Origin of the sequence: Streptomyces sp. NPDC016845, from assembly GCF_044332585.1 — a bacterium.
GTDB lineage: Bacteria > Actinomycetota > Actinomycetes > Streptomycetales > Streptomycetaceae > Streptomyces.
Genome location: NZ_JBIRPI010000040.1, coordinates 1 through 40,614, shown reverse-complemented (window position 1 = coordinate 40,614; position 40,614 = coordinate 1). Strand labels below are relative to the sequence as shown.

30 protein-coding genes, 2 pseudogenes, 3 CRISPR repeat arrays and 1 other annotated feature are annotated in these 40,614 nt (G+C 70.3%); of the genes and pseudogenes, 13 read left to right on the top strand and 19 right to left on the bottom strand.

The genetic code is table 11. The features are described 5' to 3' along the window. Positions 1-113 precede the first annotated feature (113 nt). A CRISPR array of direct repeats spans positions 114-2,102; the repeat unit is 29 nt; unit sequence CTGCTCCCCGCACCCGCGGGGATGGTCCC. A gap of 1,363 nt (positions 2,103-3,465) precedes the next feature. Both ACH4RC_RS40625 and ACH4RC_RS40620 read left to right on the top strand, forming a co-directional pair. Next, entirely contained in the window at positions 3,466-5,067 is a 1,602-nt protein-coding gene (locus tag ACH4RC_RS40625; protein WP_398209772.1) for an ISL3 family transposase, read from the top strand. A gap of 54 nt (positions 5,068-5,121) precedes the next feature. Next, on the top strand, positions 5,122-5,559 hold the full coding sequence (locus ACH4RC_RS40620; RefSeq protein ID WP_398209770.1) for a DUF4259 domain-containing protein: 438 nt from the start codon (positions 5,122-5,124) through the stop codon (positions 5,557-5,559). A 136-nt stretch (positions 5,560-5,695) separates the two neighbouring features. On the opposite strand, the gene ACH4RC_RS40615 is transcribed toward ACH4RC_RS40620, so the two are convergent. Together ACH4RC_RS40615 and ACH4RC_RS40610 are read right to left on the bottom strand one after the other, a co-directional pair. After that, a complete protein-coding gene (locus tag ACH4RC_RS40615; RefSeq protein ID WP_398209768.1) occupies positions 5,696-6,592 on the bottom strand; it encodes an SDR family NAD(P)-dependent oxidoreductase in 897 nt (298 codons plus the stop codon). A 155-nt stretch (positions 6,593-6,747) separates the two neighbouring features. After that, positions 6,748-7,320: a TetR/AcrR family transcriptional regulator gene (locus ACH4RC_RS40610; protein ID WP_398209766.1), complete on the bottom strand. Its 573-nt coding sequence runs from the start codon at positions 7,318-7,320 to the stop codon at positions 6,748-6,750. Positions 7,321-7,442: 122 nt separating this feature from the next. Between ACH4RC_RS40610 and ACH4RC_RS40605 the strand changes: the two genes are divergently transcribed. Together ACH4RC_RS40605 and ACH4RC_RS40600 are read left to right on the top strand one after the other, a co-directional pair. Next, the gene (locus tag ACH4RC_RS40605; RefSeq protein ID WP_398209764.1) at positions 7,443-7,571 is read left to right on the top strand and encodes a hypothetical protein; all 129 of its coding nucleotides are present in this window, start codon (positions 7,443-7,445) and stop codon (positions 7,569-7,571) included. 9 nt (positions 7,572-7,580) lie between these two features. Then, the gene (locus tag ACH4RC_RS40600) at positions 7,581-8,399 is read left to right on the top strand and encodes a helicase associated domain-containing protein (RefSeq protein ID WP_398209763.1); all 819 of its coding nucleotides are present in this window, start codon (positions 7,581-7,583) and stop codon (positions 8,397-8,399) included. Between the two features lie 11 nt (positions 8,400-8,410). Further along, a CRISPR array of direct repeats spans positions 8,411-8,744; the repeat unit is 29 nt; unit sequence GGGACCATCCCCGCGGGCGCGGGGAGCAG. Between the two features lie 89 nt (positions 8,745-8,833). On the opposite strand, the gene cas2e is transcribed toward ACH4RC_RS40600, so the two are convergent. Further along, positions 8,834-9,196 (bottom strand): type I-E CRISPR-associated endoribonuclease Cas2e, encoded by a 363-nt coding sequence (cas2e, locus tag ACH4RC_RS40595; RefSeq protein WP_398209761.1) that lies wholly within the window; start codon positions 9,194-9,196, stop codon positions 8,834-8,836. Beyond that, positions 9,193-10,176, bottom strand: coding sequence for a type I-E CRISPR-associated endonuclease Cas1e (gene cas1e, locus ACH4RC_RS40590; RefSeq protein WP_398209759.1), 984 nt, complete (start codon positions 10,174-10,176; stop codon positions 9,193-9,195). Before cas1e ends, cas2e begins: the two co-directional genes overlap by 4 nt. 308 nt (positions 10,177-10,484) lie before the next feature. Here cas1e and ACH4RC_RS40585 point away from each other — a divergent pair, with 308 nt between their 5' ends. The 6 genes from ACH4RC_RS40585 to ACH4RC_RS40560 all read left to right on the top strand — a co-directional run bounded on the left by ACH4RC_RS40585 (position 10,485) and on the right by ACH4RC_RS40560 (position 19,949). Then, positions 10,485-12,023, top strand: coding sequence for a type I-E CRISPR-associated protein Cse1/CasA (locus tag ACH4RC_RS40585; protein WP_398209757.1), 1,539 nt, complete (start codon positions 10,485-10,487; stop codon positions 12,021-12,023). Further along, positions 12,020-12,604: a type I-E CRISPR-associated protein Cse2/CasB gene (gene casB, locus ACH4RC_RS40580; RefSeq protein WP_398209755.1), complete on the top strand. Its 585-nt coding sequence runs from the start codon at positions 12,020-12,022 to the stop codon at positions 12,602-12,604. Before ACH4RC_RS40585 ends, casB begins: the two co-directional genes overlap by 4 nt. Next, a complete protein-coding gene (locus ACH4RC_RS40575) occupies positions 12,601-13,956 on the top strand; it encodes a type I-E CRISPR-associated protein Cas7/Cse4/CasC (RefSeq protein ID WP_398209753.1) in 1,356 nt (451 codons plus the stop codon). Before casB ends, ACH4RC_RS40575 begins: the two co-directional genes overlap by 4 nt. Then, positions 13,953-14,801 carry a type I-E CRISPR-associated protein Cas5/CasD gene (cas5e, locus tag ACH4RC_RS40570; protein ID WP_398209751.1) on the top strand — a complete coding sequence of 283 codons (849 nt, stop codon included), beginning with the start codon at positions 13,953-13,955 and terminating at the stop codon, positions 14,799-14,801. The genes ACH4RC_RS40575 and cas5e overlap by 4 nt, the downstream gene beginning before the upstream one ends. Further along, positions 14,798-15,520, top strand: coding sequence for a type I-E CRISPR-associated protein Cas6/Cse3/CasE (locus tag ACH4RC_RS40565; RefSeq protein ID WP_398209749.1), 723 nt, complete (start codon positions 14,798-14,800; stop codon positions 15,518-15,520). The genes cas5e and ACH4RC_RS40565 overlap by 4 nt, the downstream gene beginning before the upstream one ends. Positions 15,521-16,139: 619 nt before the next feature. Beyond that, positions 16,140-19,949 (top strand): hypothetical protein, encoded by a 3,810-nt coding sequence (locus tag ACH4RC_RS40560; RefSeq protein ID WP_398209747.1) that lies wholly within the window; start codon positions 16,140-16,142, stop codon positions 19,947-19,949. Positions 19,950-20,927: 978 nt separating this feature from the next. Here the strand turns inward: ACH4RC_RS40560 and ACH4RC_RS40555 are convergent. From ACH4RC_RS40555 to ACH4RC_RS40540, 4 genes and pseudogenes are all read right to left on the bottom strand, one after another. Next, positions 20,928-21,254 (bottom strand): integrase core domain-containing protein, encoded by a 327-nt coding sequence (locus ACH4RC_RS40555; RefSeq protein ID WP_398209745.1) that lies wholly within the window; start codon positions 21,252-21,254, stop codon positions 20,928-20,930. Next, a pseudogene (locus ACH4RC_RS40550) lies at positions 21,238-22,437 on the bottom strand (IS30 family transposase). The gene ACH4RC_RS40555 and the pseudogene ACH4RC_RS40550 overlap by 17 nt, the downstream one beginning before the upstream one ends. 89 nt (positions 22,438-22,526) lie before the next feature. Then, entirely contained in the window at positions 22,527-23,285 is a 759-nt protein-coding gene (locus ACH4RC_RS40545; RefSeq protein WP_398209774.1) for an IS3 family transposase, read from the bottom strand. Beyond that, positions 23,244-23,372: a sequence feature (AL1L pseudoknot), on the bottom strand. (Overlaps the previous gene by 42 nt.) Further along, the gene (locus tag ACH4RC_RS40540) at positions 23,333-23,650 is read right to left on the bottom strand and encodes a transposase (RefSeq protein ID WP_398209743.1); all 318 of its coding nucleotides are present in this window, start codon (positions 23,648-23,650) and stop codon (positions 23,333-23,335) included. Its footprint overlaps the feature before it by 40 nt. Before the next feature lie 96 nt (positions 23,651-23,746). Between ACH4RC_RS40540 and ACH4RC_RS40535 the strand changes: the two genes are divergently transcribed. Then, a complete protein-coding gene (locus ACH4RC_RS40535) occupies positions 23,747-24,244 on the top strand; it encodes a hypothetical protein (RefSeq protein WP_398209741.1) in 498 nt (165 codons plus the stop codon). A gap of 2,784 nt (positions 24,245-27,028) precedes the next feature. Here ACH4RC_RS40535 and ACH4RC_RS40530 read toward each other — a convergent pair. From ACH4RC_RS40530 to ACH4RC_RS40485, 10 genes and pseudogenes are all read right to left on the bottom strand, one after another. After that, positions 27,029-27,913, bottom strand: coding sequence for an IS3 family transposase (locus ACH4RC_RS40530; RefSeq protein ID WP_398209739.1), 885 nt, complete (start codon positions 27,911-27,913; stop codon positions 27,029-27,031). Next, complete coding sequence (locus ACH4RC_RS40525; RefSeq protein ID WP_398209737.1) at positions 27,910-28,209, bottom strand: transposase; 300 nt, start codon at positions 28,207-28,209, stop codon at positions 27,910-27,912. Before ACH4RC_RS40525 ends, ACH4RC_RS40530 begins: the two co-directional genes overlap by 4 nt. Before the next feature lie 268 nt (positions 28,210-28,477). Next, entirely contained in the window at positions 28,478-28,783 is a 306-nt protein-coding gene (locus ACH4RC_RS40520) for a MazG nucleotide pyrophosphohydrolase domain-containing protein (RefSeq protein ID WP_398209735.1), read from the bottom strand. A 108-nt stretch (positions 28,784-28,891) separates the two neighbouring features. After that, entirely contained in the window at positions 28,892-29,377 is a 486-nt protein-coding gene (locus ACH4RC_RS40515; RefSeq protein ID WP_398209733.1) for a hypothetical protein, read from the bottom strand. Then, positions 29,362-30,303 carry a nucleoside 2-deoxyribosyltransferase gene (locus ACH4RC_RS40510; protein WP_398209732.1) on the bottom strand — a complete coding sequence of 314 codons (942 nt, stop codon included), beginning with the start codon at positions 30,301-30,303 and terminating at the stop codon, positions 29,362-29,364. The genes ACH4RC_RS40515 and ACH4RC_RS40510 overlap by 16 nt, the downstream gene beginning before the upstream one ends. A 20-nt stretch (positions 30,304-30,323) precedes the next feature. Beyond that, positions 30,324-31,151, bottom strand: a complete 828-nt coding sequence (locus ACH4RC_RS40505) for a PfkB family carbohydrate kinase (RefSeq protein WP_398209731.1) — start codon at positions 31,149-31,151, stop codon at positions 30,324-30,326. Between the two features lie 19 nt (positions 31,152-31,170). Then, positions 31,171-31,971, bottom strand: a complete 801-nt coding sequence (locus ACH4RC_RS40500; RefSeq protein ID WP_398209729.1) for a hypothetical protein — start codon at positions 31,969-31,971, stop codon at positions 31,171-31,173. 5 nt (positions 31,972-31,976) lie between these two features. Continuing rightward, positions 31,977-32,654, bottom strand: a complete 678-nt coding sequence (locus tag ACH4RC_RS40495) for a hypothetical protein (protein ID WP_398209727.1) — start codon at positions 32,652-32,654, stop codon at positions 31,977-31,979. Continuing rightward, positions 32,644-34,164 carry a radical SAM protein gene (locus ACH4RC_RS40490; protein ID WP_398209726.1) on the bottom strand — a complete coding sequence of 507 codons (1,521 nt, stop codon included), beginning with the start codon at positions 34,162-34,164 and terminating at the stop codon, positions 32,644-32,646. The genes ACH4RC_RS40495 and ACH4RC_RS40490 overlap by 11 nt, the downstream gene beginning before the upstream one ends. Positions 34,165-34,402: 238 nt before the next feature. Continuing rightward, positions 34,403-36,166 (bottom strand): annotated as a pseudogene (locus tag ACH4RC_RS40485) (CRISPR-associated endonuclease Cas3''); the annotation flags it as partial. Positions 36,167-36,317: 151 nt separating this feature from the next. Then, positions 36,318-37,079: a CRISPR direct-repeat array (repeat unit 29 nt; unit sequence CTGCTCCCCGCACCCGCGGGGATGGTCCC). 549 nt (positions 37,080-37,628) lie between these two features. On the opposite strand from ACH4RC_RS40485, the gene ACH4RC_RS40480 reads away from it, so the two are divergent. Continuing rightward, on the top strand, positions 37,629-38,165 hold the full coding sequence (locus ACH4RC_RS40480) for a hypothetical protein (RefSeq protein ID WP_398209725.1): 537 nt from the start codon (positions 37,629-37,631) through the stop codon (positions 38,163-38,165). Positions 38,166-38,232: 67 nt separating this feature from the next. Beyond that, positions 38,233-39,768, top strand: a complete 1,536-nt coding sequence (locus tag ACH4RC_RS40475; RefSeq protein ID WP_398209724.1) for an ISKra4 family transposase — start codon at positions 38,233-38,235, stop codon at positions 39,766-39,768. 37 nt (positions 39,769-39,805) lie between these two features. On the opposite strand, the gene ACH4RC_RS40470 is transcribed toward ACH4RC_RS40475, so the two are convergent. Continuing rightward, positions 39,806-40,279 carry a hypothetical protein gene (locus tag ACH4RC_RS40470; protein WP_398209723.1) on the bottom strand — a complete coding sequence of 158 codons (474 nt, stop codon included), beginning with the start codon at positions 40,277-40,279 and terminating at the stop codon, positions 39,806-39,808. Between the last annotated feature and the right edge of the window lie 335 nt (positions 40,280-40,614).

Below are 40,614 nucleotides of genomic sequence, written 5' to 3'. Positions count from 1 at the left end.
GTCACCCGCGCCCGCCTCGGCCGTCTTCTACGCCAAGGGCACGTCACGCAGCCCGGTCGGGGCCTCTACAAGAAGCGGACTTAACGCCCACTCAGTTCCCGCAAGGTCGTCTCCTGCTCCCCGCACCCGCGGGGAGGGTCCCGCGCGGTCGTCGCCGCGGTGCCGGACGGGGTACTGCTCCCCGCACCCGCGGGGATGGTCCCGCCGCGGTGGTCCAGGACGAGACTCTGCCCGGCTGCTCCCCGCACCCGCGGGGGTGGTCCCCACATCGCGGCGGCGCCCTCGGGCCCGTACTTCTGCTCCCCGCACCCGCGGGGATGGTCCCATGATCTGGGCGGGCGGAAAGGTCCGGGTCACCTGCTCCCCGCATCCGCGGGGATGGTCCCGTGTGCAGCCTGCGGCACTGGTCCTGGCTGTGCTGCTCCCCGCATCCGCGGGGATGGTCCCAAGTATCTGGCCGATGCACGCCGACGCATCGCCTGCTCCCCACACCCGCGGGGATGGTCCCGATATCAGGCAATCTGACCTTGGTGAGGAGCCCTGCTCCCCGCACCCGCGGGGATGGTCCCCGCACGGGTGTCTGACGGCCCCGGCGCTCTTCCTGCTCCCGCACGCGCGGGGATGGTCCCCCCCCCAGGTAGGCAGCGGAGTTACGAGCGTCGCTGCTGCCCGCACGCGCGGGGATGTCTCCAGGCTCACATGATCGTCGCTCAGGCGGTCGAGCTGCTCCCGCACCCGCCGGAATGGTCCCTGCTTCTTCGGGGTGCCGGTCGTCACCGCCGGCTGCTCCCCGCACCTGCGGGGATGGCCCCATCGCGCCGGTCGTCGTGCTGAACGTCTCAGCCCACTCCCCGCACGCGCGGGGATGGTCCCTACAGCGACGTCGCCTACAACTTCACGGCGTGCTGCTCCCCGCACCCGCGAGGATGGTCCCGGGTTCCATGTCACCGCCTGACCGGGGTAGTACTGCTCCCCGCACCTGCGGGGATGGTCCCTGCAACTGCACTCTCGACTACGCGAAGGAGGGCTGCTCCCCGCACCCGCAGGGATGGTCCCGGCGGCACTCCGAGCAAGACCCGGTACCGCCCGCCCTTCCCCCACTGCTCCCCGCACCCGCGGGGATGGTCCCGGGCTGGTCCCGTGCGCCTGTTCCACGGGATCCTGCTCCCCGCACCGGCGGGGATGGTCCCGACCCGGTGGCGCCCTTCATGGTCTTGCCGTGCTGCTCCCCGCACCCGCGGGGATGGTCCCTGCTTCTTCGCGGGCCGGTAGCCGCCCGGCGGCTGCTCCCCGCACCGCGGGGATGATCCTGAGAAGGCGCCGACGACCTACACCGTGGAGCGCTGCTCCCCGCACGGGCGGGGATGGCCCCACCCCGGTCGCGACCCGCAAGGACCTCGAGCACTGCCCCGCACGCGCGGGGATGGTCCCCACATCGCGGCGGCGCCCTCGGGCCCGTACTTCTGCTCCCCGCACCCGCGGGGGTGGTCCCTGCCCGCCACCGGCGAACCCGTCCTCGACCCCCTGCTCCCCGCATCCGCGGGGATGGTCCCGCGCTCATCCAGCCCGTCGTGTCCGGCGTCCACTGCTCCCCGCACCCGCGGGGATGGTCCCTTGCTCCGCCTCCTGGCGGGCGCCCTGCCGTCCTGCTTCCCGCACCCGCGGGGATGGTCCCGCGGCAGGGATCGACAGGCGCTCCATCCAGCGCTGCTCCCCGCACCCGCGGGGATGGTCCCCGGCGGCGGCGCTTGCGGTCGTGCCGACGGCGCTGCTCCCCGCACCCGCGGGGATGGTCCCGACTACATCGGCATCCCGTGGGACTACGCGTCCTGCTCCCCGCACCCGCGGGGATGGTCCCCACTCGACTGGTAGGCCGACACCCCGTTAAACCTGCTCGCCGCACACGCGGGGATGGTCCCTCCGGCCGGGGCCGTACTTGTTGATCACGGCGCTGCTCCCCGCACGCGCGGGGATGGTCCCCCTGGCGGGTTCGGTTCCAACGTGAGGACGAGCTGCTCCCCGTACGCACGGGGGTGGTCCCGTCGCCGAGGCGTTCCGGTTGGGCAACGCGCCCTGCTCCCCGCACGCCGGGATGGTCCCGGCATGAAGTGGCTCGGCCTCGAGGACAGTTCCTGCTCCCCACATGTGCGGGGGCGGTCCCAGGCGCCGCAGGAGGGCGAACAGGCCCGTAGGCTGCTTCCCGCACCCGCGGAGATGGTCCCGCCCACCCGTACGGCCGATGGCCCCCGCGCGTCCGCTCCCCGCACGCGCGGGGATGGTCCCGTCATGCGGCGTTTCGGGGGGATGGCCAAGAACGGCTCCCCGCACGCGCGGGGATGGTCCCACGGCTGCCACGCGGTGAACTTGCTCCGCGGACTGCTCCCCGCACGCGCGGGGATGGTCCCCACCACCGGCCGCCCGGCCTAGGCCCACCCCTCTGCTCCCGCACGCGCGGGAATGGTCCCGCAATGAGGGCGGGCGCGTGCTCGTCGCACGTCTGCTCCCCGCACGCGCGAGGATGGTCCCGGCCGCTTGACTTCCGCTGACGCGCGGTCCTGGCTGCTCCCCGCATGCGCGGGGATGGTCCCCGGCACTGCCCGCCTGGTAGTTGGGCGATTGCCTGCTCCCCGCACGCGCGGGGATGGTCCCCGGCGCCCCCATTTCCAACCGGCGGTTGGTGTCTGCTCCCCGCACCCGCGGGGATGGTCCCGTCGTCAACCCGCTGATGAACCGGATCCCTGGCTGATCCCCGCACCCGCGGGGATGGTCCCAGCTCCCGCCGATCCGCAACCTTGGCCTTCCCCTGCTCCCCGCACCTGCGGGGATGGCCCCTACAACGTCGGCGACACCGTCGCCGCCCAACTCTGCTCCCCGCACCCGCGGGGATGGTCCCGTGGCGAACGCAAGGATGATCAGGTACGTCATCTGCTCCCCGCACCCGCGGGTATGGTCCCCCTGGCCAGTCCACTCCGTGGGCGCGCGTCTTCCCTGCTCCCCGCACGCGCGGGGATGGTCCCAAGGGCGACCAGGTCGCCAAGTCCCTGCCCGCCTGCTCCTCGCACGCGCAGGGATGGTCCTGCGACGGGGCAACCGGGGGCCGTGCTGACGTCCTGCTCCCCGCACGCGCGGGTATGGTCCCCTGTCGACCGACTCCGAACTGTGGGTCCTTGACTGCTCCCCGCACCTGCGGGGATGGTCCCAGGGCGCGTTGGATGTCGGGCGAGAACCGGCTCTGCTCCCCGCACGCGCGGGAATGGTCCCCAGGAGAGCGGCGGCAACCCGCGAGCGATCAACTGCTCCCTGCACGCGCGGGGATGGTCCCACTGGCTTTATTCACGAGTAGTGGCTCTGGCTCAACTTCTAATACGCGGCTACTCTCCGTGACTGCTGGGCCTCTTCGAGCTGTGGGTGAAGTCGCCTGAAAATGATTCCTGGGCAACGCAGTTGGGCTGAATGTTCAGGGCCGTGGAAGAGGTCCTGCTCCGGCTCAAGGAGTTACTGTTCCCGTCGATCGCAGCCATCGCGGTGCTGTCGGTAGACGTGAACATCGCGATCGTGCGCGTTGACGCGCAATGCACCGCCGAAGGCGCCGTGTGCCCAATCTGTGGCACCTGGTCGAACCGGGTTCACGGTTCCTACCTGCGGTTCCCTGCTGATGTTCCCAGCGGAGGCCGACGGGTTGTCCTTCAACTGAAGGTCCGACGGTTCACCTGTGGAAACTCGGACTGCGCACGCCGTACCTTCGTCGAGCAGATACCGGGCCTGACGCGTCGGCACAGTCAGCGGACCGAACGGTTGCGCTCGACCCTGGCGTCGGTCGGCTTGGCGCTCGCGGGCCGGGCCGGGGCCCGTATCGCCGGCGTTCTCGGCGTTTCCGTCAGCCGCAGCACGGTGCTTCGTCTGGTGGACGCGCTTCCCGAGCCCGAGGTGGCCGCACCACGGGTTATCGGCGTTGACGAGTACGCGACCCGGAAGGGCCGCCACTACGGCACAGTCCTCATCGACATCGAGACCCGCCGCCCCATCGACCTGCTGCCCGACCGGGAGGCGTCCAGCCTGGCGGCCTGGCTCGCCACGCGGCCGAGCGTTGAGGTGATCTGCCGTGACCGGGCGCCGTTCTTCGCCGAAGGTGCCACCGTCGGCGCTCCACAGGCGGTCCAGGTCGCGGACCGCTGGCACCTCTGGCACAACGTGAGCGAGGCTGCCGAACGGGCCGTCGCTCAGCACCGCCGCTGCCTCCGCGCCCTTGTCACGGCCGCCCCCGATCCCGATCCGGAGCCTGCGCCGGAGAAAGATCCCTCTGGCTCGCCATGGCCGACCGGCCATCGTTTCGCCGACCGCACCAGGGCCCGGCACGCCGACGTCCACGCACTGCTGGAAGCCGGGCACAGCCGTCGCTCGGTCCAGCGGCAGCTCGGAATGACCTGGCGGACCGTCAAGCAGCTCGCCGAGGCCAAGGCTCCGGAGGAGCTGTTCACCGGCCAGTGGCAGAACCGGCCCTCGGTCCTCGATGATTACAAGCCCTACCTGGACGACCGGTGGAACGAGGGCTGCACCAATGCCTGGAAGCTGTGGGAAGAGATCGTGCCGCTCGGCTACAAGGGCAGCTACCAGCGCGTCCGCGCCTACCTGCACAAGAAGCGCACTTCCCCACGACCGGTAGTCGCCCGGCCGCCCTCACCCCGAACGGTCGCCGGATGGATTCTCCGGCGACCGGAAACCCTTCCCGAGCCCGAACAACTGCTGCTCAAAACCGTGCGCACCCACTGCCCCGAGATCGACGCGCTCACCCGACACGTCCGCGCTTTCGCCGTCATGCTGACCGAGCGCCAGGGCGAGCGTCTTCCGGACTGGCTCGTCGCCGTCCGGCAGGACGATCTGCCCAGTCTCCACACCCTTGCCGCCGGCATCGACCGCGACCGCGATGCCGTCATCGCCGGTCTCACCCTGCCCTGGAGCTCGGGCGCAGTTGAAGGCCATGTCAACCGCATCAAAATGATCAAGCGGCAGATGTATGGACGCGCTGGCTTCAACCTCCTGCGCAAGCGGGTGCTGCTTGCCTCCTGAGCGCACTGTCAGTGGCCAGTGCGACGATCCCCAGACGACCGCGCGAGGAGAGACATGGGCACCTGGGACATCGGCCCCTTCGATAACGACACCGCCGCCGATTTCGCCGGTGACCTGGACGAGGCAGCACTGGAAGAGCGCGAAGCCATGATCCGGGGCGTGCTCAAGCGTGCCGCCGGGCCCGCGGACTTCCTGGGTATCTACGACGGCGAGCGAGCCGTGGGCGCGGCGGCTCTGGTCGTTGCCCAGCATTCTGACTGCGATCGGCCGTGTTCGAACTATGGCCCTTCGGAGCCGCTACCGGAGTTGCCTGCAGACCTTCGAATGCTCGCCGTCGACGCCCTGGATCAAGTGGTTTCCAACCGGTCTGAACTCGCCGAGCTGTGGGCCGAAGCCGCGGACTGGTCGAAGTGGCGCCAGGACATCACCCGCCTCCGCGACGCCCTCGACCCTCCGATCCCGCCACAAGAGGAAGCCCTGTTCGAAATCTAATCGGTGACCCGCAGTCACGGATCACAGAACCTGAGCCAGAACCTGAGAAGCGACAGCGCTCTCTCCGTTCCGGTGTGCGGCGGATCCGCCGCAGAACCAGAGTTCTGGACGTCGTCCGGGGGCGAGCGGTCGGATGTCACTTGTGCTGCACGCCGTGACCGCCGTCCAGGGGCGCCAGCCGCCGACTGAGCTCAAGTACCTTCTCGATGGTCCGGGGGTCGTCGGCGCCACGGAAAACCGGGGCCGGGCGGGCCCCGGGCCCGATGAGTACGCCGGCCTGCCCCTCGAGTGAGGCATCGGTGGCCGCGAAGACCGACGGCAAAGCAGCCACTGACGCGGGGCCGGTGGTGGCGCGTGTGAAGGTCCGGCGCACCAGCGGCCACAGCAGGCGCAGTGGCGGGGAGACGATCTTCGGTGAGGTCATGGTGCCGTCGGTCATGCTGGTGGCGGCGCCGCCGGGGTCGGCCGCGAAGACGGTGACGCCGGTGCCGCGGAGGCGTTCGGCCAGGTGAAGGGTGTAGGCGAGGTTGGCGAGCTTGGCTCGGCCGTACCAGTGGAAGGCGTAGTAGCCGCCCGGCGGTTCCGCGGCGTCGAAGGTGCGCCTGGCGGCCTTGACGGCGGCGGAGGTGACGTTGACGATCCGGCTCGGTGCGGCCGCCTGGAGCCGGTCGAGCAGCAGTTCGGTCAGCAGGTACGGCGAGAGGTGGTTGACGGCGAAGGACGCCTCGATGCCGTCGACGGTCTGGCGGCGTTGGGGGAACATCGCACCGACGTTGTTGACCAGCACCTTCAGCGGACCTTCGGCTGCCAGGTGCGCGGCCAGCGCCCGCACCTGATCGAGCGATGCGAGGTCGGCGGTCAGGAATTGCGGTGCGGCTCCGGTCGCGACCGCCGCGATCTCCTTGATGGCGCTCGTGCCGCGCTCGGCGTTGCGGCCGACCACCGTCACGGCGTACCCGTGCCGCGCGAGTCCCTTCGCGGTCTCCAGACCGATGCCTCCGGTCCCCGCCGTCACCACTGCCCGCTCGCTCATGGCCCCGCCCCTCACTGCCGCACACCAAGTGGATAGTTATCCGTTTCGATGGGCGCACGCTAACACAATCGGATAGCTATCCGGTTGGTGCGGAGAGGACGAACAGCCCGACGGACCGCCGGACCGACACGGGCAGGAGAGGAGGTGCGCCGCCGTCAGCGCGGCGGGCGCAGACCCTCCAGCAGAACGTCCAGGTAGAGGTCCCGGCGTGCACCGCCCCCGGAGTGCACCGCATGGTGCACACCGCACAGTAAGCGGCGCACGTCCTCGGCATCGACACCGTCTCGGATCGCGCCACTCAGACGGGCGCGGTCCAGCAGGCCGGTGACCGCCTGGTCGAGTTCGGCCCTCATGTCCGCGGTCTGCGCACTGGCGTCGGCAGCAGATTCCAGCACGGCCGCGAAGTCCGGGTCGTCGAGCATGCGGTCCAGCGCGAAGCGCAGCAGACGACGCAGACCCGCACGCGGGTCACCGGCGGCCACCGCCGCCTGCGCCTGTGCGACCAGTTCCCGGAAGCGTTCCGCCGAGAGCGCCTCGACCAGCGCATGGCGGTTGGGAAAGTGCCGGTAGACCGTCCCCACACCCACCCCGGCAAGCCGGGCGATGGCATTCAGCTGCAATGACGTGTCACCAGCGGCCAGTCGCTCGCGGGCGATCCGCAGGATCCGGGCCCGATTGCGCACCGCATCCGCCCGCAGCTCCGTCTCCTGCCCCGCCCTCGGTGTCACGCCCCCAGCATAAGCAGCCCAGGCCCCGGCCAGAGCCGAGGCCAACCGAAACGCACAACCACTCACGCCACAAGACCGGACGACTCGATGCCGAAGGGGTCGCGGAACTGGAGGAGCTGGGCATGGTGTGGGCGCCACGCGAGGACGCCTTCAACGACGGCCTCACCGCCGCGAAGGCGCGGGCGCAGGTGCACGGGCACTTCCTGCCGCCCGCGACCGCCGTGTGGAACGACTACCCGGTCGGGAAGTGAGCGAAGAACATGCTCCATGCGGCCAAGCTCGCCGACCAGATCGCCGCACGCCGCGAAGCCGGCGAACCGGTCGCGTCCGCGGCCGGGACGCTCACCGACGAGCGGCGCCAGCAGCTGGACGACATCGACCCCGGCTGGCAACGCTGCCTGCGTCTGCTCCAGGCACACCTGGCCGACGGCGGAAGCCTGCCCACGAAGGCCGGGGAGGTCGTGGTCCGGGGCGAGGACCTCGGACGCTGGGTCACCGCACAACGGTACGGCTTCGACCAGCTGCTCCCTGCGCAACAGTGGCTGCTGGAGAACGCCCTCGGCATCAAGGCGGCCGCGGAGGAGGAGCGGCCGGTGAAGCGGACCCAGGAGGACAAGTGGCTCCTCAACCTCGCCGCCGCCCGCCAGTTCCACGCCCGCGAGGGCCACCTCAACGTCCCCCGCAAGCACGTCGAAGAGCTGCCACTGGAGGCGGCCGGACCCGCCGCCACCGGACGGGAGACCACACCGGAGGGCACCGTCCTGGTCGACCTGGGGACGTGTGGACGGCAAACGTACGCCGCCGCGCCAACAAACTCATCGAACAACGACGCACGGCACTCGACCAGCTCGGCATGCGCTGGTAAGCCGTGCAATGACATCACGGCTCGCTGCTGGCCAACCCACTGCTACGACCCCGAGTGTTCACAGAGTGGGCGGACCAGACCCGCGTTGCGGTGCCACCGGGGTGTACGCACGCCACTCCCACAGACGCGAAGAGCAGCCTGTACATCGGCCGAGTTACGGAGGCAGGCGGCATCATTCCCGCGCGCAGGAGCAGTCGGCCCGGCCATCGCGTAACGCGGATAGCGGGGATCATCCCCGCAGGCGCGGGGAGCAGTCGATCGAGCAGACCGTCGGGACGCTCTCCGCGGGACCATCCCCGCGGGCGCGGGGAGCAGAGCCGAGCAAGGCGTAGACATCATCACGGCCGGGGACCATCCCCGCGGGCGCGGGGAGCAGCCCGCCGTCAGTGACGCCCACGTGGCCGCCCTGGGACCATCCCCGCGGGCGCGGGGAGCAGGAGATGGCCGAGCCGGAGTTCAGCGAGGGGACGGGACCATCCCCGCGGGCTCGGGGAGCAGGGCCGACTGTGGTGGGCCCGCCTTCAGGGCCGGGGACCATCCCCGCGGGCGCGGGGAGCAGACTGGATGACCTGGGGGTTTTCAAGTCCAGGCCTCGCTTTTCAGTACTTCCTCCGAATCCGACATACGCATCAAAACGGATATCCCGTGTTACTGGCGTCCGAAGCGCCGGCGTTTGGAGGCTCTGCTCCAGCCTGTCGGCGGGGTGGACTGGGGTGGCCTGTCTGTCGCCGGGGCATTAGGAGCGGGGCGTCGGATAAGGGTGAGCCCTTCATGGTCGGTCGGGTGCCAAGCATGGTCATGAGTGCGGAAGGTGAAGCCCTGTTCGTTGTCGGTGGTACGGGCCAGCAGAGCGCGGCCCTGGTCGGCGTACTGCTGGACTTCGTGCCAGAGGACGTCGCGGATGCGGGCCGAGGGATTGCCGACGAAGACGCCTGCGGAAATCTCCAGCATCCAGCGGGTGAGGAAGCCGCGCAGGCCGGTGGGGCAGTTGGTGAGGACGATGACGGTCACCAGAGCTCGTCTCCGTAGTCCTCGGCTCCGTCGCCGCCGTAGTTGATGCCGGAGGCGACGTGGTGGCCGCCGTCGCTGTGCAGCGTGACCACGTCGTGGCCGGCACCCGCAGACGGCGTAGTGGAGTTGGCGGTGTCGGGTGGCAGGAGCAGGCGTTGGATGTCGTTCACGCACCGGTCGAGCAGAGACAGTTCGGTGATGCGGTCGCGCAGGGCGCGGCGGGTGCGGGGGCCGGTGTCTTCGTCGCTTTCGGCGGCTGTGTCGAAGGCGAGGGGGATGCCGATTTCGGTTTTGTACAGGTCGGCGATGTCCAGGACGAAGGACAGTTCGTGGCCGGAGTGGATGAAGCCGAGGGCGGGGCTGCATCCCAGGGAGGTGACGACGGCGTGGGCGATGCCGTACATGCACTGGGCGGCGGCGGTGATGGCCTGGTTGACGGGATCCCCGCTGGCATAGTCGCCGGGGGTGTAGCGGCGGCCGCGCCAGCGGATGCCGGTGCGGGCGGCCTGGGCGCGGTAGCAGTCCTTGACGCGTCGCCCTTCGCGGCCCAGGAGTTCCTGGCGGGTCAGGCCCGCAGGGTCCTCATCGGGAAAACGCAGCCGGTACATCGCACGGGCCACCGCCAGGCGGCTGCGGGGATTGGCCCACTGCCGCGCTTGTGCCTCCATCAGCGCCGAGGAGCGGCTGAGGGCGCGGCCGGAGGCGTAGTAGCGCACGCCGTGTTCACCGACCCAGCACACGGCCGCGCCCACCTCGCCCAGCACCGTCATCGCCTGGTGGGTGACGCGGGTGCCGGGACCGAGCAGGAGCGTGCCGATGGTGGCCGCAGGGATGTGGGTGGTGCCTTCCGCGTCCTGGGCGGTGATGGCGTTAGCGTCACGGTGCACCAGACAGCGTTCCAGGTAGAGGAAGGACAGCCGGTCGCTGGTGCGAGTGAGCTGACGCGGAGTGAGAGCCGCCCGCCTGGCGACCGACGTCATGCCGTCACCCGGCGGGCGGGAGTGAGCGGGGCCAGGGTGAGCAGGCCGCAGCCGTAGGCACTTGGGCGTGGGTGCGGCGCAGTGAGTCGAGGCTCCGGCCAACCGTCAACTCCTCGTCTGTGCGATGGATTTCGCAATCTTGACGAACCGGTCGCCTCGGATACTCCCTCCTGCTAGCGTCCTGTCATATGCCAGAAGTTAAACCGTTAAGAGCAGTGAGGCGATGACGGAACGTGGCTGAGCCAAGTGCCTTACGTGCCCGACCATTTCGGCCCCGATGGGATCCGCGCGAGGTCCCGTGCATCCCGGTGCTGACTCTGGACGACCGGCTTGTTGATGTGAGCCTGGTAGACCTGCTCCACGATGCCGACGGTCTGCGGACTGTGGAAGGCGGCACGCCGGGCGAAAAGGTTGCGGTCATCGAGTTCCTGCTGGCCATCTGCTACGCATCCGGCACGTATCCGAAGTCGGCTGCGCAGTGGCCTGCCTGGGTGGACGAGAAGGATGCTCTCCGGCCGGCCGCCCAGTGGCTCGCGCAGCGGCCCGAGAGCGAAGTCTGGGACTTGTTCCATCCTGTGGAGCCGCTGGGGCAGAACGCCTTGCTTGCCCCGTACCTTGACGAGCACGGCGCCGGGCCGGCGCAACTGGTGATCGAACGCGTCGGTGACTACAACCAGTTCTTCGACCACCACCACCTGGAGCATCCCAGCCCGCTGCCGGTCGCCGCGGCCTTCCGGGCCATGCTCACCCAGCACGTGTACGGGCCGGCCGGGCGGGCCAGGGTCTCGGGGAAGGCGACGCTGGGTGCCACCATCACCAATCTCGCCGCTGCCCGCCTCGGCACGCGCATCCGGGTCATCGCGCTCGGGGACACCCTGGGTGAGACGCTGCGCCTCAATCTCGCCCCGGTCAACGGGCCGCGTGGGGAGCTGAACCGTACGTGGACCGTCGGCACGAAGCGGCGGGGATTCACCTCCAAGCCCAAGGGGCGAGCGGTGGCGGGCCCGGCCGATCTGCACAGCTACCTCGGCCGCTCCATCCTGCTGCGCCCGACCCCGGACGGTGAGTTCGTAGACCGGGTGCTGCTCGGTGCGGGCGAGCTCCTGTCGCTGACGGACGAACACATGCAGGATGCGGTGTATGCCACGCGGGCGGACGGCACCCGCAAACCGCTGTGGGCTTCGGCGACCCGGGCGGTCTGGCGGCAGGCGCACGCCCTCTACGCGGCGGTGGCCGAGGCCCGTGCGCAGGCCGGCAGCAACGACGGCGGCACCTTGTACCGCAGACTGGCACTTTTCCCGGCCGAGGATGTGGCGCCCGAGCCCGGCCAACAGCCCGCGCGCCGCATCGAGTTGTGGGCGGTCGGACTGGTCGCCAAGCAGACGACCGCCATCGCCTGGGTGGACGGGACGTTTCCGTTCGCCCCCGGGCTGGAGGCCCGCCTGTATCTCGCCTCCTACCGGGGATCAGAGATCGCCGAACACGTGGCGGACGCCTTGTACAAGGCGGCGTTCGCGGCATGGCGCGTGGCCTATCCGAACCCCAAACCGGCCGACAAGAGCAGTCAGATCGCGCGGTTCGATGCGGGCGCTCAGCACTGGGCGGCCACGCAGGAGCCGTTCGATGTGCTGATGGAGGAGACGACGCTGGGTGAGGACGTGCGCGCGCTGCTGCTGGAGTACGCCGAGACCCTCGCCCTCACCGCGCGCAAGTTCCTGGCCGAATGCCTTGACCCGCTGCCCAGGAACGCACAGGGCACCAAGGCCCGGGCCGCCGCCCTGAGGCGGTTCGACGAGGAATTGGCGTCGCCGAAGGCTCCGGCCGAACTGAGAGGGGAGTCCGCATGACCACCAGGCCCGGCGCCGAACCGGAAGCCAGTGACAGCGCCGTCGCGCTCACGGCCTGGCTCGCCAGCCTCGTCCGCAACCACGACTACGCCAGCCTGGCCGAACTCCGGCGCCCCCGCGTCCAGCGCGAACCGCACTTCAGGGCCCTGTGGTTCAGCCCGGACGAGGCGCAGCGGGAGGTCTACGCCCAGGTCGCCTTCCTGTTCGCCATCTACCACCAGGGGCGCTCGCAGCCCGCCTACGGCTACGGCAGTCTCGGGGAGGCGGCGCGCCGGATCGGCAGCGGAGACAGGCGCGGCCCTGAGGATCCGGGCGCTGCCCGATTGATCGACCGCATCGTTTCCAGTCGCCGCATCCCCTGGCGGCATCTGCAGCACGCCGTCGCTCGCCTGCGGGCCTGCGAGCGGCAGCCACCCTCCTGGCCCCGGCTGGTCGACGACCTCAACCGGTGGCACGACCGCAAGGCCCGGGTCCCCTACGAATGGGGCGTGGCCTTCCACATCCCCGCGGCCCGGGCCGCCGCCGCGCGTTCCGCTGCCCTGCCTGCCGCCTCCTCTCTTGAGAAGGACTCCCTTACGTGACCAGAAACTCTCCTGCCACCGGCAGCCAGTTCCTCTCCCTGCACCTGCTGGAGACCCTGGTGGCCGTGCTCCCGGTGCGTGATGAGAACGGGGCACCCAAGTCCATCGTCTACGGCGGCGCCGAGCGCCACATGATCACCAGTCAGGCGCGGCGCCGGGCCGAGCGGATCCATGCCCGCGACCGCGCCAACGCCGGGCGCGGCGCCCTGGCCGGGCGGGCCACCGGCATCCGCACCCGCGAGTGGGCTCTGCTCACCGCCCGCGAGCTCACCGCCGAGCACGGCTGGCAGCAGGACGAGGCGATCCGCACCGCGCGCGCCGTGATCGAGGCCACCGGCCTGAAGTTCGGCGAGGCGGACAAGAAGACCGTCGCCAACCTGACCCGGGTGCTGCTGTTCGCGCCGGCGGACGCCGGCACCCGCATCGCCGCCCATATCGCCGAGCACGCCGAGAGCGTGCGGGCGTGGAGCGAGGAGTACCTGACGGCACAGACCGCCGCCGCGGCGGCGGCCAAGAAGAAGCGCGGCCGCAAGAACAAGGACAAGGACGCGGTGCCGGAGGAGGCGGAGGAGGAGACCGCAGCAGAGGCGAAGCTGCCCCCGGTGCCGGCCGCGACCCGCGCCGCGGTCCTCACCGCGCTCGCCCCGCGCGACGCCATCGACATCGCCCTGTACGGGCGCTTCCTCGCCGAGATCGCGGACTCCCCCAACGTCGACGGAGCGGTCCAGAGCAGCCACGCCTTCACCGTGCACGAAGCGGAGCAGGTCGACGACTTCTACGCGGCGGCCGACGACGCGAAGCTGGACCGCAAGAAGAACGCGCTGGACTTCCTCGACGCGGCCGACGACGCCGGCGCCGGGATGACCGGCTACCAGTCGCTGATCTCGGGCACCTTCTACCGCCACGCCGTGCTCGACCGCCGGCGGCTGCGCCGCAACCTGCAGGCGGCCGGAATGAGCGAGCCCGAAGCGGAGGAAGTCGCGGTGGCGGCGGAGGCGGAGTTCGTCACCGCCTTCGTCGAGGCCTTCCCCGAGGCGAAGCGGAACTCCACCGCCTCCACCGGCTCCCTGCCCGCCCTCGTCCTGGCCTTCGAAGGCGAGCGCCCCTACAACTACGCGGCCGCCTTCCAGACCCCCATCGACGAAAGCCCCCTGGACAAGAACGGCGAAGGCCCCGCCGGGCCGGCCGCGGTCAAACGGCTGCTCAAGCACCACGCCTTCGTCAGCCGGCGCCGCCCCGACATCAGCGCCGGACGCGTGCTGACCTACGACCCGCAGATCAACGACCTCCTGGACACCCTGGACGACACCGGCGTTGCGGCCGTGTCCGGCATCGAGGAGCTCACGGCGTGAGCGGGCACGTCCTGCTCGTCCGCCTGGCCGCCCCCCTGCAGTCCTGGGGGGTGGCCTCCCGCTTCTCCCACCGCGACACCCATCCCCGCCCCACCAAGTCCGCCGTCCTCGGCCTGTGCGCGGCGGCCCTCGGCCGGGACCGCACCGAGCCGGTGGACGACCTCGCCGCCCTCACCTTCGGAGTCCGCGCCGACCACCCGGGCACCCCGGTACGCGACTACCACACCGTCGGCGCCGGCCACTTCCCGCTGCGGCCCCGCGACCTCATCACCGACCACCGCCGGGCCGCCGCCCTCGCCAAAAGCATGGAAAACGCCGAGGGAACAGAGTTCGGCCACCACGAACTCGCCCGCTGGTACGGGGCCCCGAAGAAGATCACCCAGGATCCCGTCTCCGGCACCCTCGTCTCCGCCGAACTCTCCCGCTCCGCAATGATCACCGAACGCTGGTACCTGTCGGACGCCGCGTTCCTCGCCGCCCTGCACCACCCCGACAAGGCGCTGCTGGAAGACATCGCCCACGCCCTGGAACACCCGAAAAGGCTGCTGTGGCTCGGCCGCAAATCCTGCCCGCCCTCCGGCACCCTGGCCGCGGAGATTCTGCCCGGCACCATCACCGAAGCCTTCACCGCCAAACGCCTGCTGCCCGGCCCGCCGGGCAACGCAAGCGCGGGCCGGCGCCCCTGGGCATGGATCCAGGTCCCCTCCGGCACCCGCGGCGCCCTGCAGATCAACGATCAGCCCGTCAGCTTCGACCCCGGCCGCCGCACCCACGCCACCCGCTGGGAGACCCGCACCCGCATCACCATCGCACCGACCGCCACCGAATGGGACATCATCCCGTGACCAGCACCCGGGCCGCCACCGCCCGCTTCGTCGCCACCCACTCCGTCCTCTGCCTCGACGCCCGCCACCCCCTGGTCGCCAAGTCGATGATCGATGCCCAGGAGATGCACCGGACCGTCATGAGCGGCTTCCGCGGCTGGGTCGAGGACGGCGCCCCCAATCCGCGCGCCGACATGGGAGTGCTGTCCACCTGGTCCGTCGACCTCAAAGCCGCCGCCCTCGTTCTGGTCGTCCAGTCCCGTGTCCCCGGCGACTGGTCCCGGATCCCGCGTGCTGCTTTCACCACCGCCCCGCACATCATCACCGTCGACCGCACCTTCACCGCAGGCGAACCCGTCCCCTTCCGCACGGTCGTCAACCCCACCCGCAGCAAACCGTCGGGCAAACCCGTCTCCGAAGGCGTCCGGGGCACCCGCACCGCACACACCACACCCGAGCACGTGAAACGGTGGTTCACCCGGCGCCTGCAACCCGTCGGCGAACCCAAGACAGCCCCCGACGGCGGCGCCCGCATCGGCGCCACCACCGACCCCGACACCCTCGGCATCCGCATGCTGCCGACCATCTCCAGCGCCCACCGCAACAAACCCGTCCGGATCGGCCGAGCCGAGATCCGCGGCACCCTCACCGTCACCGACCCCGACACCCTCGTCGAAGCCCTGGCCAACGGCCTCGGCCACGCCCGCGCCTACAGCTGCGGCCTCATCCTCACCCGCTGAACACACCGGCAGGAGACGCGGGCGCGAACACCACGGCCTGGTTGAGGACGCGTGCGGCGGGCCGCGCTTGCGGTGGGCCGGGCCCGCACCCTGCCGGCCATCCCCGCACACGCGGGGGAAAAAGGGACGCAGTGCTCCTAACGGGAGCCATTCCCGCACATCCGCGGGAGGACCGACGGGGGCCGAGGCTACGCCTGGCCGCCCCGCCAGGGCCAGCCCGATACACCTCACCGGCCGCCACGACGGCGCATCAAAATGCTCAGCGTCGCCCGGGCATCACGCCGGCGCTCCGAAGTACGGAACAGGACAGACGAAGCCGCCACCGTCACCACCGCCCCGCAGTAGGCGAACGCAGTGACAACGGAAAGGCCCACACCCGCCCGGAAAACGGGCTCAACGACACTCGACAGCACGGACATCCAAGTCCCCCTCGGGATCAGCAGCCAGAGGTCCTCTCCCCGGCGCGGTCCCACAGATATCCACCAACCCGGGGGCGTTCAGCACACTTCACACGGCCGGAAAACCCGCAGAGAACCTGGTCAGGGGGCAGATGAAAATGCGTTCAGCGAACTCTTCCGCAGACGACGAAACGGGCGGTGACAGGCAGACACCGACGTTCATGAGCGACCTGAAGGCGCTGTACCAGGCAGCGGGTGGCGGCAGCAGGAGCCTCACCTACACGATCCTGGTCCGCGAGGCCGCGGCCTCCGGATACACCATGGGCAAGTCCAGTCTCACGGCCTGGATGAACACGGACCCTTCGAAGGCGTACCCCCCGACCGAAGAGCGCCACGTCGAGTACGTGTTGAAGAAGCTCATCCCCGACCTGCAGGCACGAGCCGTTCGCCGGTCGCCGCGCTTCACCTCGATCCCGGAGGGGCCCTGGGCTGCCCGGTTAGGAGCCGCGCAGAGAGTCAGCCAGAGCGGCCAAGGCGGTCGCGGAAGCCGGGTGGGCGCAGCCTCAAAGGGTCGTCTGCTGCGCGGTGCCTCCCAGGTCCTGCTGGATGTCCTGCCGGTCGACTTCGTGGGACGCGAGGAAGAACTGGACAGCCTGGAGCACTTCGTTACGGCGCCCGAAGGCTCGCCCAACTACCTGTGGTGGCAGGCCGGGCCCTGGGCCGGTAAGACGGCGCTGCTGTCCTGGTTTGCCGCCCGCTGCCTGCCCGCCGGAGTCGACGTCGCGCACTACTTCATCGCCGGTCGTCTGGGCACCGACCACCGGGACGGCTTCGTCCGCACCGTCAGCAACCAGCTGGCTGCTGCGGCCGACGGCAAACGGCCCCGGCCCAGCGACCTGCAGCAACCGAACCTCGGCCCGCTCTACGAAGCAGCAGCCCAGGCCTGCGCAGCGCGTCATCGCCGCCTCATCCTCATCGTCGACGGACTCGACGAAGACGCCGACGCCGGTTCCGATGCGACCGGGATCGCCGGGCTCCTGCCCAAGAACCCGCCCGCCGACATGCGCGTCATCGTCACCGGACGGCCCCACCCGCGCCCGCCCCAGAAGTTGGCGACGGACCACCCCCTGCGCGACCCTGCCATCGTCCGGCCACTGGCCGACTCCCCCGCCGCGCGCATCATCCGCGATGCCGCCCTGACCGAGTTACGGACTCTGCTGACCGACCCCGCCGGACAACACCTGCTGGGCCTGCTGGTCACGGCGCGCGGCGCCCTCACCGGCGCGGACCTCGCCGAACTCGCCGAGATCACACCCTTGGAGGTGCGCGACAAACTGTTCGGTGTCACCGGCCGTTCCTTGGCCCCCACCCGCACCGATTTGCTGCCCCTGGAGGTGCGCACCGAGGCAGAAGCGGAAGCGGGACGCCAGACCTTCGTGCTCGCCCACCAAGAACTCCATGTCGCCGCGTATGAGGCACTCGGCCGGCCGTTCCGTACCGCCTGTGTCACTGCCCTGCACAACTGGGCCCGCCAGTACGAGGACGAGGGCTGGCCCGACGACACCCCGAACTACCTGCTCACCGGCTACGCCCGCCTCCTGCAGGCGGAGGGCGACACCGAACGGCTCACCGCCCTGGCTCTCGACGCACGCCGCCAACTTCTGCTCGTAGAGCGCGCCGGGGCGGACGTCGCCCTGCGCCACCTCGACTGGGCCGCATCCGCATCCGTCCCCACGAACTCGGTGTCGGCGCTGGGCACGGCCGCGGCGCTCGCCGCCTCCCGGGACATGCTGCTGCCCCACGTACGACCGCTGCCCCCGGCGGCGGCGCAGACCATCGCCCGGCTCGGCGACGCCCCCCGGGCCCGCGCCCTGACCAGTGCTGCCGGGAGCGCCGCCGACAAGGCACTGAACCTGGCCGGCGTGGCACGCGTCCTGCACACCACGGGTGACACGCAGGCGGTTGCGACGGCCCGGGAAGCAGCCACGTGGGCGCAGCAGGCGCTGCGCGAGGCGGGCCGATTCGGCGCCGGGGTCGACGAGGCGGAAAGCGCCGCCGGGCAGACGGCCCTCGCCCTGCTGAAAACAGCCCTGGCGAACGACGGTGGTACGCGGGAGCAGAGCATGCCTCGCCGACGGCCGGCAGAGTACTGGAACAAGCCCGCCGCCCCGGGCCGTGCTGCGCGCGAAGACCGCGAGCGCCGGGGTCTTCTCGAGGAGGGCCTGGCGCTGCTGCGCTGCACCCGCGGGATGGGAACAGCGCGCCTGGAAGCCTGGGCGCAGGCCGCCCGTCTCCTGGCAGCGGACCACCCCGAGCGGGCCGACGAACTCCTGAACACCCTGGAAGAACAAGCCGAACACCTCGCTTGCGAGGAGCCAGCCGAAACAGACGCCGCAACCTGCGCGATCCAGCTCTGGCGCACGGCAGCCGGCGCGGCCCCCGACCGCGCAGGCCGCCTCATCGACCGCATCCTGGCCCACGCGCACGAGGTCTTCACCGACGCGCCCACCCTGGAAAACGTCTCCATCCTCGCACTCGCCGCCCGCTATGCCGCGCCCCTCCGGCCCGAGCCGGCTGCACGCCTCGTGACCACCGCCTGCCGCCACCTCGAACACGTCCTGGGCCCGGCCGCTGACCCCCTGACACCGGCCGATGCCTTCCACCTCGAATTCGGCTTCCCCCACACCCTCGCCCTCCTCGTCGAGGCGCTCCACGCCGTCGGCGCACCGCCCGAGCAGAGCACCCGCGTGCGGCACCTCGCCGACCGCCACCTGCCGGCGGAGCCGCACGAGCACGCGGAGCACCCCGCCCCGAGCGGGGAGGAGTGTCCTGCGGAAGCCGTCGAGCTCACCGAGGAGGCCTACCGGCTGGCCGAGGCGGCTCGCGGGGATGAGGCCGAGCAGCGACTGGAGCAGGCGCTGGCGCTCATGCCCGCCAGCATCCCCGGCGGCGGCCGCAGCCCCGGCTGGCTCCCCGACCTGGCAGCCGCCCTCGTCCGCACCGACCCCGCCACAAACACCCAGCCCCTCACCGACCTGGCCCGGCACCCCACCGACCGCGCCCGCATCCACGCCGCTCTCGCCCTGGCCTACAGCGACACCCACCAGCCCGCCCTCGCACGCCGCCACGCCCACCAAGCCGCCCACGCCGCCACCAACAGCCCCAACTGGCCGCACGCGGCACAGGCACTGGCCGGCGCCGGCGAGGCACAGGCCGCCATCCGCCTCATCGAACAACACCCACACCCCCGCGGCGCCGCCGCACGAGCCGCCTGGCGCACCACCGACCGCACAGCACGCATCGCCGTCGCCACCGAACTCGCCCCCCACGCCCCCGAACAAGCAGGAACCCTGCTCTGGCCCCTCCTCGAACGCCTCCACGCCACCAGCCGCACCATCCGCAGCACCGGCCTGCTGTCCTCACTGGCCGAACTCCTGCCCGCCGCCAACCACCTACCACCCGCCCCCAGACAGCTCCTTGAGACGCTGCTGGAACAAGCCCGCGACCAGACCTCCCGCCACAGCCCCCACTCCTGGCTCCCCGAAGACGTCCTCGTCCACGCACTCCTGCGCCTCAAGGGCGGCGACCACCCCGACCTCCAACTCGCCTGGCTGACCCGCGACCTCGCCAGCCGCGGACCCGCACACTTCCCCACCCCCGCCCTCGCCGTCCTCCACGCAGCCCTCGGCGACACCCACACCGCCCTCCACACAGCACAACAACCCACCAACCCACTCCAACGCGCCGCCGCCCTCACCGCAGTCGCAGCCCACCACGCCCACCTTCCGGTCCGCCCCGACCCCACCGGACACAGCCACTACACACGTGCCATCCAGCACCTGGCACACACCGCCACAACCCTGCCCCCCAACCACCAAGCAGCCGCCCAAGCCCTCCACCACGCCCTGACCACCCCCGCCTGGCACCACACCATCCACCCCCTGCACAAACTCGCCCCCGAAACACTCACCACCATCCGCAACATCACCATCACCCACCTCCACACACCACCCACACCACAACACCACTGAACCGAGAGGCGAGGTCGACACCGTGCGCCCGGACGCGCCTGTCCCGGCTGCTCCCACGCCCGCGAGAATGGTCTCGACACTGGCGTGTTCCACGTCCCGCTCCAGGTCTGCCTCCCGCGTGTCCGGTCGACTACTCCCCGCACGAGCGGGGATGGTTCCGATGCGGACCGCACCGTCTACGCGCCGAATCTCTGCTCCCCGCACCCGCGGGGATGGTCCCGACGGCAGCACCTGGACGCTGTTCGCCGTCGTCTGCTCCCCGCACGCGCGGGGATGGACCCTCGCCCCGGGCGTACCGCGTGAGGAACCTGAGCTGCTCCCCGCCCCCGTGGGGGTGGTCCCCGTCACCCGGGCGCATCGTGCAGTGCCAACTCTTGGTCCCCGCACGCGCGGGGATGGTCCCGATCGACACCTCCACGTCGACGTGAAGCCTCCCCTGCTCCCCGCACGCGCGGGGATGGTCCCAAGGGCGACCAGGTCGCCAAGTCCCTGCCTGCTCCCCGCACGCGCAGGGATGGTCCCAAGGGCGACCAGGTCGCCAAGTCCCTGCCTGCTCCCCGCACGCGCAGGGATGGTCCTGCGACGGGGCAATTGGGGGCCGTGCTGACGTCCTGCTCCCCGCACGCGCGGGTATGGTCCCCGGTAGGCACCGGACTCCAGCTCCGTGCTGTGCTGCTCCCCGCACCCGCGGGGATGGTCCCTCCTCGTAGAGGCGGGCTGGGACGGTGACGTTCTGCTCCCCGCACGCGCAGGGATGGTCCCTGGCAGCGCTCCCGCCTCACGACGAAGCTCGGCTGCTCCCCGCAAGCGCGGGGATGGTCCCGAGGCCGATTCCGTGCACCCCGTCGCGATGTACTGCTCCTCGCACGCGCAGGGATGGTCCCGCGGCCGTCCACGTCGAGCTCGGGACAGCCGCCTGCTCTCCACACGCGCGGGGATGGTCCCGTCTGTCAAGCACCGGGTTCTGTGGAGAGTGGGTTAGCTGGTTTGGAGTGACGCAGGGGGTTCGGTCGCGTAGTGGGCGGCCTCGTGCTCGGCGGGGGTGATGTGTCCGAGTTCGCCGTGCAGGCGTCGCTGGTTGAACCAGTCGATGTACTCGGCGACCGCGATCTCGACGTCGTGGATGGACGTCCACGGCCCCTTGTTGCGGATCAGCTCGGCCTTGAAGAGGCTGTTGAACGCCTCGGCCAGGGCATTGTCATACGAGTCGCCTTTGGATCCGACCGAGGCCACGGCTGCCTCGTCGGCGAGGCGTTCGGTGTAGCGGATGGCACGATATTGGGCGAGTTCAACCAGTCGTTGCAACACCGGGCTGTGACAACGAGCGTAACTGCTCTTCGAAGACCTCGGTCGGCGTTCGCCAACCGAGGACCTTGCGAGGCCGGTTGTTGATCGCTAGGGCGACCGCTTCGAGGCCCGTGGACGACCAACGGGAGAGATCAGTGCCCTTCGGGAAGTACTGACGCAGCAGACCGTTCGTGTTCTCGTTTGTCGGTCGTTGCCAGGGCGAGTGCGGATCGGCGAAGAACACTGTCGTCCCGATGTCGAGAGCGAACTGGGCATGGCCGGAGAGTTCCTTCCCGCGATCCCAGGTGAGAGTCTTGCGCAGCTGCCCGGGCAGCCGGGTCATCGACATCGTGAGCGCCGAATTCATCGCGATCGCACCGTAGCCGCCGAGCGAGGCGCCGTTCTTCACCGGTGGAATCTCGCCCCAGCCCTTGAGCCGGGGCAGGTGCACCAAGAGCGTGGAGCGGCTGCTGCGCTCGACCAGCGTGCCGATCGCGGAGCGGCCCGTCCCGATGATCAAATCGCCTTCCCAGTGTCCGGGGACCGCGCGGTCCCCGGCTTCGGCGGGGCGTTCGCTCAGGACGACGTCCGCGGTGACATGCCCCTGCGGCTTGTTCTGCGACCGAGCCCGGGGAGACCGCAGTGCACGGCCGGTACGCAGACACGTGACCAGTTCTCGCTTGAGCGCGCCACGGCCCTCGATGAACAGCGCCTGGTAGATCGCTTCGTGGCTGATGCGCATGGACTCATCATCGGGGAAGTCGATAGGGAGCCGGTGCGAGATCTGCTCCGGGCTCCATGCCGTCGCCCATCTTCTGTCCTGCCGGTGCGGCTTGTTCAGCCCTTTCCACGCGGGCGTTTGTGGCCCGGTGACGATGGTGCCGTCGGACCGGCGGACACTGCCGGCGAGCCGGTACTGCACGTATGCACGCAACGGGTCGTTACCTGCGAGTTTTGCAGTCTTCGGGCGCTTTGCGGCCTGCTGTGCTTTCCACTGCGCGACCACGGCCCGGTAGACCGGTTTGCCATTTCGGGTCGCGGCGTTGCGGCGCAGCTCGCGTGAGACCGTGCCCGCGTCGCGGCCGATCCTGCGGGCGATCTCGCGCACACCGAGCTCCTAAACGCGCATCAGCGCGATCTCCTCGCGCTCGGCGAACGACAAATAGCGGCCGGTGGGCTCGTCCAGGCTGATCGGCGGCATTCCGCCAGCGTGACGGAACCACCGGATCCCGACCGGTGCCGACACGCCGACCCCCTCGGCCGCCTGGACCGTTGTGATCCCGGACGCGATCAGGCGCCAGAACTTCCGCTGCACAGCGCGCGACGGCTCCGGACGTCCGGGCGAGCGCATGGGCGCCCGCATCGCTCTATCCGCGGCCCACTGCCGTCGCGCCCCGGCCGGAGCCTGCGGCATTGACTTCCTCGGTCGTTCCATCCAACACCTCCACGATCAAGGTGTTGCGACGACCGGTTGAATTCGCCTTGGACTCCGCGGTCGGAGTGATGGGTGAGGCCGGCCAGGTCGGCGCCGGTGCGCCGGCGGCGCCAGATCGCCATCTCCAGCGCGTGAAGGGCGAGGTCGGTGTAGAGGCTGGTGGCGACCTGCCAGCCGACAACCATGCGGGAGAACACGTCGATGACGAAGGCCGCGTAGACCCAGCCGGAGAATGTTCTGATGTAGGTGATGTCTGCGACCCACAGCTGGTTGGGGGCAGTGGCGGTGAACTGCCGCTCGACCAGGTCGGCCGGACGGCCGGTCTCGGGCGCGGGCCGGGTGGTGCGTGGGCTCTTGGCCCGGATCACCCCGCGAAGTCCCGCCTGCCGCATGAGGCGTTCGACCGTGCAGCGGGCCACCCGGATGCCGCCGCGGACCAGGGCGGCATGAACCTTGCGGGCCCCGTAGACGCCGTAGTTGTCGGTATGGATCTGGCGTATGAGTTCGGTGAGTTGCTCATCGCGCAGACTGCGGGCCGAGGGCGGGCGGGAGTGGGCGGCGTAGTAGGTGCTCGGCGCGATCGGCGCGTCCGTCTGGGCGAGGACGTCGCAGATCGGCTGGACGCCGAACGTCTCCTTGTACTGGTCGATGTAGGCGACCTTCAGCGCAGTGGACGGTCCAGCTCCGCAGCGAAGAAAGCCGAGGCGGACTTCAATATCGCGTTCGCCCGCCGCAGTTCCTTCACCTCCCGCTCCAGCTCCGCGATCCGGGCGGCCTCCGCACTGGTGGTCCCGGCGACGGTGCCCTCGTCGATCTCGGCCCGCTTCACCCAGCCCCGCAAAACCTCGGGATGTACGTCCAGCTGGTCGGCGATGCGCTTGATCGCACCGGCCCGGCCGGCCGGGTCCTTGCGGGCCTCGACGGCCAGACGCGTCGCGCGTTCACGCAGTTCGTCAGGGTACTTACGGGGAGCAGCCATGATCGGCATCCTTCCGGGTCTTGATGATCTCCATCAAACCCGGGTCGATTCACCCGTACTGTTTGGACTCATCGCCCATGCGCCACACTCCCCGGTATGACGAGCTTTCAGCAAAGGAAGGACATCGGCGACGCGCACGAACAGTGCGTCGCACGGGAGTTGGGTAAGCGTGGGTGGACCGTCGACGAGTGGGGCCAGGGCGTGCTGAGCCCAGCGGCGCGTGCCGCGCTGCGCCGCAGCAACAGCTTCCTGCGCTGGACCCCCGACCTCATCGCCGCCCGCGGCCCGCACCTGTTCATGATCGACTGCAAGAGCCGGATGACCAGCCGGGCCCCCGGCCGGCATGCGGTCGAGGCGGCAGCCGTCACCGCCCACCTGCAACTCGCGGCCTGGACCGGAATGCCGGTCTGCTACGTGTTCGACAATCTGGACGTCCTCACCCCGCTCGACGTCCTCATGACAGGCGGCCGCGGCCCCCGCTCGGCCCGCGGCTCCGGAAGCCCCTATCACCTCGTGCCCGTGCAGCACGCCCTGGACTTCGACACCGTCTTCGGCGAAGTATCCGGCGATGCCCAGCGACTGCCCGCAGCCTGACAGATCGGCGCATGGAGGCAACATCTGACCAGCAGAACCGAAACGATTCTGGGACGGTGCACCGCCTCAATCCGTTTCCACGGTCTTGAATGTCACGCCCTGGCGAAGGAGTCTGGGCAGCCAGCCGTACTTCCTCGTCATTCCCTTCTGCCGGGAGTAACCATCTGGCCGGGACAGGATGACCTGCCCGCACACGCGGGGGTGGTCCCGCGTTCCGTGACGCGGTCGACATGGGCACCGCCTGCTCCCCGCACGCGCGGGGATGGTCCCTGCACGGGGATGTGGAGGCAGAACCCGAAGCTCTGCTCCCCGCACGCGCGGGGATGGTCCCGACGGATCGGCGAGCGTCACGGTGCAGGTGCGCTGTTCCCCGCACGCGCGGGGATGGTCCCCGTCCGCTTCCGCTGCGTCGCTGACCAGTGCGCTGCTCCCCGCACGCGTGGGGATGGTCCCGCCCTGGACGTCGTAGTCGTCGAGAGAGGGAAGCTGCTCCTCGCACGCGCGGGGATGGTCCCGGCAGGTACTTGCGGATGCCGCCTGGGATGCCCTGCTCCCCGCACGCGCGGGGGTGGTCCCGCCAAGTGGCCGCCCGGCCCGACCAGCTGGTCCTGCCTTCCGCACGCGCGGGGATGATCCCCAGTCCAGGCCGTCCTTGGTGTAGCCCACGGTCTACTCCCCGCACGCGCGGAAATGATCCCGCGCCGAGGGATCTGAAGCTGGCCGTCGTCGACTGCTCCCCGCACGCACGGAGATGGTCCCGCCTCGCGGTGGCTGATGAGCCGGCTCGACCCCTGCTCCCCGCACCCGCGGGGATGGTCCCGCCATCGCGGCGGCGGACGGTACGGTCGGCTGCTCCCCGAACCCGCGGGAATGGCCCCTTGGCGACGTAGATTTCGCCGCCGGCGTCGCCCGGCTCCCCGCACCCGCGAGGATGGCCCCAGGCCCGGCGGATACGCGAGAGGCGGCATCGTCTGCTCCCCGCACCCGCGGGGACGGTCCCCGGTTTCACCATTCAGTGCTGCCGGTCGACCACTGCTCCCTGCACGCGCGGGGATGGTCCCGGCTGCGGCCGGGAGGGCTCGGGCGCAGTCGTCTGCTCCCCGGCACGCTCGGGGATGGTCCCCGGGACGCGGTTGCTGTGACACCGCAGACGCACTGCTCCCCGCACCCGCGGGGATGGTCCCCTGAGCTACGCCAAGCTGGCCGCACGCTGCATCTGCTCCCGCACGCGCGAAGATGGTCCGAACCTGGCGCACGCCCGAAAGATCCGGGCCGTCTGCTCCCCGCACGCGCGGGGATGGTCCCAGACCGGAGACGGCGGCGCCGAGCAGGGTGCCCTGCTCCCCGTACGCGCAGGGATGGTCCCGACGCCCAGCGGCAGGGCCTGGGCGGAATGATCTGCTCCCCGCACGCGCAGGGATGGTCCCGTCTGCATGATGGGCGGCTGAACCTCGTAGTGCTGCTCCCCGCACGCACGCGCGGGGATGGTCCCGCTGCTGAGATCATGCGCGAGATTGAAGAGTGCTGCTCCCCGCAGACGCGGGGATGGTCCCATGGCGGCCAGAGACTCCGGTGCGGCCCCGGCCTGCTCCCCGCACACGCGGGGATGGTCCCCCGACCGACGGGCTGGCCGCAATCGGCTACTCCTGCTCCCCGCACGCGCGGGGATGGTCCCGTCTGTCGCCGTCTTGAGGTACAAGGGGGTACTTGCTCCACGCACGCGCGTGGATGGTCCCATGTCCTCAACGGTGTAAGGCGTCTCGACACCCTGTTCCCCGCACGCGCGGGGATGGTCCCGAGTGAAGGTCCGCCCCAACCTTGGCCGGTGGCTGCTCCCCGCACGCGCGGGGATGGTCCCGCCTACGACTCCCGCAAGGGCACCGCCATGAACCGCTGTCCGCACGCGCGGGGATGGTCCCATCGCTGCCATCGCTAAGCCCGAGGGGCTCGGCTGCTGCCCGCACCCGCGGGGATGGTCCCATGGCGTCGTTGAGGGCCTGGCCGGGCGTGGTCTGCTCCCCCACCCGTGGGGATGGTCCCGCGGAGGGGCGGACGTGGGCGAAGTACGGGCTCTGCTCCCCGCACGCGCGGGGATGGTCCCCTGACTTGAATACGGCGCTGCGCCTCTCGGTCCTGCTCCACGCGCACGCGAGGATGGTCCCACCCGAGGCGTACGCGGCATCGACCCGAAGACCTGTTCCCCGCGCCCGCGAGGATGATCCCCTCACCGGCCCCGAGTACACCGGCCCGGTCGACTGCTCCCCGTGCATGCGCGGATGATCCCTCGGTGACGCCGGGACACAGCTTCCAGTTCGGCTGCTCCCCGCACGCGCAGACATGGTCCCTTGGAGACCTAGATTTCGCCGTCGGCGTCGTGCTGCTCCCCGCACGCGCGGGGATGGTCCCGCTGCCCTCCGTGCCCGTCTGGCCGCCCCGGACTGCTCCCCGCACCCGCGGGGATGGTCCCGCGCCACCGAGGCGCAGCTCCGCGCCACCTTCCTGCTCCCCGCACGCGCGGGGATGGTCCCTACGGTGCTCCGGTCGATAATCCGGACGGGTGCTGTTCCCCGCACGCAACGCGGGGATGGTTCCTTCGACTCCCTCACCGCGGCGTACGATTCGATCTGCTTCCGCACGCGCGGGGATGATCCCATGCTGCCCAACCGGCTGCACCCCGGCTCACCCTGCTCCCCGTACGCACGGAGACGATCCCAAGTACGGCGGGTACGCATCCGCGGGTGACCCCTGCTCTGGAGTTTCCCCGTGATCTCGGACACGTGATCGTTATGCCGCGAGGGTGTGTTGATGCCGCTGCCTTGTCTCGGCCGGAGTGAGGTAGCCGAAGGTCCGGTGCTTGCGCAGGCGGCGGTTGTAGAAGGTTTCGATGAAGGAGAAGACCTCGGCTCGGGCGGTGGCCCGGTTGGGCCAGGTACGGGTGCCGATTTCCTCCTTGAGCAGGGCCCAGAAGCTCTCCGCGGCAGCGTTGTCGAAGCACGATCCGGTGCGTCCGCAGCTCTGCCTCAGGCCCAACTCTCCTATTTTGCGCCGGAATTGAGCCGAGGTGTATTCACTGCCGCGATCACTGTGGATCACGCAGCCGGGCTCCAGTTGGCCCCGGCCGTGGGCCATGTCCAGGGCGTCGACGACGAGGCCGGCGCGGTGATGGTTGGCCATGGCATAGCCGACGACCTCGCGGGTGGCCAGGTCCAGCCAGCAGGCGAGGTAGAGCCAGCCCTCGGCGGTGGGCAGGCAGGTGATGTCGCCGACCAGCCGGGTCCCGGGCCGCTCGGCGTGGAAATCGCGGCCGATCAGGTCCGGGGCCGGCTTCGCCTTCGCGTCCGGCCGGGTCAGCGAGCGCCTTTTGCGCCGGGTGACGCCGCGGATGGCGCGTTCACGCATCACCCGGGCGACGCGCTTGCGGTTCACCCGTAGGCCCAGGCGGCGCAGTTCGGCGTGGATGCGCGGGACACCGTAGGTGTGGCGGGAGGCGGTGTGCACCACGGTGATCTCGTGGGCGAGCGCGTCGTCGGCGGCCTGCCGGGCACGGCGGGCGGCCTCGCCCTCGCGCCAGGCGTAGTAGGAGGAGCGGGCGACATTCAGCACCCGGCACAGCAAGACGATCGGGTACGTCGCCTTCTCCGCATGGATCAACCGGTAGAGCTCGCTCACCGGTCGTTCTCCTTCACGAAGAAGGCCGTCGCTTTTTTCAGGATTTCGATCGTCTGCTGCTGTTCACAGACCTCCTTGCGCAGCCGCTTGAGCTCCTCGCGCTCGGCGCTGGTCAGCTCACCGCTCTCGCCCCCGCCCCGGTCCGCCTTCGCCCGGCGGTACCAGCCGCGCAGGGATTCCGAGCTGATGCCAAGCTCCCGGGCGACGGCGGTAACCGTCTTGCCCGAGGAGTCGACGAGCGCGATCGCGTCACGCTTGAACTCCTCGGTGTACCGCTTCGTGTATTTGCTTCCCACCTGGTGCTACTTCCTCTGGAACCTCAAGATCCCAGTCTCCAGGTGTCCACGATCAAGGGGAAGCTCCACCCAGGGCCTTGCCCATCTCCTCGGCCTTGGTGCCCTGCTCCCCGCACCCGCGGGGATGGTCCCCCTCAAGCAGCGCCCGCTTCGTCGCGTCCTTCTGCTCCCCGCACGCGCGGGGATAGTCCCAAGCCCGGCGGCTACGCGACAGGCGGCATCGTCTGCTTTCCCCGCAGCCCCTGTCTCACCGCAGACGGATCGTGATCTATTCCTCCCCAGTTCGTACAAGGGCGCCGTTGGCCCCTGGAGCGTAGGTGCGACGCACGTTCTTCGCGATCTTGTTGGCAACTTCCTGGTCCAGGTTCACGCCCTGCATCTGGGCAAGCGCCACCAGGTACAGGAAGACGTCGGCGAGCTCCTCGCCGTGATCGGGGAGTTGCTTGCGCCAGGCGGTAAAGGCCTCGCCGATCTCTGCGGTCAAAAGTCCGAATTCCATGGCGACGTCCGTGGTGTTGAAGCCTTTGCTGAGCTTGTTCTCCCAGGCGAGCTTCTGGGCCTCGGCGATGTCCACGGTGGTCCCCTTGGCAGTGTGATCCGTTGTTTCGGGGAACCCTAGCGAGGCTCAGGGGGCTGATGGGTGAAAACCACGCGAGGTTCAGCCGGTGAAACGGCCGCCGCTTTATGCGGTGTCGTACGTCAGGACAGGCACGTGGCGGGCCAGGACATGGAAGACGCGCTGATAGGCGTCGGCAAGCTCCTTGATCGCCTCCAGGTCGGGGGCTCGGCCGTCGCGCGCCGAGAGTCGGCTTCGCACAGTGCCGGCGGGGGCGGTGAGGTGCAGGAAGATTCCGTCGCGGGCGGTGACGAGTTGAGCGAGGTCGAGGGCCTGGCTCCAGGTAAGGCGGGAGTAGCCGCGGTAGAGGGGGCCGTAGACAAGTTCGCTGAGGAAGCCTCGGTCCAAGACCAGTGGGCCCGGGCGGGCCAGGAGGTCGCGGTAGCGGCTGGTCAGGTTCTGGTGGTTGGGGGTCTGGGGCGAGTGGATGGCGGTGAAGCCGTACTGGGTGACGAGAAGGTGGGCCAGGGTGCTTTTGCCCACTCCATCACCGCCTTCGATCACGATGGTTCGGTGGCCGGTGATCTCCTCAAGGGTCACCTGCCGATCCACGTGGTCACCTCTTCCGTGCTGCGCAGTATGGCGTCCACACCGTATTGGATCATCAGGTTGCGGCAGTTGGGCTCACGGCCGGCGGCGTGCGTGTAGCTGCTGCGCGATAGGTAGGCGGCTGCCGGCCTGCCTATCGCACAGGCCGCGCCGATCAGGAGGGCAGCGCCGGGCGGGGTCTCGGGGCCGGAGGCGTCGACGAGGATGCGGGCGGAGGCGAGAGCGGCGGTCCAGTCGCGCCGCGCGGCGGTGAGGGGATCGGGGGCCTCGAACCGGGTCTGGCTGATAGTCGTCACATGCGGGTTGCGGGTAAGGACGGACAGGGGGTGGTGCGGCGGGACATACGGGGAGGGTTCGGTGTACACCGTGTTGCTGCTTGGGCTGGGGGCGGGCGTGTCGGCCGCGGGTGCGGGAAGTTGCAGGGTGGCGTCGACGCAGGCGTCGATGGCCTGCCGCGCCTGGGCCTGGTTGCGGCGGGCGAAGTCGGCGAAGCGGCTGGTTCCTGACGGCTCGGTGGTCGCGGAGAGCCGGGGGAGGCGGACGGTGCGGGTGGCGAGGGCGTCCAGGAGCGGGTCGGGGAAATCGGTGCGGGGGCCGTCGGGGGCGGTGGAGTAGTCCTGGAAGTCGGTGGTCAGCAGGATCACGGGTACGCCGCGGGCGGCTGCGTAGCCGATCTCCATGCAGACGCCGTCGTCCGGGCTGGGGCCGTGGACGATGGCGATGAGGGCGCGGATGCGGCGCAACCGGTCGCGGTCGAGTTCGAAGAGCCGGCGGCCTTTGACGTCGGCGACGAGGTTTTCCTCGTCGGTGTCGCAGAAGGGGAGGAAGACGTGGTCTTCGCCGAGCTTGCGGGCGAGGTGGTGGGCCAGCTGGGCGGCGAGGGCGCGGTCGTGGGCGGCGAAGAGACGGTGGGCGACGTAGTAGGACACGGGCGGCCTCCTGCTGCGGGTCAGGACGGGGCGCTGCGTGGGGCGGGGAGGGTCAGCGGCGTGTGGGCGATGTGGTGGCTGGCGGCCTGGACGGCGTGGGTCAGGGCTGCGGGCGGAGGGACGCCGCGGGTGCGGTGGGCGAGGTAGGTGCCGGCCAGGGTGTCGCCGGCGCCGGTGATTTGCCGGACGGTGGGCTGAACGGGTGGGGTGACGGGCGGCAGGGCCCGGCCGTTGAGCACGGCCCGGGCGGGGCGGGGGCCGTCGCTGATGACGATTTCCCGGCAGGAGCGGGGGGCGGCGTGCAGGGTGAGGACGGTGTGCTCTTCGGCGTTGACGAAGATGGTGGTGGCCTGGTGGAGCCAGGGTGCGGCGGCGGGGATGAGTTGCGGGGCGCTGGGGAGGTGGAAGTCCAGGCTGAAAGGACAGCCGCGTGCGGCCAGTGCCGGCAGTACGGCGGCGACGTGGAGGGGGTGGCGGCAGCTGATGTGGAAGGCGGCCTGGGGGTGGCGGTCGATCAGGTGTAGGGCGTGGCCCGTGAGGTGCTCGGCTGCGCCATAGGCGGTGTCGACGGCGGTGACGGTGTCTGCCGTGTCGTAGTGGATGGTGAACGCGGCCGAGGGCTGTGGTGCGTGGTGGAGGAGGGTCCAGTCCAGCGCGGGCAGGCGTGGGTCGTGGGGCAGGCGGGCCAGGTCGCGGCCGAGGACGGCTCCTGGGGCGACCGGGAGTCCGGTGCGGGCGGCCGCGACGGCCAGGTGGAGGGCGGCGCCGCCGAGCTGGCGCACCGGCTGATGGCCGGGGCGGTGGATGTGGTCGAGGGAGATGTTGCCGATCACGATGGTGCGCTGCATCGCTCGGTCTCCCTTTCGGTCAGGTCCGGGTGTGTGCGCAGTCGGTGAGGGCGGGGCAGGTCGGGCGGCGGGGGCACAGACGTGCGGGCGGCCGGTTGAGGTAGAGGCGCTTGAAGTAGATGAGCGTCAGGTGGGTCCACCAGGTCGGGGCCGTCTGGCTGGGGAGGGTGATGTTCTGGTCGGCGGTCAGGGTGCGCAGGGCGTCGGTGTGGGTGGCGACGGCGTGTTCGAGCAGAAGGCGCAGGTGTTCGTGGGCGACGGGGCCTGCGGGGAGGGTGAAGCCGAGGGCGGGGGCAAGTTTGGTGACCATGCCGGAGTCGACGGGGATGATGCCGCAGTGGTAGCCGCGGGCGTACAGGGCGGCGCACTGGGCGACCTTGTAGGAGGCCCCGCGCACGTCGCGGGTGAAGGCAGCGATGAACGTCTGTGTGTTCCAGGCGGCCGGGTCGGTGCCGTCCTTGTCCCAGCGGTCCAGGGTGTCGGCCAGTGAGTACAGGTAGGTCAGGCGGGTGGCGGTCAGGCCGAGCGGGGCGACCAGGTCGCGTGCCTGGTCGTCGTCGAGGTCGGTGAGGGCGTCGAAGCCGAGGGTGGTTGCGCGGGCAAGGACGGCTCGGTAGGTGTCGATCATGCGGTAGTTGATCCGGGTGGACCAGCCGGCGGCGAGCATCCGCAGGCGCGGGTCAGTGATGGTGGGCGGCCACCAGCGGTTGTGGTCGTGGTTGGCTTCTACCTCGGCCGTCACGTCGGCGAGGGCGGCGGCCCGGGTGACGAGGGTCAGGACGCGGTTGTCGGTGCGTCTGTGGGGGGTGGTGGGGGTCATGGTCGTCATAGTGCTCCTGCGGGGGCGGGCGGGAGGGTGGCGAGGGCGCGGTTGGAGGAGAGCACGGGAATGGGCAGTCTGGCCTGCAGGGCGGTGGCGGCGGTCAGGGTGCGCCAGCCGGTGCATGACAGTACGAGCGCGTCGGCCGCGGCCAGCGCGGCCGGTGGCAGGCTGGCGCACAGGTCGAGGATCTGCTTCGGGCTGATGTGCGGGTAGCCGTCGTCGAGGCCGAGGCTGGCCTGGGCCAGCACGTCGATTCCGTGTTCGCCCAGCGCCGTGGCCTCGGCGCGGGTGATGGGCTGCGGGTAGGGCGTGGCCAGCACGATGCGGGCCAGCCGGTGCCGGTGCAGGAGGGCGGTGAGGGCGTCGAAGGCGGTGATCACGCCCGGCGGCAGTGCGGGCCCTCCGGTGAACCCGGCGGAGGTGCAGGCCAGCACGGTGGTGTCCAGCGGCAGATGGTGCATCGAGTCGAGGGCGTCGGTGGTGGCGGCCCGCAGCCCGTGCCAGAACGAGTTGTCGACGGCGGTGGTGCGGGAGGCCGGCACGAGCCGAGCGTAGTGGAAGACGACGCCCGGCTCGCCGAGTCGGGGCAGTTCCTCCTCGACCGCCTGATTGGCCCACGGCAGCAAAACGCCCACGTGCCGCAGGCCCGGCTGTGCGGCGGCGACCGGGTCAGCGGGCACGGTGGGTGCCGTAGATGACGCGGGGGGCGTAGCCGGTGACGGTGATGTCGGCCGGCGTTCCCACCGGGACAGTGGCGCCCTGGTCGATGATCTGGATCGCGTAGGAGCCAAGGCGGCGGAACCAGGTGCCGCGCTCGTCGACGAAGTAGGCGTGGACACCGGGGATGTTCAGACCGGCCGGGTAGACGCGTTGTTTCATCGGCCGGTCCCAGATCTGGTCGATGTCGGCCTTCCATGTCTCGAAGTGCGCCGCGGACGGCAGCTCCTGCGGGCTGGTGGCTTCTTCGGCGAGCGGGGTGCCGGGGAAGGCGCGGGCCACACGCACGTTGGTGCGGTGGCACATCAGCCCGGCGTCATAAATCCGCCGCAGGGCGTTGAGGTTGGCCAGGTGCGTGGCGTGGGTCTCGCCGGGCAGGCCGTAGATGAGGTTGAGGCCGGGCAGCAGCTTCGGCAGCCCGCCCGTACCGCGCCCGCCCCCAGCCTCATTCACGTGTTCGACGGCGCGCAGCAGGATCTCCTCGGTGCATGTGAGGGTGTTGCGCTCGATCACGGCCGGGTCGAACGACTCGATGCCCATGGGCGCGCAATTGCCCTCGGTGCACAGGTCGGCGACCGCGGCCGCGATCCGTTTACCGACCGGTGCGGCCACCGCGAGGGGATCGGCGTTGTCGATGTGCAGCATCTGCAAGTCCGGGCACCGCTCCCGTATCCCTTCCAGCAAGGCCCGGATCGCTCCTTCACTGCGGCCCTGGTAGGAGAAGAAGCAAGTCTGCTGGCCGAGGCGGAAATGCCGCACCCCCGCGACATACAGCTGGACGGTCTCGGCCAGGACGTCGTCGACGCTGCGGTGGGCGACCACCGGTGACTTGGCGGGCTCGTTGCAGAAACGGCAGAACGCCTTGCGGGTACAGCCGCGGTACAACTCCAGCTCGGCCACCGGTGGCCACGGCATCTGTTCGATCAGCCCAGCGAACGAGGAGCGGTCCGCCTCCAACTGTTCGTACGGCGCAGGAGAGCGGCTGCCCAGGGCGAGGGCGGACGAGGTGACGGTGTGAGTGTGGACCGCATCGAACAACCCGGCCCAGGAGGCCGGCTCCGACAGTGCCCAGGTGGCCATGGGGCCGAGCAGGTACCGGCGCCCGCGCACGCAGGCCAGGGCGCGGGCAATGTCGTCCTGCGAGCCGTTGACCGCGTGCAGGTGCACCGAGGGCACCTTGTCCCCCGCCACCACGATCACCGCCTCGGCGTCCCGCAGCAGCTCCACCGCTTTGTCCCGGTTGACGGTGGCCGAGTACGTCCAGCGATCGCTCAGCGGCGCCTTCACAGTGGGACGGCCGCCCGCCAGGCACCAGCGGACATCGTCGATCGTCACGTATCTGACGTCCGCGGCGGGCCGGGCCCGGCGCAGCGTCGCGTACGCCTGCCGCACATAGGCGGACAGGTACGGTGGGACACCCAGGCCACTGGGCTCGACGGTGTAACAGTCCAAGATCACCAAAGGAGCGGTCACCGGAACTCCTCTCGTCCACCGACACGTCGGGGCGGGCTGTGCGCTCCAGCGCGGACGGCCCACTGCGTCTCACGGATCAAAAGCTCACGACCGCAGGCCAGCGCTCGCCGCCAATAACGAACAGCAAAGGTGCCCAACACCTCTTCTCTGCGGTCACGTTCGCCTTCGCTGGAAGGTTCATTCAAGCGCGGCCCGGGCGGTCCAGGAAGGGGGGACGGATGCAGTCCCGCGTGGTTGCGGATTGCGCCACCGTCACCGCCGTCTCGCCGAACCGCGCGCGCAGCACCCGGGCGGTCTTCAGCACCCGCCTGACCGTGTTGCGGACCACCAGCCCGCAGCCGCCGCCCCCTCCTGCTCCAGCCGGTCGGCGAGTACGTCCAGGTCGTCGGCGAGGTGCTCCACGTGCACGTCCGTGCCCCGGCCCGACGGCTCCGGGCACCGCACCAGCGGGGCGCCGTCCGGCGGGCAGCGTCGCCGACAGCACGACCACCGGCACCCGGTAGGCACCCAGCCAGCCCAGCACCCGGTCCAGATACACACTCATGTAGGTGTCGTAGGCGTGCGCCTCGTCGATCACGATCACCTTGCCCGCCACCGCCAGGTGACGCAGCGCCAGATGCCGGCTCTTCAGCCCCGCGAACAGCAGCTGGTCGATGGTGCCCGCGACGAACGAGGCCAGCATCGCCCGCTTGCGGCCCCGCAATCACGCATGCGCCACCACCTCCCCCGCGCCGTCCCCGGCACCGCCCGGCCGCCGCAGCGGCCCGGCGTCGGCGTCCACCTCGACAGCGGCGATGTGCCCACTGCGGGCCAGCAGCGGCGCGAACTCCTCGTTCAACGCCGCCTTGGAATGCGCCAGATGCACCGAGAAGCGTGCCTGGTCCGCGCCGGGAAGCTGTTTGATCCACTCCAGCAGGCGTGGCCACATCGCGTTGCCGGTGGCCATCGTCGGCAGTGCGAAGAACACCCCGCCCGCGCCCGAACGCGCCGCGAACACCTCCGCCACCGCCAGCGCCGCCTCCGTCTTCCCCTCCCCCATCGGCGCCTCCACGATCATCAGCCCCGGCTCCGTCATCTCCCGGGCCAGCTCCCCCGCGGCCGCCTGCACCGGCCGCACCACCGCACCCTGGGGCAGACGGAACCGGGAGGTAAACAGCTCCTGCACCGGCCCGGCCGGCTCCGACGCCGCCCACGGGGCCGGCAGGTCCAGCCCCCGCCAGGCCGCCGCCAGCCGCTGCTCCCCGCTCTGCGCCGCGGCCCCGGGAAAGTAGGGGAACAGTTCCGGGTTGCTCGCGATCCAGTCCGCGACGATCACCACCGACATCAGCAGCACCTGCGCCGGCTGCGGCAGCCTGACCCCCCGCCACCCGGCCAGCCGCTTCCCCACCCCGAAGTACTCCGCGCATCCATCCAGCAGCTCCGTCTGCACCCGCCGCCACAACCCACAACTTGCACCCGGCGTCCGCAGCAACTCCTCCCGGTCGAACAACGCCGTGACCTGCCCCGGCTCCGGCGGCACCCCGTGATGCCCGCCCACCACCATCGCGAACTGCCCCGCCTGCCGCACCGGCCAGCCACACCGCTCCTGCAGCCACTCCCCCAGCAACACCTGACCCGCCAGCCCATGCGGAGCCAGCCGCCGATCGGCTTCCATCGCCTGCTGCGAGCGCATCTGCAAGCCCTCAGCCCGCATCGCATTCGCCAACAACTCCACCTGACAGGCAAACGCCGGCGTGGCCTTACCGATGTCATGCACCGCCGCCAGCCACACCACCAACGCCCGCCCGTCCGCCTCGCCCTCCGGCAAAGCAGCAGCGATCACCCGACGCACACTCGCCGGCAACCACTCATCCCACAACAGCCCCGCAACCGCGGCAGCGTCCTCCATATGCCGCCACAACGGCAACCAGCCAGCACTATCCCGGTCATGCTTCGCCCACACCGACCGCGCCGCCCCACCCAGCCGCGACAGCAGCGTCTGTCCGGCACCCCCACCGATCATGCACAGTGACTATCACGACAACCCCACCCAGCACACCAGAACGAACAAACACACCCCACCCTGACCCGCCACACCCCGACCTGGCCTGCCCACAGCACCACTAAGCTGCGAAACCCCAGCCCCCGCCGCTTGAACCCGCAGCTCACACAGTCTGCTCCCCGCACCCGCAGGGATGGTCCCCTGTCGGCCGTCGATTCTGGGAGGCCGACCATCTGCTCCCCGCACCCGCGAGGATGGTCCCGTCGAGGAGTTCGAGCGCGAGGCCAAGGACCGCTGCTCACCGCACCCGCGGGGATGGTCCCGACGACGGACCGCCCCGCAGCAACCGGGGCGGCTGCTCCCCGCACCGGCGGGGATGGTCCCCTGAACGATGCGCCGAGGCTGGCGGCGGTGGTCTGCTCCCCGCACCCGCGGGGATGGTCCCATGCGCGGCACCGCCGCCGGGCTCACGGCGGGCTGCTCCCCGCACGCGCGAGGATGGTCCCGAATGCGGGCGGTAGCGTTTGTCGCTGTTGGGCTGCTCCCCGCACCCGCGAGGATGGTCCCACGGGCGGTGAAGCGCTCATCCCGCTCGGAGCCTGCTCCCCGCACCCGCGGGGATGGTCCCGCCAAGGTCCCCATGCACCTGTACCTGCACGGCTGCTCCCCGCACCCGCGGGGAATGGTCCCTGGCTGTGCGGGATGCCCCACTGGTGGCACAGCTGCTCTCCGCACCCGTGGGGATGGTCCCCCGGGCGTCTGGATCCAGGCACAGCCCGGCGTCTGCTCCCCGCGCCCGCGGAAATGATCCCGCGGGCGCGGCGCAGGCGACGCCACCGCCGTCCTGCTCCCCGCACACGCTGGGATGGCCCCGGGGCCTCGCCCGCGGGGTCCTCGTTCTCGTCCTGCTCCCCGCGCATGCGGGGATGGTCCCTCCTGCGCCTGTCCCAGGCGGCGGCCCGCTGCTGCTCCTTTACCTGCACGTCGGACTCGCGCCCTGCTCCCCGCACATGCAGGGATGCTCCCTACCGCAAGGCGGTCTGCAAGTGCGAGCCGACCTGCTCCCCGCACGCACGGGGATGGTCCCATCGCCGACGCCTACGCCGCCCGCGATGGCGGCTGCTTCCCGCACGCGTGGGGATGATCCCTACCTCGTTCAAATCAGCGACTGACGTCTCGACCGCTGTCCGCACACGCGGGATGGCCCCGGTGCGACGTGTTGAGCGACACTGACGTGCAGATGCTCCCCGCACCCGCAGAGATGGTCCCTTAATCGCGATGATGGCGGCGGCGATCGAGAGCCGCTCCCTGCACGCGCGGGGATGGTCCCAACGTGGCGGGCCGCACGGCTGCGGCTAAGGCCCCTACATGGCCAATGCCTTGGGGTGCGGCTCTTTTGAAGTGACGCGTTGATCTGGGGAAGCACCGTTTGGCGTGTGCTCGCCGCTGACCGTCTCTACCGTGGTGGTGGAGGGGGTGTCGGATGGGATCGCTGTTTGAGGAGTTGGAGGCCCGGGAGGACGCTGCCCGGGTGCGGGTGGAAGAGCTTGAGGGTGAACTCGCTCTTGTATCAGAGCAGTTGGGGCAGGCCCGGGAGGGACTGGAGCGGTTGCGGGTCACGAGGGAGACGGTGGCCGAGGTGATGGCTGAGATGGCAGTGGGTGCGGACGCGGAGCCGGAGGCCGAGACACCGGAAGGTGGTCAGGTGTCGTCGCCGTACGCGGGTGCGGAACGGCGGGTGGTGGGGGTCCTGGCTGTGCCGAAGTGGCAGCCGGGCATGGATGCGAAGGTGCTGCCGCGGGTTTACCAGGACATTCTGGAGGTGGTCGCGGACGCTCCGGGGCCGGTGCGGGCCAAGCAGATCGTTCCGCGGATCGGGTTGCCCGCGCAGGTCGGGAAGATCGAGGGCACCCGCTCGAAGCTGAAGCGGCTGGTCGAGCGGGGCTGGCTGGACGAAGACGAGCCGGGGCTGTTCACGCCGGCCCGTGGCCGGGCGGAAACCTCGTCCAACTCCGGGTAGAGGCGGGGCCCTTCTCTCTACAGTCGAAGGTGCCACCCAATCGACCCAGCACGAGAAGAGCCCCGGGATGGAACCGTATGCCTCTCACACGGGCGCTGACCTGTTTGGCCGCTCGGTCAGTGCCTTCGAATCGCTAATACGCACCCTGTCAGGCGGACCTGCCACCTCATGGACCCACGCCGCACTCGAAGAACACCTGGAACAGGCGGGCCGGGAGTTACTGCGGCAGCTATTCCAGGACCATCTGGACCTGCGGGCCCGCACGGAGAAAGAAGCAGTACGTTCGGGTCTGTATCTGGCGGTGTCCGGCCCGGACGGGCGACCGCGTCCGTGGCGGGAGACGGGTCACGGACGCTGGCTGGCCTGCCTGTTCGGGCTCGTGCGCGTGGAACGGGTGGCCCACCGGGGCCCCGGAATGGCCAACGTCCATCCGGCGGATGCCGCTCTGTCGCTGCCCGCGGGACGGCACTCGATGGGACTTCGACGGCTCGCGGCGGTGGAGGCGGTGCGGGGCTCGTTCGACCAGGCCCAGCAATCGATCGAGCGCCGCTGCGGGAAAGTGGTGGGCAAACGACGACTCGCACAGCTCGTCGTGGACGCGGCCGTCGACCTCGCCGCCTACTACTCGGTGAAGATTCCCACCCCGTGCACCTGCGAGATGCCGCTGGTCATCCAGGTCGACGGAAAGGGTGTGGTGATGCGGCCCGAGGCCTTGCGCGAGGCCACCCGCCGGGCTGCCGCCAAGACGGCGGCTGCCGGGCGGCGCGGACGCCTGGCCCCGGGCGAGAAACCCAATCGCAAGCGGATGGCGACCGTGGCCTGCGTCTTCGACACCGTTCCCGCCCCGCGACGGCCGCACGACATCATCCATCCGCCCGGCGGACGCACCGATACCCGGCCGGCGAGGCCGGGCCCGAAGGCACTGCGGAAATGGTGCACCGCCTCCGTGATCCGCACTCCGGAGCAGGTCGTCGCCGATGCCTTCGACCAGGCGCAGGCCCGCGACCCGCAGCATCTGCGGGACTGGGTCGTGCTCGTCGACGGCGCCCGCCACCAACTCGACCTGATCCATATCGAAGCAGCCCGCCGGGATGTCCGCGTGCACGTCCTGCTCGACTTCGTGCACGTCGCGGAGTACTGCTGGACCGCGGCCCATGCTTTTCATCCGCCCGGCAGTCGCGAGGCCGAGACCTGGGCCGCGGACAAGCTCACCGCGATCCTCGCCGGCCAGGCCGAGCGAGCCGCCGCCGAGATGAGCGCGCAGGCCACAGCCGCACAGCTTCCCGCCGCCCGCCGCGAAGCGGCCACCACCTGCCACCGATACCTCACCGGCCACCTCGATCAACTCCACTACGACACCGCCCTGAAGGCGGGCTGGCCGATCGCCACCGGTGCCATTGAGGGAGCCTGCCGGCATCTGATCGCCGACCGCCTCGACATCACCGGCGCCCGCTGGGGACTCGAGGGCGCCGAAGCCGTCCTCCAACTTCGCGCGCTGATCACGAACGGCGACTTCGATGACTACTGGCGCTTTCATGCCGGTCGCGAACATGAGCGGCTCTACCCCACTGCCGACCAGCAGGAATATGACCTCACCGCTTGACCAAACCGCTCTGCTGTGACGACGTGTCCTATGGAGGTCAGCCTGGGGAAGGGCCGTCGTAGTAGCCGGGCCGGGCAAGCAGCACCGAGCTGAAGTAGTAGCCCTGCTCGTCCTCCGGGTCATCGTCGGCTTCGAAAGGGCGCCAGAAGCTGAGCAACAGGTCTCGCGCGACGAAGGACGCGGGATCGTCGTCGTCGGGTTCGATAGCGGTGATCTCGGCCATGCGGCTCACGACCTCACGGGCCGGCAGGCCGAAGACATCGATACCGCGGAAGAGCACGACGTCCGAAGAGGTAGACGGACGTCCCAGCTCAACGGATTCCAGACGTTCGCGCATGCACCCGATGCTGATCATCAGGCCGCTCGGCCGGAAGATGTGCTGCCCCGCCCGATCGGCCGCGGCGAGCTCCCCCATGTCACGCAGGGACTCCAGCGCGCTGTTCGCGGCCTCGCGCGACATGCCGATCTGCAGAGAACCGATGCCTATCGGCGGGATCAACTCGAAGTTCATGCGCGCATGCTGTCACGGCGAGCCTTCAAGATCTTCCCTCAGGAAGAGCTACACCCAATGCCTTGTACGACAGCGGGGTCTGCTCCCCGCACCCGCGGGGATGGTCCCAGCTTCCAGCGTGCCCACCGCCCGAAGATCTGCTGCTCCCTGCAACCGCGGGGATGGTCCCGGTCGCGGCCGCGGTCATGTTTCCTACACACTCTGCTCCCCGCACCCGCGGGGATGGTCCCCACCGGGTCATCAGTGGACGTTAAGTCCCTTTTTCTAGGGTTCGATGTCGCTCGTGTGTGTGATTGCCGGTCCGTCCGGGTGGTGCTGTCCTGTCGGCATGGAGC

Bases quoted from the DNA above. Each gene is read 5' to 3' on its own strand.
- ACH4RC_RS40535 (WP_398209741.1), top strand. From the start codon at position 23,747: ATGACGAGCTTTCAGCAAAGGAAGGACATCGGCGACGCGCACGAACAG.
- ACH4RC_RS40480 (WP_398209725.1), top strand. From the start codon at position 37,629: ATGGGATCGCTGTTTGAGGAGTTGGAGGCCCGGGAGGACGCTGCCCGG.
- ACH4RC_RS40470 (WP_398209723.1), bottom strand. From the start codon at position 40,279: ATGAACTTCGAGTTGATCCCGCCGATAGGCATCGGTTCTCTGCAGATC.
- ACH4RC_RS40615 (WP_398209768.1), bottom strand. From the start codon at position 6,592: ATGAGCGAGCGGGCAGTGGTGACGGCGGGGACCGGAGGCATCGGTCTG.
- ACH4RC_RS40505 (WP_398209731.1), bottom strand. From the start codon at position 31,151: ATGCAGCGCACCATCGTGATCGGCAACATCTCCCTCGACCACATCCAC.
- ACH4RC_RS40540 (WP_398209743.1), bottom strand. From the start codon at position 23,650: ATGGCTGCTCCCCGTAAGTACCCTGACGAACTGCGTGAACGCGCGACG.
- ACH4RC_RS40500 (WP_398209729.1), bottom strand. From the start codon at position 31,971: ATGACCCCCACCACCCCCCACAGACGCACCGACAACCGCGTCCTGACC.
- cas1e (WP_398209759.1), bottom strand. From the start codon at position 10,176: ATGACGTCGGTCGCCAGGCGGGCGGCTCTCACTCCGCGTCAGCTCACT.
- ACH4RC_RS40600 (WP_398209763.1), top strand. From the start codon at position 7,581: ATGCTCCATGCGGCCAAGCTCGCCGACCAGATCGCCGCACGCCGCGAA.
- ACH4RC_RS40605 (WP_398209764.1), top strand. From the start codon at position 7,443: ATGGTGTGGGCGCCACGCGAGGACGCCTTCAACGACGGCCTCACCGCC.
- ACH4RC_RS40620 (WP_398209770.1), top strand. From the start codon at position 5,122: ATGGGCACCTGGGACATCGGCCCCTTCGATAACGACACCGCCGCCGAT.
- ACH4RC_RS40475 (WP_398209724.1), top strand. From the start codon at position 38,233: ATGGAACCGTATGCCTCTCACACGGGCGCTGACCTGTTTGGCCGCTCG.
- casB (WP_398209755.1), top strand. From the start codon at position 12,020: ATGACCACCAGGCCCGGCGCCGAACCGGAAGCCAGTGACAGCGCCGTC.
- ACH4RC_RS40560 (WP_398209747.1), top strand. From the start codon at position 16,140: ATGAGCGACCTGAAGGCGCTGTACCAGGCAGCGGGTGGCGGCAGCAGG.